We start from the raw sequence: 54,833 nt of genomic DNA on the forward strand, positions 1-54,833 counted from the left end.
GTTGAACCGGAAATCGAAGCCTTCGCTCCGGCTGCTGTTGAACCGGAAATCGAAGCATTCGCCCCGGCCGTCGTTGAACCGGAAATCGAAGCGTTCGTTCCAGCTGCTGTTGAACCGGGAATCGAAGCCGTCGTTCCCACCGCGCCTGAATCTGAAATCGAAGCGATCGCGCCGGCCATCGCCGAAGTCGCAGTGGAGGCCGCAGCGCCTGTGGCCGCGGAAGAAGCCCTTGCACTGCAGGCTGAAACCGAGGCCGCAACTGCGGAAGCGGCGCTCGAAGTGGACGCCATCGACGCCACTGCATTGTCCGCGGGCGAGGCGATCGTGGATGATGCGGTCGACCTCGATCACGCATCGCCTGCCGAAGTGCAGGTCGTCGAACTGAAGGAAAGCCCGCACCTGCTGGGCGCCAGCACCGCCGACGTGCAGGACGAGCTTGACCCCGACCTGCTGCCGGTGTTCCTGGAAGAGGGCGCCGACTTGCTGCCGCAGATTGGCGAGACCCTGCGTGCCTGGCACGCCAAGCCGACCGATTTCAGCCATGCCCATAGCCTGCAGCGCGTGCTGCACACCGTGAAGGGCAGCGCCCGTATGGCCGGTGCAATGCGCCTTGGCCAGCACGCCCACGAAATCGAAACGCACATTGAAAACATGGTGCACGCGGGCAGCGCGTCGCAGCACTCGTTCGACGAACTGATGGCGCACTATGACCACGCGCTGCTGCTGTTCGAACAACTGCAAAACCCTGAAGCCTATGCCGCTGCCATGGCCGCTGCGCAAGCCGCTGCCGCCGCGCCGGTAGCGGGCGGCGCAGCTGCCGCTGCAGTTCCGGTCACCCAGGAAGGCGGCGCCACGCCGACCCTGGCCGCCCTGGCTGCGCGCCTGGCCGGCACCGCCGGCAAAGCCCGCGCGGGCGACGACGCCGAAGGCGGCGCCAAGGCCGCACCGCTGGTGCGTGTCCGCGCCGACATCCTGGACCGCCTGGTGAACCAGGCCGGTGAAGTGTCGATCACCCGTTCGCGCCTGGAAAATGAAGTGGGTTCGCTGCGTACCTCGCTGTCCGACTTCCAGGAAAACTTGAACCGCCTGCGCCGCCAGCTGCGTGAGGTGGAGATGCAAGCGGAATCGCAGATCGCATCGCGTATGTCGATCGCCGGCGAGCGTGAATTCGACCCGCTGGAGTTCGACCGCTTTACCCGCCTGCAGGAATTGACCCGCATGATGGCCGAGTCGGTGAACGACGTGGCCTCCTTCCACGAAGGCCTGTTCCGCTCCATCGACAGCGCTTCGGGCGACTTGAACCAGCAAGCGCGTATGACGCGCGACCTGCAGCAGGACCTGATGCGCGTGCGCATGGTGCCGTTCAACAGCGTCTCCGAGCGTCTGTTCCGCGTGGCGCGCCAGGGTGCGAAAGAAACCGACAAGCGCGTCAACCTCGACATCCGAGGCGGCGGCGTGGAAATGGACCGTAGCGTTCTCGAACGCATGGCGGCGCCGTTCGAACACCTGCTGCGTAACGCTATCGTGCACGGCATCGAGTCGCGCGAGCAGCGCGTCGAACACGGCAAGGGCGAGACCGGCGAACTGCTGGTGCAGGTCAGCCAGCAGGGTAACGAAGTGGTGCTGGAGTTCAGCGACGACGGCGCCGGCCTGGACCTGGAGCGCATCCGCGCCAAGGCACGCAGTGTCGGCCTGCTCGATGAGGGCGAGGAAATCAGCGATGCCGAGGCGTCGACCCTAATCTTCCACCCGGGCTTCTCGACCGCCGATACGCTGACCGAACTGGCTGGCCGCGGTGTGGGGATGGACATTGTGCTGTCCGAGGCGCAAGCCCTGGGCGGCCGCGTGGAAACCTTCACCGAAGCAGGCAAGGGTACCCGCTTCACCATCCGCCTGCCACTGACGCTGGCCGTCACCCAGGTGGTGCTGATCTCCGCCGGCGGCCGCACCCATGCGGTGCCAGCGCTGATGGTGGAACAGGTGCTGCAGCTGAAGGAAGGCGCACTGGCCGAAGCCACCGCCAAGGGCGCCGTGGTGCACCACGGCCAGCACGTCGCCTTGCGCTACCTGGCCACGCTGCTGGGCGACGGCGAAGCTCGTCCGCTGCTGCAGCGTTCCTCGCCGGTCATGATGCTGCGTAACGGCTCCGACCGCGTGGCGCTGCACGTCGATGAAATCCTCGGCAACCGCGAGGTGGTGATCAAGAACATCGGCCAGCAGCTGTCGCGTATGCCGGGCATTGCCGGCGCAACGGTGCTGGGTTCGGGCGAGATCGTGCTGATCCTGAATCCGGTGGCCTTGCAGCTGCATGTGGCCCAGCATCCGGAACTGGCGCCGAAGACTGCCGCCACGCCGGCGCCGGCGCCGGCCGGCGATGCCGCCGAACCGGCGGTGCAGACCCGCGCCCACGGCACCGTCATGGTGGTCGACGATTCGCTCACCGTGCGCAAGGTGACCCAGCGCCTGCTGGAACGCGAGGGCTACCACGTGATGCTGGCGAAAGACGGCGTGGATGCGCTGGAGCAGATGCAGGACCGCCTGCCGGAGCTGATGCTGGTCGACATCGAAATGCCGCGTATGGACGGCTTCGACTTGACCCGCAACGTGCGCGGCGACGAACGCACCAAGGAGATCCCGATCATCATGATCACCTCCCGTTCGGCGGACAAGCACCGCAACTACGCGCTGCAGCTGGGGGTGAATGCCTACTTCGGCAAGCCGTTCCAGGAAGACATCCTGCTCGGCGCCATCACCAGCCTGCTGCCGCTGAACCGCTAAGGTTCGCGCGAGCGGTCCACAGGGCAGGCCTGCGCGCCTGCCCTTTTTTTATTGCGGGAGCGAGATGCGGCTGTTACGACGTTTGGTGTTGCTGTTGGCGGGCCTGTTCCTGGCCGGCACCGGACTGATCGTCGCCGCCGGGTGCAGCGACCGGCTGGCCGATGCCGATATGATCATCGTGCCGGGCAATACGGTGGCGCCGGACGGCCGACCCAGCCCAAGGCTGCAGGCGCGCCTCGACGCGGCACTGCTGCTGTACCGCGAACATCGCGCCGGCATCGTGTTCGTCAGCGGCGGAGTGGGCAAGGAAGGCTTCGACGAGGCGGCGGTGATGGCTGCCTACCTGGCCGGGAACGGCGTGCCGCCGGCGGCCATCGCCGTCGACAGCCAGGGCCTCGATACCATGGCCACGGCGCGCAACGCGGCCGCTTATATGCGCGCCCGGGGGCTGCGCAGCGCCCTGGTGGCGACGCAGTACTTCCACGTGCCGCGCACCCGCTTCGCGCTGGAACGCGCCGGCGTGCACGTGGCCGGCCATGTCCACGCGCGCTATGCCGAGCTGCGCGACCTGTATTCGATCCCGCGCGAGGTCGCCGGCTTCATTTCCTACTTCTTCACCACCTCGTAGCGCTCCAGCGTGCGCTTGCGCGCCGCATCATGGTCGACCACCGGGTTGCGCGGCAGGTGGATTTCCTTGGCCGTCAGGCCCGCCAGCTGCGGCAGATAGCGCTTGATGAACTTACCCTCGGGATCGAATTTCTGCGACTGCGTCACCGGGTTGAAGATCCGGAAGTAGGGCTGCGCATCGCAGCCTGAAGACGAGGCCCATTGCCAGCCGCCGTTGTTGGACGCCAGTTCGAAGTCGTTCAGGTGCAGCGCGAAATAGGCTTCGCCGCGGCGCCAGTCGATTCCCAGGTCCTTGCACAGGAAGGAAGCCGTCACCATGCGCAGGCGGTTGTGCATATAGCCGGTGCGGTTCAATTGCAGCATCGCCGCATCCACCAGGGCGTAGCCGGTGCGGCCTTCGCACCAGGCGGCGAACAGCTCGTCCGCTTCGGGGCCGGATTCCCATTCGATCTTGTCGTAGGCCGGCTTGAAGGCGCCGCCCACTACGTGCGGATTGTGGTACAGGATCTGCATATAGAACTCGCGCCAGATCAATTCCGACAGCCATACCGCGCCGCCTTCGCCCGCCGCGCCGCGCGCCGACATGGTCATGACGGTGCGCACCAGGTGGCGGATCGAGACGGTGCCGAACCGCAGGTGCAGCGAGAGGTAGGAGGGGCCCTTCACGGCGGGGTAGTCGCGCGCCACATGGTAGTCGGCGATGCGGCCCAGGAAGTCGTCGAACAGCTGCGGCCCGCTGCCGATGCCCAGCTGGTGCAGATTGGTGGGTTCGAAGCCGAGCGCGGCCAGCGGCGGCAGCGTGCTGCGGCCGGGCGCAAAGCGGCCCGGCTGGTGCGCGCTGGCCGGTTCCACGGTCCAAGGCGCCAATACGGCGGGATCGGCCTCCAGCTTGCGCAGCCAGGCGTTCTTGTAGGGCGTGAAGACGGAAAACGGCTGGCCGGCCAGGGTCAAGACTTCGTCGCGCTCGAACACCACCTGGTCCTTGAAGGTGTGCAGGCGGCGGCCGGCCGCACGCAGCGCGGCCGCCACGGCTTCGTCGCGGGCAATGGCGGCTGGCTCATAGTCGTGGTTGGCGAACACGGCTTGCGCATCGAGCTCCGCCGCCAGGGCCGGGATTGCCGTTTCCGCAAGATCGTGGCGCACGATCAGGTGGCCGCCAAGGGCTTCGAGCTCAGCGGCAAGCGCCGCCAGGGTGTCATGGATGAACTCGACACGCCGGTCCGCGCGCGGTAGCGGCTCCAGGATGGCGCGGTCGAAAATGAAGGCACAGTACACTGTCTCAGCCGAGGTCAGCGCATGGTGCAGGGCGGCATGGTCGAACAATCGTAGGTCGCGGCGCAACCAGACAAGGGCGTTTTTCATAGCTGGATCAGCAATTCATAGTAAACTGTGGGTATATCCGGCAGTTGCAGCGCGGATATTACAGTAAAGAACTCTTAACAGTCCTGCATAAAGAGCAATCATGAAAAAAGTCAAATTGACCAGAAGCATGCCTGTGCCGGGATTGTTACCGGACACTAGTGAACTGAAGGAGCTGAAGGCGCCCATGACTGCCCCTGCGCTCAACCTGGCAAATCATTTTCTGATTGCCATGCCATCCATGCAAGACCCGATATTTGGCGGCACGGTCGTGTATGTATGCGAACACAATGAAAACGGCGTGCTGGGCGTCGTGATCAACAAACCCACCGATATGACCATGGAAGTGCTGTTCGACCGGATCGACCTGGAAGTGTCGTCCGCCGCCGAACGCCACCTGGAATCGGAGCCGATCATGTTCGGCGGCCCGGTGCAGGACGACCGCGGCTTCGTGCTGCACACCCCCGGCGCGCACTATTCGTCCTCGCTGACGGTGACCAGCGACGTCGCCTTCACCACCTCCATCGATGTGCTGGAAGCGGTGGCCCGCGGCAACGGCCCGGAGCGCATGATGGTGTCGATCGGCTACGCCGGCTGGAGTCCGGGCCAGCTGGAAGACGAGCTGGCGCGCAACGGCTGGCTGACCGTGGCCGCCGACCCGCGCGTCGTGTTCGATGTGCCGATCGAAGAACGTTACCAGGCCGCCATCAAACTGCTGGGCTTCGACCCCCTGATGCTCAACTCTGAAGCGGGTCATGCATAGTCCGGAAACTGTTTTAGGCTTCGACTTCGGCATCAAACGCGTTGGTGTCGCAATGGGAAACACGATGATCGGCCAGGCCAGTCCCCTGGCCGTCATTCAATCCGCGGTCAACGATGCGCGCTTCGCCGAAATCAAGGCCCTGATCGACAAGTGGGGCCCTGCCAGGCTGGTTGTCGGCCTGCCCTTCCATCCGGACGGGGCCGAGCACGCGATGACGGCGCGCTGCCGCAAATTCGCCAACCAGCTGAACGGCCGCTTCAATCTTCCCGTGGTCCTGGTCGACGAGCGCTACTCGTCGGCGATGATCGCCGCCAAGCGCGGCGAAATCATCGACGACCGCGCCGCCGCCATCATCCTCCAACAATACTTTGACGAATATGTCCCACACTGAACCCCAACAGCTGGACGCGGAAGCGCTGTACGCCAGCCTGCTCGAGCAGGTCAAGGCCGGCATCGCCGGCGCCAACGAGCCGGCCATCGTCGGTATCCACTCGGGCGGCGCCTGGATCGCCGAACGCCTGGCCCGCGACCTGGGCCTGGCGGCGCGCCTGGGCGTGCTCGACGTGTCCTTCTACCGCGACGACTACGCCAAGAAGGGCTTGCCGCACGACGTGAAGCCGACCCATATCGGCTTCGATGTGAGCGGCGCCACCATCGTGCTGGTGGACGATGTGCTCTACACCGGCCGCACCACGCGCGCCGCCATCAACGAATTGTTCGACTACGGCCGCCCGGCGCGCATCATGCTGGCCGCGCTGGTGGACCGCGGCGAACGCCAATTGCCGGTGGCCGCCGATTTCGTGGCGGCCCATACCCGCTGCGCGCCGGGCCAGGCGCTGCGCCTGCAGCAGGCCGGCGCAGGAAAGTTTTCCCTGACTATTGAACAGAACCATGCTTAATCCGCAACTCAACAAACACGGCGAGCTTCAGCACCTGCTGACGACCGAGGGCCTGCCCAAGGCCATCATCAACCAGATCCTCGATACCGCCTCCTCGTTCGTGTCCGTGTCGGACCGCGAAGTGAAGAAGGTCCCGCTGATGCGCGGCAAAAGCGTTTTCAACCTGTTCTTTGAAAATTCCACCCGTACCCGCACCACCTTCGAGATCGCGGCCAAGCGCCTGTCGGCCGACGTGATCAACCTGAATATCGCGGCGTCCTCCGCCAGCAAGGGCGAATCGCTGCTGGACACCATCGACAACCTGTCGGCCATGCACGCCGACATGTTCGTGGTGCGCCACGCGCAGTCGGGCGCGCCTTACCTGATCGCCAAGCACCTGCAGGATACGAAACAGAACCACGTGCACGTGGTGAACGCGGGCGACGGCCGCCACGCGCACCCGACCCAGGGCCTGCTGGACATGTACACCATCCGCCACTACAAGAAGGATTTCACCAACTTGCGCGTGGCCATCGTGGGCGACATCCTGCACAGCCGCGTGGCCCGCTCCGACATCCACGCCCTGACCACCCTGGGCGTGCCGGAAATCCGCGCCATCGGCCCGCACACCCTGCTGCCGGGCGGCCTGGAGCAACTGGGCGTGCGCACCTTCACCAATATGGATGAAGGCCTGCGGGACGTCGACGTGATCATCATGCTGCGCCTGCAGAACGAACGCATGAGCGGGGCGCTGCTGCCGTCCGCCGGCGAATACTTCCGCGCCTACGGCCTGACCCCGGAGCGCCTGGCGCTGGCCAAGCCGGACGCCATCGTGATGCACCCGGGCCCGATGAACCGCGGCGTGGAAATCGATTCCGCCGTGGCCGACGGCCCGCAAGCGGTGATCCTGTCGCAGGTCACCTTCGGTATCGCAGTCCGCATGGCGGTGATGAGCATCCTGGCAGGCACGCAAGCATAAACATGAACGTACATATCCAAAACGGCCGACTGATCGATCCGGCCAACAAGATCGATTCCAAGCAGGACCTGTACATCGTTGACGGCAAGGTCGCCGCCATCGGCACGGCGCCGGCCGGCTTCAAGGCCGAGCGCACCATCGACGCCGCCGGCATGGTGGTGGCGCCGGGCCTGGTCGACCTGTCGGCGCGCCTGCGCGAGCCGGGCTTCGAGTACAAGGCCACGCTGAAGTCGGAAATGCAGGCGGCGGTGCAGGGCGGCGTGACGTCCCTGGTGTGCCCGCCCGACACCGACCCCGTGCTGGACGAGCCGGGCCTGGTGGAGATGCTGAAGCAGCGCGCCAAAGCCCTGAACCAGGCCCACGTGCATCCGCTGGGCGCACTGACCCACGGCCTGAAAGGCGAGGCGCTGACCGAGCTGGTGGAACTGACCGGCGCCGGCTGCATTGGCTTCTCGCAGGCCGAGACCCCGGTCCGGGACACCACCGTGCTGCAGCGCTGCATGCAGTACGCGGCCACGTTCGGCTTCACCATCTGGCTGCGCCCGCAGGACGCCTGGATCGGCCGCGGCGGCGTCGCCAACAGCGGTCCATTGGCGTCGCGCCTGGGCCTGTCGGGCGTGCCGGTGATGGCCGAGACCATCGCCCTGCACACGATCTTCGAGCTGATGCGTTCGACCGGCGCCAAAGTCCACCTGTGCCGCATGTCCTCGGCCGCCGGCCTGGCGCTGGTGCGCGCCGCCAAGGCGGAAGGCTTGCCGATCACCTGCGACGTGGGCGCGCACCACGTGCACCTGACTGACACCGACATCAACTTCTTCGATGCGAATGCGCGCCTCGACCCGCCGCTGCGCACCCAGCGCGACCGCGAAGCGATCCGCGCCGGCCTGCTCGACGGCACCATCGACGCCATGTGCTCCGACCACACGCCATGCGACGACGATGAAAAGCTGCTGCCTTTCGGCGAGGCGTCGCCGGGCGCCACCGGCCTGGAGCTGCTGCTGTCGCTGGCCATCAAGTGGGCCGACGATTACGCGGCGGCGCAGGGCCGGGACGACGCCCTGGCGCAAGCGCTGGCGCGCGTGACCAGCGAGGCGGCGCGCGTGGCGGGCCTGGCGCAGGCCGGCCAGCTGGGCGTGGGCAGCGTGGCCGACGTGGTGGTGTTCGACCCGGCCGCACGCTGGACCGTGACCGGCGGCGCCCTGGCCAGCCAGGGCAAGCACACGCCGTTCCTGGGCTATGAGCTGGCCGGCCAGGTGCGGGCGACCATCGTTGCGGGCCGCGTGGCATATGAGCGCAACGCCAGCTAAGCCGTCAAGCCAGCGCAACCTGGACTGGCGCCTGATCCTGCGCATGGGGCGGGTGTTGCTGCATATAGTGGGCGGGATGGCAACCTGCGCGTTCATCTTTCCCTTCAGCGGGCTGGAAAAGCGCAACGCCCATATCCGCCGCTGGTCGCGCCAGCTGCTGGCGATCTGCAATGTCAGCGTGCAGGTGACGCCGGGCAGCGCGGCGGCGCTGGAGCAGGGGATGGTCGTTTGCAACCACGTTTCGTGGCTGGACATTTTCGTCATCAATGCGCTCCACCCGTGCCGTTTCGTGGCCAAGGCCGAAATCCGCGACTGGCCGCTGGCGGGCTGGCTGGCGGCGCAGGCGGGTACGGTGTTTATTGCGCGCGGCAACAAGCGCGAGCTGCGCAACATCTTCAAGGGCCTGGTGCATGCCCTGCAGGAAGGCCAGCGCGTGGCCTTCTTCCCGGAAGGGACGACAGCGGCGCAGGGCAGCATCCTGCCGTTCCACGCCAATCTGTTCGAGGCGGCGGTGGACGGCAAGGTCAAGGTGCAGCCGTTCGCGCTATCCTATCTGGATCCGCAGGGCCAGCCGCACGCGGGCGTGGACTTCATCGGCGACATGACCTTCGTGCAAAGCGTGGCGAATATCCTGGATGGTCTGCCGGTGCGCGCGCGCCTGTCGGTGCTGGAGCCGATGGATACCGAAGGCGCCCACCGGCGCGAACTGGCGCAGGCCAGCCACGATGCCATCGGCACGGCGCTGGGCATCCTGCCGGAAGCGCAATCTTTACGGGAGCAATCAGCATGACCAGGATCCGTATGCTGGCCGCCTGCCTGGCGCTGGCGGCGTGCGGCGACACTTTCACTAATGCCAAGACGCTGCGCACGCAGGCGACGGAAAGCCTGGCGCAGAAGAATTTCGGCATCGCCGCAGACAAGGCCTATGCCGCCACGCTGAAGGCGCCCAAGGAAGCGGAATCCTACTTCCTGCTGGCGCAGGCGCAGGCCCAGCTGGGGCGCAAGAACGCCGCCATGGCATCGCTGGAAAACGCCATCGTCAACGGCTTCACCGATGAAGAGGCGATCAAGGGCAACGCCAACCTGCAGCCGCTGCACAAGGCGGAGGCCTACAAGGAATTGATGGCGGCCAGTTTCGCACCCGCGGCGGCGGCGGAAGGCGCGGCTTCCGCCGACGGCGCCGGCGAACCGGCCAAGGCCGAAGGCCAGGCGCAGGCTGCGGCGGCGGAAGAAGGCGCCTCCCGGCACTAGACGCTGCGGTACTCCGGGCAATCGACCTGCAGCAGGCGGCGGTCGTCCAGGCAGACGGCCGACAGCTTGCCGCCCCAGACGCAGCCGCTGTCGAGCGCGATCAGGCGCGGCATGATGCGCAAGCCCAGGGCCGACCAATGGCCGAACACCACGGTGGTGTCGCTGCTGCGGCGGCCCGGCACCTCGAACCACGGCATCAGGCCGCTGGCCGGCTCGGCATGGGCCGATTCCTTCAGCTTGAAATCCATGACCCCGTCGGCGCTGCAAAAGCGCATGCGGGTCAGGGCATTGACGATGCAGCGCAGGCGCGCGCTGCCGGTCAGTGCATCGTCCCAGCGGTCCGGCTGGTTGCCGTACATTTCGCCCAGGAATTCCAGCCATTGCCCGCCGCGCAGCGCCGCTTCCACCTCGCCCGCCAGTTCCATGGTTTGCTGCGCGCTCCATTGCGGCAGTACGCCGCCGTGCACCAGCAGGTGGCCCTGGCGCAGGATGGCCATGGGGCGCAGGCGCAGCCAGTGCAGCAGTGCGTCACGGTCGGCTGCAGCCAGTATATGCTCGATGGTGTCGGAGCGCGATTCGGGCCGGATGCCATTGGCCACCGCCAGGAGGTGCAGGTCATGGTTGCCCAGCACGGCGTCGATGCGCCCGTCGCTGCCCTGGCTTAGCGCCTGCACATAGCGCAGGGTGGACAGGGAGTCGGGGCCGCGGTTGATCAAATCGCCGCAAAACAGGATGGCCGGCGGCGCATTCCCCGCCACATGTTCTGTTTCCAGGATCTTTTCGACCAGAGTCACTGTTTCGCCGTGGCAGCCTTGCAGGTCGCCCACTACATAAGTTTTCATCGGGGTGCTTTCACAAACTTGGGTCTCATTCACACCTTAGGATAACGTATGAAACGCAAAGGCATCATCCTGGCAGGCGGTTCGGGCACGCGCCTGTATCCGATCACCAAGGCAGTGTCGAAGCAGCTGCTGCCGATCCATGACAAGCCGATGATCTACCATCCGCTGACGGTGCTGATGCTGGCCGGCATACGCGAGATCCTGATCATTTCCACGCCGCAGGACACGCCGCGCTTCCAGGACTTGCTGGGCGACGGCAGCCAGTGGGGCATCAGTCTCAGCTATGCGGTGCAGCCGTCGCCGGACGGCCTGGCGCAGGCTTTTATCATCGGCCGGGAATTCGTGGGCGACGATCCGTCCGCCCTGATCCTGGGCGATAACATTTTCTACGGCAATGATCTGGACGCCATGCTGCGTAGTGCCGCCGCGCGCAGCGAGGGCGCCACCGTGTTCGCCTACCATGTGACCGATCCGGAGCGCTATGGTGTGGTGGCCTTCGACGCCGCGCGGCGCGCCATCAGCATCGAAGAAAAGCCGGCCCAGCCCAAGTCCAATTACGCCGTCACCGGCCTGTATTTCTACGACCGGGGCGTGTGCGACATTGCCGCCGGCATCCAGCCTTCCGCGCGCGGCGAGCTGGAAATCACCGATGTCAACCGCGCCTACCTGGACGCGGGCAAGCTGACGGTGGAACTGATGGGGCGCGGCATGGCCTGGCTCGACACCGGCACCCATGAATCGCTGCTCGAGGCGTCCCAGTTCATCGCCACCATCGAACGCCGGCAGGGCTTGAAAGTGGCCTGCCCGGAGGAAATCGCGTACCGCAAGGGCTATATCGACGCCCAGCGCATGCTGGAACTGGCCGAACCGCTGAAAAAGAACGGCTATGGGCAATACCTGCTGCGCATCCTGGACGACAGGGTGATTAACCGGTGAGCAGGGGGGAACGGTATCATCTGATAAGCAATTACCCCGGCCGCAACGCCCGCGTTTAGAATTTCCCGTCGGCTAGCCCGAATCCGGTACAATCGCCGGTTAGCGTGCCAGCAATCTTTCTTGCTGCGCTGCGATTTGCAACGGGCGGTTGGCTCCCAATACTGATAAGAATTAATGTTTTCCTTCCTCGTGAGCTTTTTTGCGTCTGCACTGTTGACCCTGTGGGTGATCAAAGAAGTGCGGCTGCATGGCCCGGCGCTGGACACCGATTTCAATGGCGTGCAAAAAGTGCATGTCCACCACGTGGCCCGCATTGGGGGCCTGTCGATCTTCCTGTCCGTCGTCCTGAGTGCCTGTATTTCCGTGTGGCGCGTGCCGGTCATGACCAGCTGGATGCTGTCGCTGATGGTGTGCGCCGTGTTCGCCTTTGCCGGCGGCATCGTGGAAGACTATACCGGACGGGTCAGCGCGCTGCGGCGCCTGCTGCTGACCATGGTTGCCGCCTTGCTCGGTTATTTCCTGCTGGACGCCCGCATCGACCGCATCGACTGGATCGTTTCGGCCTGGCCGCTGCCCTACCTGTGGCTGACGTTGCCGCTCACGGTGCTGGCGGTGGCGGGGATCGCCAATGCCGTCAACATCATCGACGGCTTCAACGGCCTGGCCAGCGTGGTGACGATTTGCATGCTGCTCTCGCTTGGTTATGTGGCGCTGCAGGTCAATGATATGTTCGTGCTGGTGGCGGCCCTGATGGTGGCGGGCGCCACGGCAGGTTTCCTGATCTGGAATTACCCGGTCGGACTTATCTTCCTGGGCGATGGCGGCGCATATTTTATCGGCTTTATGCTGGGCGAATTGGCGCTATTACTGGTAATGCGCAATCCACAAGTTTCTACTTGGTATGCAGTCTTGCTATTAATCTACCCGGCATTTGAAACCTTGTTCAGCGTTTATCGCCGCCTGTTCATTCGCGGCAAGTCGCCAGCCATGCCCGATGGTATTCACCTGCATAGCCTGATATTCCGGCGCGTGGTGCAATGGGCCGTGGGCCGCAAGGATGCCCGGGCCCTGGTGCGCCGCAATTCCCTGACCTCGCCTTATTTGTGGATGTTTTCGCTGATGGCGGTGATTCCCGCCACGGTATTCTGGCATTACACCTGGGTGCTGATGCTGTTTTGCCTGTTATTCATTGCCAGTTATGTCTGGATATATTCGCGCATCGTCCGATTTAAAGCGCCGCGCTGGATGATCCGACATAAGAAAATCCATTGAGACAATTTCGTGTATATTGCCAAGCATCGAACACAATAAGGGGCATGTATATGGAATTGTCGAAATTGCCGTCTGCTGAATTGCGCAATCTGCAAGAACAGATCAAGCGCGAATTAAAACAGCGCGAAGGCTCGGATAAGCAACAGGCGCGCGAGCAGATTTTCGCCATCGCCCAGCAGGCCGGCGTGCCGCTCAAGGAATTGTTGGCCGGCTACCCCGGCACCCGCAACAAGGGCGGCAAAGTGGAAGCGCGCTACCGCAACCCGGCCAATGCCGCCGAATTGTGGACCGGCCGCGGCCGCCAGCCGAAGTGGGTCAAGGACTGGGTGGAAGGCGGCAAGCCGATGGACGGCCTGCGCATCTGATCCGGCCTCATCTTTCATTCAAGGTTCTACTGGTTTTCTATGCTTGCTCTCTCCAAGTCCATCTTCAAGGCCTACGACATCCGCGGCATCATCGGTAACACGCTGGACGAAGGCGTCGCCCGTTCCATCGGCCATGCCTTCGGCCTGGCCGCCGCCGCCAAGGGAGAGCGCAGCGTCGTCATCGGCCGCGACGGCCGCCTGTCCGGCCCCGCGCTGGCCGCCGCGCTGGCGCAAGGCCTGCAGGCCGCCGGCATGGACGTGATCGACCTGGGCGTGGTGGCCACGCCGATGGTGTATTTCGGCACCCAGGTGCTCGATACCCGTTCCGGCATCATGGTCACCGGCAGCCATAACCCGCCGGACTACAACGGTTTCAAGATGGTGCTGAAGGGCGAGGCGATCCACGGCGACGCCATCACCGCCCTGTACCACGCCATCGACACCGGCCTGCAGCCGGCCGCCGCCAGCGGCAAGTACGGCACTTACGATATCCGCGCACAGTACCTGCAGCGCATCATTGGCGACGTCAAGCTGGCACGCCCGATCAAGATCGCCGTCGACTGCGGCAACGGCGTGGCCGGCGCCTTCGCGGGCGATCTGTACCGCGGCATGGGCTGCGCAGTGGACGAGCTGTTCTGCGAGGTCGATGGCACCTTTCCCAACCACCACCCCGATCCGGCCCACCCGGAAAACCTGCAGGACCTGGTCAAGGCGCTGCGGGGCAGCGACGCCGAAATCGGCCTGGCCTTCGATGGCGACGGCGACCGCCTGGGCATCGTCACCAAGGACGGCCAGATCATCTTCCCCGACCGCCAGATGATGCTGTTCGCACAGGACGTGCTGGCGCGCAACCCGGGCGCGGAAATCCTGTACGACGTGAAATGCACGCGCCACCTGGCCCCCTACATTGAGAAGGCCGGCGGCAAGCCGCTGATGTACAAGACCGGCCATTCGCTGGTGAAGGCCAAGCTGAAGGAAACCGGCGCCCCGCTGGGCGGCGAAATGAGCGGCCATATCTTCTTCAAGGACCGCTGGTACGGCTTCGACGACGGCCTGTATGCCGGCGCGCGCATGCTGGAAATCCTGACCAGGCACGCCGATCCCTCGGCCGTGCTGAACGCGCTGCCGAAATCGGACAGCACGCCGGAACTGCACCTGCACCTGAACGAGGGCGAGAACTACGCCCTGATGGCCAAGCTGGCCGCCGAGGCGAAGTTCCCGGGCAACGAGCGCGTGATCGATATCGACGGGCTGCGGGTGGAATATGCCGACGGCTTCGGCCTGGCGCGCTCCTCCAACACCACGCCGGTGATCGTGCTGCGCTTCGAGGCGGAGACCCCGGCGGCGCTGGCGCGCATCCAGGGCCAGTTCCGCGACGTGATCCTGGCCGCCAAACCTGACGCACACTTGCCGTTTTAAATGAATATCCTTCTGGTGCGCGTCTCTTCGATGGGGGACGTGCTGCACAATATGCCCATCGTGGCCGACATCAAGCGCCACTTCCCCGACGCCAATATCGACTGGGTGGTGGAAGAGGGCTATGTCAGCCTGGTGCGCCTGAACCCGATGGTGCGCAACATCCTGCCGTGGAGCCTGCGGCGCTGGCGCAAGAGCCTGGGCAAGAAGGAAACGCGTGCTGAAATCGGCGCCTTCTTCCGCCAGCTGCGCGAGGTGGAATACGACTACGTGTTCGACACGCAGGGCCTGCTGAAAACCGGCATCATCATGGGCGCCGCGCGCGGCAAGCACAAGGTCGGCCTGGCCAACGGCAGCGAAGGCTCGGGCTACGAAGGCATCTCCCGCATCTTCCACAGCAAGAGTATCCCGCTCGACCCGCGCACGCACGCGGTGGCGCGCGGGCGTCTGGTGGTCGGCGCGGCGCTGGGCTTCAAGGCCGACGATCCGGCCGACTTCGGCCTGCCGGACGTGCCGGCCGGCGAGCCCCGCCCCGAGTGGATGGGCGAGGCGCCGTATGCCGTGTTCTTCCACGGCACGGCGCGCGACGCCAAGAAATGGGCGCCCGCCAACTGGATCGAACTGGGCAAGGCGCTGGCGCCGATGCCGGTGCTGCTGCCGTGGGGTTCGGACAAGGAAAAGGCCGAAGCCGAAGCGCTGGCCGCCGCCATTCCGAACGCGCGCGTGCTGCCGAAGCTGCCGATGGCCGACGCCGTCATGCTGGCGCGCCGCGCCGCGCTGGCGGTGGGGGTGGACACCGGCCTGACGCACATCGCCGCCGCGTTCTCCCGCCCCGTGGTGGAAATCTACGCCGATTCGCCGCGCTGGAAGACCGAAGGCAACTGGTCGCCGCGCATCATCAACCTCGGCGACAAAGGTTCGCCGCCCGGCACGGCGGACGTGCTGGCCGCGGCCAGGAGCCTGCTCTGACCATGCGGCGCCTTTACACATTCATGTGGTGGCTGGCCTTGCCGCTGGTGCTGGGCCGCCTGTGGTGGCGCGGCCGCAAGGAGCCGGGCTACCGTGCGCACTGGAGCGAGCGCCTGGGCTGCTACGGCGCCCGCGCCGCCAACGACGAACCGGCCACGATCTGGGTGCACGCGGTGTCCGTCGGCGAAACGCGCGCCGCCGAGCCGCTGGTCGATGCGCTGCTGGCCAAATACCCGCAGGCGCGCATCGTGCTGACCTGCATGACGCCGACCGGCCGGGCCACCGGCAAGAGCCTGTTCGGCAAGCACGGCGCGCGCGTGGTGCAATCCTTCCTGCCCTACGATATGCCGCCGCTGGTGGCGCGCTTCATCCGCCATTTCGAACCGCGGATCTGCATCCTGATGGAGACCGAAGTGTGGCCGAACCTGATCCTGCAATGCCAGCGCGACGACGTGCCGGTGGTGCTGGCCAATGCGCGCCTGAGCGAGCGCTCGCTGCGCAAGGCCCAGCGTTTCGGCCAGGCGATACGCGACGCGGCCCAGGGCATTTCCGTGGTGGCGGCGCAGACCGAGGCCGACGCGCTGCGCATCCGCGCCCTGGGCGCGGCCAATGTGAGCGTGACGGGCAGCATCAAATTCGATGTGGTGATTCCTTCGGCGGCGTTGGCGACCGGGGCGCAGCTGCGCCAGCAGTTCGGCGCCCGTCCGGTCTTCCTGTGCGCCAGCACGCGCGAAGGCGAGGAGGACATGATCCTGGAAGCCTTCCAGGCCGCGCGCGCCACGCTGCCGGCCGACGTGCTGCTGCTGATCGTGCCGCGCCACCCGCAGCGTTTCGACGCGGTGGCGGCCATGGTGCAGGAGCGCGGCCTGTCGCTGCAGCGCCGCTCGGGCCTGAGCGCCCCGGGCGCCGCCGTCGCGGCGTCGACCGCGGTGCTGCTGGGCGATTCGATGGGCGAGATGTTTGCCTATTATGCGGCCTGCGACCTGGCCTTCATCGGCGGCAGCCTGCAGCCGCTGGGCGGCCAGAACCTGATTGAACCGGCGGCGCTGGGCAAGCCCATCATCGTCGGCGAGCACACCTTCAACTTCGCGCAGGCGACGGAAGACTGCCTGCAGCAGGGCGGCGCCGTGCGCGTCCAGAGCAGCGACGCTTTGATGCACCAGGCGGCACGCCTGCTGGCCGACGTCCAGGCGCGCACCGCCATGGGCGCGCATGCGCTGACCTTCGCCAACACCCACCGCGGCGCCACGGCGCGCACGATTGCATTGCTTCCAGAATTGAAGTGACAAATGTCATGCGCAAGTCATGGCATTCCATTCTGGCGCGGGGGAGCGGCAGGCCGGATACTGCGTTCACCTGACCATGAGGAGAGACGCAATGCAATCGTTCCGCAAGCTGTTGATCGCCGCCAGCCTGGCCTGTGCCCTGCCTGCCATGGCAGCCGACACCACCCTGATCAAGGATGTCCGCGTCTTTGACGGGCAAACAGTACACGCCAGGCGCAGCGTGCTGCTGGAAGGAGGCAAGATCGTCAACGCCGACTTCAAAGGCAAGACGCCCGCCGGCACGCACGTGGTCGACGGCGCCGGCCGGACCCTGATGCCGGGCCTGATCGATTCCCACACCCACAGCTTCCAGCACTTCGAACTGCCGCTGGTGTTCGGCGTGACCAGCGAGCTCGATATGTTCACCGCCGTGCCGCTGGTGCAGGAAATGAACAGCCGCATGGCGCGCGGCGAGAACAAGGACCGTCCGGACATCATCTCGGCCGGCATCCTGGCCACCGTGCCGGGCGGCCATGGCACCGAGTACGGCTTTCCCATCCCCACCCTGACCACGCCGGAAGAGGCCCAGCCCTGGGTCGATGCGCGCATTGCCGAAGGCTCGCACTTCATCAAGATCGTGATGGAGCCGGGCTGGCCCGGCCACCCGATGCCTTCCCTGGACCGCGCTACCGTGAAGGCGCTGATCGCCGCCGCCCACCAGCGCGGCAAGCTGGCCGTGGTGCATATTTCCAACCAGGACGACGCCCGCGCCGCGCTGGAAGAGGGCGCCGATGGCCTGGTGCACCTGTTTAACGGCGAGTCGATCAGCGATGCCGACCTCAAGTCTTTCGTCAAGCTGGCGCATGCGCGCAAAGCCTTCATCATTCCGACCTTCAGCGTGCTGCAAAGCGTGTCCGGCCTGAAGGAGACGGACGTGCTGGAAGATAAGCAGATGATGGCCCTGCTCACCGCCGACCAGGCCGCGCCGCTGAATTCCCCGTACGGCAAACAGGAAAGGGCGCAGCGCATGAACGCCACCAAGTCGGTGGTGGCGGCGCTGCGCACTGCCGGGGTACCGGTGCTGGCCGGCACCGACGCCGGCAATGCGGGCACCCAGGCCGGCGCCAGCCTGCACCACGAACTGCTGTCGCTGACCCAGGCCGGCCTGACGCCACTGGAAGCGCTGCGCGCCGCCACCTCGGTGCCGGCCAAGGCTTTCCGCCTGGCCGACCGCGGCGTGATCGCCAAAGGCGCCAAGGCCGACCTGGTGCTGGTGGAGGGCGACCCGAGCCAGGACATCAAGGCCAGCCGCAATATCGTCGAAGTCTGGAAGGATGGCGCGACCGTGTCGGCACGCCGCAAGGCGCAGCAGGAACTGGTGGCCAAGGAACTGAGCACGCCGACAGCCGCGCCGCAAGCGCTGCCTGCCGATGGCATGATCAGCCTGTTCAGCAAGGAAAAGCTGGCCAGCCCCTTCGGCACTGGCTGGGTGCCTTCCAACGACGCCTTCCTGGGCGGCAAATCGACCGTGAACCTGGAATACGCTGGTGAGAACGCGGTCAACGTGAAGGCCAGCGTGCAGCCCGGCTTTGCCTTCCCATGGGCCGGCATCGCCTTCGTCCCGGGCAGCCAGCCGTTCCAGCCGGCCAATCTGAGCGCCGCCAAAACCCTGCGTTTCCGCGTCAAAGGCGACGGCCATGGCTACCAGGTCGGGATCATGCACGGCAGCGCGCGCATTCCGGTCTACCAGCCGTTTGCCGCCGGTGCGGAATGGCAGGAAGTGTCGCTGCCGATGGCCAACTTCGCCGGGGTCGATACCAGCGCGATCACCCTGATCATGTTCAATGCGGGACCCAAGACCGGCGACTACCAGTTCCAGATCGCCGATGTGCGGCTGACTAACCAGTAAGAGGGAAGGCATGGAGCAGCTAAGGCGTTGGCTGGAAGGTCCCTGGGTGCCGCCGCACCTTGGCAAGGCGCCTTACCTGTGGCTGTTGTCGCTCAACTTCCTGCTGTGGAAATACGTGGGCGTCAAGCCCACCTTGCTGGAGCTGGCCTTGCTGGCCGGGTCGGTGGCGTTGTTCGTGCCGATGTACCTGGCCTGTTACTGGCTGCGCAACGGGCGCGCCGTGCCGCTGATCCTGGCCGCTTTCGCGCTCGGCATCGCCTGGGCGCCGTTCAATTTCGGCGCCTGCACCTTCTTCATTTTCGCCTGCTCGATGTGCGCGGCGCTGGAACAGCCGCGCCATGCCTACCTGGGGATCGGCCTGGTGCTGGGGACGGCATCGCTGTTTGCCCTGGCCTTCGACCTGCAGCTGAACTTCCTGCTGCCGACCCTGGCGGTCGGCGCGCCGGTAGGCGTCGCCAGCGTGATGGATGCCCGCGTGCGCCGCTCGGGCCAGATGCTGATGCGCAAGCAGGAGGAAGTCGAACATATTGCCCGTATCGCCGAACGGGAGCGCATCTCGCGCGACCTGCACGATTTGCTGGGGCATACCTTGTCGCTGATCGCCATCAAGGCCGAATTGGCGGGCCGCCTGCTGGAGCGCGATGCCGCCGCCACGGCGAAGGAAATCAAGGATATCGAAAACACGGCGCGCCACGCCCTGGCCGAAGTGCGCAGCGCCGTCAGCGGCTACCGCCAGACAGGCTTCGCCCAGGAGCTGGCGCAGGCGCGGGCGGCGCTGGCCGCCGCCGATGTCAGCCTGGATGCCGATGTGCAGCCCTTCGCCATGCCTGCCACGGCGGAGAACGTGCTGGCCCTTTCATTGCGGGAAGCCGTCACCAATATCCTGCGCCACGCCAGAGCCACCCGCTGCCAGGTCAGCGTGCGGCTCGAAGGTGGCCGCATTGCCTGCCATATCCGCGACAACGGCGCGGCGCAGGTCGACCCGGATGCGCTGGCGCGCGGCAACGGCTTGCGCGGCATGCGTGAGCGCGTCTGCGCGGCCGGCGGCAGCCTTGCGCTGCGGGCCGAAAACGGCTTGGCGCTGGAACTTTACCTACCGATGGGAGCTGCCGCATGATCCGCGTATTGATCGCCGAAGACCAGTCGATGGTGCTGGGTGCCCTGGCCGCGCTGCTGAAGCTGGAGCCCGACCTCGATGTGGTCGGCCAGGCGCGCAACGGGCAGGAAGCGCTGGCCCTGTGCGAGGAGCTGCAGCCGGACATTGTCCTGACCGATATCGAAATGCCCCTGATGACGGGCCTGGAGCTGGCGGCGGTGCTGGCCGAACGGAGCGCGCCCACGCGTGTCGTGATCGTCACCACCTTCGCCCGTTCCGGCTACCTGCGCCGCGCCATGGCGGCCGGCGTGCGCGGCTACCTGCTGAAGGATGCCCCGTCCGAATCGCTGGCGGCGGCCATCCGCAGCGTGTACGCGGGCGGCCGCGCCATTGCCCCCGAGCTGGCGCTGGAAAGCTGGGGCGGCGGCGAAGATCCCTTGAGCGAGCGCGAACGCCAGGTGCTGCGCCTGGCCGGCGAAGGGCGCACCGGCGCCGAGATCGCCAGGCAATTGCGCCTGTCGGAGGGCACCATCCGCAATTACCTCTCGGAAGCGATCAGCAAGCTCAATGCCGGCAACCGGGTGGAAGCCTTCCGCCTGGCGCGCGAAGCCGGCTGGCTTTAATCGGCCACGACGCCAATGATGGGGCCCAGGTCGGCGCGATAGTCGTTGCGCCCAAGCGCCGCGGAATACAGCGATGACACCGATCCATCCAGGTACAGGGCGTCGCGGCATTGCAGGGTGTCGCGCAGATACCTGGCGAAGCCGTGGAAATTGACGGGCCTTTCGCTGATCACAAATATTGCCTTGCCGTGCAGGGCGCATACGCCATTGCGGCGATGGAGGGAACGCGAGTCCGGGTCGAACAAGGGGTTGATCATGCCGTGCGACAGCAGCATGGGGCCGGATTGGGTCGCGATGCGGGCCTTGCCGGCCAGTGCCGGATATGCGGATGACTCAACCACCAAAGCGCCGGCATCGGTCACAAGGAATACGCCATTAGGGCGCATGAAGAAGTTTCCTTTGCCCGGCGCCAGGTTGAGCGGCGACGTTTCGACGCCGTCGGCAAGGAATAGGCCGACCGGCGAAAAGTCGGCGTGGTACATGCCCGCATTCATGGCAAACGCCAGCCGCTGGCCGCGTTTGCCCAGCGCGGCGGCAACCCGCTCCAGGCGTTTGTATGGGTGGCCTTCTTCATCCCTGAGGAACAGTTGCAGGCGCTCGCGGGATGGATCGACGGTCACTACGGTGTAGCCGGACTCGCCGGCGCGGAGGGCGCCGCATGCCGCCAAGCATGCCGGCAGGAGCAGGGCGGCGGTAACGCGCATCAAGTGAACAAGGGCGGCAGTTCGGCGGCGCGCTTGCGCAGCAGCTGTTTGGCTTCCTCGTACTGGGGATAGATGCGGCCCACGTTGGCCCAGAAGCGCGCGCTGTGGTTCATTTCCAGGATGTGCGCCAATTCATGCGCCACCACGTAGTCCACCAGCGGCAGCGAAAAGTGCATCAGCTTCCAGTTCAGGCGGATGGTGCGCTGCGCGGTGCAGGAGCCCCAGCGCGTGTCGGCCGAGGACAGCGAAAAGCCTGCGTATTGCACGTCCAGGCGCGCCGCGTACAGGTCCAGGCGCTGCTGGAACAGTCCTTCCGCCTGCGCCTTGTACCAGTTCTTGACGCGCTCCTTGAGCAGCTGCTCGGTGGCGCCTTGCACCAGTCCCATCGACAGCTCCATCGCCGCCGGATCGAATTCGGTGCGGTTGCGCGGCGCCTGGTAGAGGCGCAGCGTGACTTCCCCGCCCAGGTAGGGCAGCTTGGCGCCATCTTCCCAGACGATGGGCGGCTTTTCCAGGCGCGCCGCGCGGCGCTGGCGCCGTTCATCCAGCTTGGACAGGATCCAGTGCTGCTTGGCGCGGATGGCGTTGTCGATATCGGCCAGCGCGCAGCGTTTGGGCGCGGTGACATACAGGCCCGTGTCGTCGATCGTGAAACCGATCGAGCGGCGCGTGGTGCGCTTCAGGACATATTCAAGGATGTATTCGCCGACCAGCAATTGCCGCTTGTCCTGGTCGCCGGACAGCGGCGGGGCGGTGGGTTCGGGGCGGCGCAGTTGCACCGGAGGGCGCAGCAGGTTCACTGCCGCGGGAGCGGGAACGGGAAACGGGGAAGAAGGCGCGGCCGCTGGCGGCGGCGCCTCCTGTTGCGCTTCGGCTTTTTCGGCTAGCCAGCGCTGTAGGCGTGGGGCGAAATGACGCGCATTTCTGATTCGATCCACTGTTCCACCTGTTCCATCAATTCGTCGGGAGTCTTACCTTCCGATGCAATCGGTTTGCCGACCGACACCGTGATGGTGCCTGGCCGCTTGATAAAGGAATTCTTTGGCCAGCATTCGCCGGAGTTGACCGCGATCGGTACGACCACGGCGCCGGTTTCCACCGCCAGGCGCGTGCCGCCGCTCTTGTACTTGCCCTGCTGGCCGACCGGAATGCGTGTTCCTTCCGGGAACATGATAATCCATTGGCCGTCCTTGAGTCGACGCCTGCCTTGCACTACAACAGATTTGAACGCATTTTTGCCTTGCTTGCGGTCGATCGGGATCATGCGCAGCAGCGCGATGCCCCAGCCGAAGAAAGGAATGTAGAGGATTTCTTTTTTGAAAACGAAGACCAGCGGGCGGGGCAAGTTGGCAAGCAGGAAGATGGTTTCCCATGCCGACTGGTGCTTGGACAGGATGACGGCCGGGCTGTCCGGGAAGTTTTCGTAGCCCTTGAACTGGTAGTTGATGCCGCAGATCCATTTGGCGCACCAGACGATGAAGACATTCCAGCGCGAGGTCACGAAATACCGTTTGTTGTAGGACAGCGGCGCTGCCAGCATGCAGACTGCCGACCAGATAATGGTGGCAACCACCATCAGCAACATGAACACGAGGGAACGCAGGAACGGAACGATATTACGCAACGACAGTCTCCAATATTCTTAATGAATTTTTATTCGGATTTCAGGATGTGGTCTACGGTGGCTGCCAGGTCGGGGAACACTTGCGTGCCGGGAGGCAGCCCCCCTGTGGCATGGGTCTTTTCACCCTTGCCGGTCAACACCAGGTAAGGCACGCAGCCGCTGTTGAAGCCTGCCTGCAGGTCGCGCAGGGAGTCGCCGACCGTGGGCACGCCTTTCAGGCTGATTTCGAATCGCTTCGAAATCTCGGTGAACATGCCGGGCTTGGGCTTGCGGCAGTCGCAGTTGTCGGCCGCCGCGTGCGGACAGAAGAAGATGGCGTCGATATCGGCGCCGACCTGCTGCGCCAGCCGGTGCATCTTCTGGTGAATCGCGTTCAGGGTGCCGATGTCGAAGTACTGGCGGGCGATGCCCGACTGGTTCGACGCGATCACCACGCGATAACCCGCCTGGTTCAGGCGGGCGATCGCTTCCAGCGAGCCGGGGATGGGGATCCACTCGTTGGGCGACTTGATGAAGTCCGGCGAGTCATGGTTGATCACACCATCCCGGTCCAGGATGATCAGCTTGGTCGGCTGGCTTTGTGGCATCTCAGGCCGCCAGTTTGGAAATGTCGGCGACGCGGTTCATCATGCCGTGCAGGGAAGACAGCAGCGCCAGGCGGTTGTTGCGCAGGGCGATGTCTTCGGCCATGACCATCACGTCGTTGAAGAAGGCGTCGACTTCCTCCTTCAGCTGTGCCAGAGTTTTCAGGGTGGCGGTGAAATCGCCCTTGGCCCATGCCGCGTCGACTTCGGGCGCCACGCGGCCCATGGCGGCGTGCAGGGCCTTCTCGGCCGCATCCTGCAGCAGTTCGGCCTTGACGGTGCCGGCCTGCGCCAACGCTTCCTCGTTCTTTTTCAGGATGTTGGTGATGCGCTTGTTGGCGCCGGCCAGCGAGACCGATTCCGGCAGGGCGGCGAAGGCTTGCACGGCCTCCAGGCGCTGCACGATGTCATCCAGCCGGTCCGGATTCTGCGCCACCACGGCTTCGATCTCGTTGACGCTGAAGCCGCGTTCGCGCAGCATGCCGCGCAGGCGGTCCAGCATGAAGGCGGTGACGTCGGCGCTCGGGTCCTTGAAGTTCGGCACCGCCACGAATTGCTGCACCGCGTCGCCCAGCAGCGCGGAGATGAACAGCGGCAGGCGCTTTTCCACCAGCATGCGCAGCACGCCCAGGGCGTGGCGGCGCAGCGCGAACGGATCCTTGTCGCCGGTCGGCTGCAGGCCGATGGCCCAGATGCCGACCAGGGTTTCCACCTTGTCGGCCAGCGCCACGGCGGTGCCGGTGGCGGTGGACGGCAGGCTGTCGCCGGCGAAGCGCGGCTGGTAGTGCTCGGACGCTGCCAGCGCGACTTCCTCGTGCTCGCCGTCGTGGCGGGCGTAATAGGTGCCCATGATGCCTTGCAGCTCAGGGAACTCGCCCACCATATCGGTCAGCAGGTCGGCCTTGGACAGGCGCGCGGCGCGTTCTGCCAGCGCCTTGTCGCCGCCCAGGCGGCCGGCGATGGCTGCGGCCAGCGCGGTGACGCGCTCGGAACGCTCGGCCTGGGTGCCCAGCTTGTTGTGGTAGACCACGTTCTTCAGCAGCGGCAGGCGCGATTCCAGCGACTTCTTCTTGTCCTGCTCGAAGAAGAACTTGGCGTCGGACAGGCGCGGGCGCACCACGCGCTCGTTGCCGCCGATGATGGCGGCCGGGGTGGCGGTCGCGATGTTCGATACGATCAGGAAGCGCGAGCGCAGCTTGCCGTTGGCGTCGGTCAGGGCGAAGTACTTCTGGTTGGTCTGCATGGTGAGAATCAGGCATTCCTGCGGCACGGCCAGGAATTCTTCCTCGAAGTGGCATTCGTACACCACCGGCCATTCGACCAGGGACGACACTTCTTCCAGCAGCGCTTCCGGCATCAGCACCTGGTCGGCGCCGGCCTTTTGCAGCAGGGCGGCGCGGATCGCCTCTTTACGCGCGTCGAAGCCTGCAACGACCTTGCCGGCGTCGGCCAGGGTGGCAGCGTAGGATGCGGCGTCGGCGATGGTCACTTCGCGCTGGCCCGGTGCGGTGAGGAAGCGGTGGCCTTCGGTCTTGTTCGCCGCGGTCAGGCCCAGCAGGGTCAATGGCAGCACGGTGGCGCCATGCAGGGCGATCAGCGCGTGCGCCGGGCGCACGAACTGCACGGTTTCGCCGTCCGGACGCTGGTAGCTCATGACCTTCGGGATCGGCAGCTTGGCGATGGTTTCTTCCAGCGCGGCCTGGGCGCCCGCTTGCAGGGCCGAGCCGGCGGCCAGCTTGGTGTAGAAGAAGCTTTCGGCCTTGCCGTCCTGGGCGCGCTCCATGTCGGCCACGGCGATGTGGGCCAGGCCCATGGCGGCCAGCTTCTTGGTCAGCGGCGCGGTCGGGTTGCCTTCCGCGTCCAGCGCGATGGCGACCGGCAGGATCTTTTCGCGCACTTGCTTGTCGGGCGAGGTGGCACGCACCTTGGTGATCGACACGGCCAGACGGCGCGGGGTGGCGTAGGTTGTGGCGACGCTGTCTTCTTCCAGGAAGTCGCGCGATTTCAGGCCGTTGACGATGCCCGCGGCGAAAGCGGCGCCCAGCTTGGACAGGGCTTTCGGCGGCAGTTCTTCGGTCAGCAGTTCGATAAGCAGGGTCTGATTCATGTTCGGTATTCTTTTATTTGGCGACCATCGGGAAGCCGAGGCGTTCGCGGGACTCGTAGTAGGCCTGGGCCACCAGGCGCGACAGCGTGCGCACGCGGCCGATATAGGCGGCGCGCTCGGTCACGGAAATGGCGCCGCGGGCGTCCAGCATATTGAAGCTGTGCGAGGCTTTCATGATCTGCTCATAGGCTGGCAGTACCAGCTGCAGCTCGATCAGGCGCTTGGCTTCGGATTCGTGGTTGGCGAATTGCGCGAACAGCAGGTCGGTGTTGGCGTGCTCGAAGTTGTAGGTGGACTGCTCCACTTCGTTCTGGTGGAACACGTCGCCATATTTCAGCTGTTTCTTCTGGCCGTTCTCTTCCCATTCGGTCCAGACCAGGTCGTAGACGTTTTCCACGCCTTGCAGGTACATGGCCAGGCGCTCCACGCCGTAAGTGATCTCGCCCAGCACGGGCTTGCAATCGAGACCGCCCACTTGCTGGAAGTAGGTGAACTGGGTCACCTCCATGCCGTTCAGCCAGACTTCCCAGCCCAGGCCCCAGGCGCCCAGGGTCGGGCTTTCCCAGTCGTCTTCCACGAAGCGCACGTCGTTTTGTTTCAGGTCCAGGCCCAGCGCGGCCAGGGAGCCCAGATACAGGTCCAGGATATTTTCCGGCGCCGGCTTCAACACCACCTGGTACTGGTAGTAGTGCTGCAGGCGGTTCGGATTCTCGCCGTAGCGGCCGTCTTTCGGGCGGCGCGACGGCTGCACATAGGCCGCGCGCCATGGCTCGGGGCCAATTGCACGCAGGAAAGTACCGGTGTGGAAGGTGCCCGCGCCGACTTCCATGTCGTACGGCTGGAGCAGTGCGCAGCCCTGCTTGTCCCAGTAGGTTTGCAGGGTCAGGATAATTTGTTGAAATGTCAGCATCGTGGTCGTTGGTGGCGCCTTGGCGCGAGCGTTATCGGTTCGCTAAAACGGCTCATTTTAGCGGTTTTTGGGGGGAACCTGTAGAGTTTTGCCCAGCCCGCAGGGCGGTTGATCCAGATCAAAGCCTGTCTGCTGCGTCAGAACTACGGCTGCACCAGCCCATCCAAGGGGCATGAATCTACCGCAAGCCGACTACGATGCCGTCTGGAAGCAGGCGATCGAACGCTATTGGCCTGATTTCACAGCCTTCTTCCTGCTCGAAGAGTGGGGCGGCCGAGCTTTGCCCGAAAGCCTTGACCAGGAGCTTGCCAAATGCTTCCGCGATAGCAAGCTGGGCCTGTTCCGGGTCGACAAGCTGCTGCGGGTCCCCGGCGCGGATGCGCAGCCATGCTTGTGGCATATCGAAGTGCAGGTTGCTCGCCAGCGCGGGTTTGCCGAGCGCATGTTTGTTTGCCAATACCGGCTTTACGACCAGTTCCGCCTGCCGGTGCGCAGCATCGTCATCCTTGGCGACCGTAGTCCTGGCTGGCGACCCCGCCAATTTGAACTCGCCGCAGGCAATACCCGTATGAGCTTTGAATTCGAGACGATCAAGCTGAGGGACTTTGAAGCTTGTTTGGACGCGTTATTTTGCAGCGACAACGTTTTCGCATGGCTTGTGGCGGCCCATCTATTTACTCTGCGTACGCGCCGGGAACCTTCCGTACGCGCGCTTGTCAAAGACAAACTGCTGACTGGCTTGAGGGCAGTTGGCTGGGAGGTCCTGAAGTTCCACGATATATATGACCTTATCGACCGAATGATGGGATTGCCCAAAGCGTTGCAAGAGCTGGTCGATGAACAACAATCTCTGTTGGAAAGGGGAAGTGAAATGGCTTGGAAATATCTATGGGAAGAGCGCGCCGAACAGCGTGGTATGGCACGCGGCGAGGCACGCGGTGAAGCAATAGGTGAGGCGAGAGGTGAAGCAATAGGCGAGGCAAGAGGCGAGGCAAGAGGGGAAGCACGTGGTCGGCTGGAAACGATGCGAAGTATGATCTGCCTTCAGCTGGAGCGGCGTTTTGGGCAACTCGACGCGAGCGTGCGTCAAAAAATAGACAACGCCGAGCAGGAAGAATTGGAGCGTTGGATCCTGGCGGTGGTGACCGCCAGGACCCTTGACGAGATCTTTTAGCCGCGGCGCTGGCGCGACCAGAGCCAGGCGGCGCCAAGGGACAGGGCTGCCAGCGCCAGGAACAGCTTGTTCTGCAGCCTGATGTAAGGCGTGTCGCCCGACATGCCTTGCACTGTTGCGCTCAACACGCCCGGCTGGCGGTACGGCAGCGCGTGCAGCACCTCACCGCGCGGCGAGATCACGACCGTGGCGCCGCTATTGGTGGCGCTCAGCATCGGGCGGCCGGTCTCCAGCGCGCGCATCTGCGACATCTGCAAATGCTGCGGAATGGCGATCGAATCGCCATACCAGGCCAGTTCCGACACATTCAGCATCACGGTGGCACCGGTCAACGCAATCTGTTCCGCAATCTCTTCCCCGAACACGTTCTCATAGCAGATATTCGGCAGCACCTTCTGGTCTTTCACCGGAAACGGCGCCTGGATCACCGCGCCGCGCGTCTGGTCGCCCAGCGGAATCTGCATCAGGTTGGTGAACCAGCGGAAGCCGGTCGGGATGAATTCGCCAAATGGCACCAGGTGGTGCTTGTCGTAGCGGTAAGCGCTGACGGCCAGCGACGGCGGCAGGCCCAGCACGCTGTTCGAATATTCGACGCCATTGGTCATCGGCATACCCAGCACGATATGGCTGCCGGTACGCCGCGCGAACTGGCCGTAGGCGTCCAGGTAGCCTGTCGGCAGCTGCGACGCGAACAGCGGCACGCCGGTTTCGGGAATCGCGATCAAATCGGCCGGCTGGGCGGTGACTGCCTGCTGGTATTGGCGCAGCGTATCGCCGATGTGCTGGATGTCGAATTTGTTCTTCAGGGCGATATTGCCCTGCACCAGGCGCACTGTCAGCGGCTTGCCGGACGGTGCGGTCCATTCCACGCGGCCGAGTGCAAGGCCGCCGAGCCAGATGGCCGCCACCAGGGCGATTGCTTTGTAGCGGAACGGGTGCATCAGCAGCGGCAGCGCGCCGGCGGTGATGGCCGCCAGCCAGCTGATACCGTACACGCCCAGCAGCGGCGCATAGCCGGCCAGCGGCGAGGTATTGTGGGCGTACCCCGCCGTTACCCAGGGGAACCCGGTGAACAGCCAGCCGCGCAGGAGTTCGAAGAGCGCCCAGCAAGCGGGCAGCACCAGCAGGGTGGCGGCCGGCAAGGGCAGCGGCCAGCGTTTGCGCAGCCAGGCAGTACTTGCCATGGCGCCGGCGGCGTACAGGGCCATGGCCGCCGCCAGCAGCGCAATGGCGATGGCGGCAAGCGGCGCGGGCATGCCGCCGAATTGGTGGATGGCGATATACAGCCAATGGAAGCCGGCCAGGCACCAGCCGAAGCCGAAGGCCCAGCCCACCAGGGCCGCGGCACGCACTGACTCGGCGCGCAAGGCCTGGTAGACCAGCACGGCCAGGGACAGGATCTGCAGCGGCCACCAGCCGAACGGCGCGAACGCCAGCACGCCCGCCGCGCCGCAGAGGGCGGCGATCAGCATGCGGCTACGGGTGGAGCGGGGCGCGGCAGGCGCTTCGCCGGGCTTGGTCTTACGCCAGCGCATCAGTCCTGCTCATCCACGGAGGCCGGCAGTTTTTCCACGGTCAGCACATGGACTTGGCGCGCGTCGGCGCGCAGCACTTCAAAGCGCAGGTTGGCGATGTCGAAGGTATCGCCCTTGTGCGGCATGCGGCCCAGGTGCTTGGCCACCAGGCCGCCGATGGTGTCGACGTCTTCGTCGGCCAGGCCGGAATCGAGCTCTTCGTTGAATTGCTCCAGCTCGGTCAGCGCCTTGACGCGCCAGCGCGGCCCAATCTTGCCTTCCTTGATCGACAGGATATTGTCTTCTTCTTCGTCGAAATCGTATTCATCCTCGATATCGCCGACGATCTGCTCCAACACGTCCTCGATGGTGATGAGGCCGGCCACGCCGGAATACTCGTCGACCACGATGGCCATATGGTTGTGGTTGGCGCGGAAATCGCGCAGCAGCACGTTCAGGCGTTTCGATTCCGGAATGAAGATCGCCGGGCGCAGCATATCGCGCACGTCGAACGATTCTTCCGCGTAGTAGCGCAGCAGGTCCTTGGCCAGCAGGATGCCGACGACCTTGTCGCGTTCGCCTTCGATGGCAGGGAAGCGCGAGTGGGCTGTCTCCAGCACCAGCGGGATCCATTCCTCGATCGGTTTGGTGATATCGATGACATCCATCTGCGAGCGCGGGATCATGATGTCGCGTGCCGACAGGTCCGACACCTGGAATACGCCTTCGATCATCGACAGCGCATCGGCGTCGATCAGATTGCGTTCATGGGCATCGTGCAGGACTTCAAGCAGCTCCGAGCGGCTCTCGGGCTCAGGGGAAATCAGGGCGGTGAGTCGCTCGAACAGCGACCGGTGTGGTTTAGCGTCATTCCTGACGCTACTAGGGTGCTCTTGCATAATTGGCATGAAAGCCGTTGTTTCGAAGTGCTATAGCATACACTAAACGGCCGAGCCCCGGCCTAATTGCTAAATTGGAAACACGATGCAGATCAGTGCAGTCACCTATGGCTCCGACCAATGCGGCCTCGTGTGCGCTTACCTGTTCGGACGCGGCCCGCAACCAGTGCCGATCGAAGCCTCCGAGGCGGAACAATGGCTGCGCGCCCCCGCTAATCCGGCCGGCGAATTCATCTGGCTGCATTTCAACCTTGCCAACACCGCCAGCGAGAAATGGATGCGCGAACATGCCGAGCTGGCAAATGAATACTACGACAGCCTGCACGAAGAGGGCGCGCGCTCGACCCGCATCGAGCAGGCGGACGACACCCTGGTGGCGGTGGTCAATGACGTGCTGCGCGACTTCAGTTTCGAGCCGTCGGACATTTCCAGCGTCTGCCTGAGCGTCGACCGGCGCCTGGTGGTGAGCGCGCGGCGCAAGCCGCTGCAGGCGGTCGAGCGCTTGCGCCAGGCGGTGCGCGGCGGGGAAAACCTGGGCTCCAGCGTGGTGCTGCTGACCCATCTGCTGCGCGACCAGGCCGATGTGCTGACGCGCATCGTGCGCGACGCCACGGGCAAGGTGGACCGCATCGAGGACAACCTCCTGTCCGGTAAGCTGAAATTCAAGCGGGCCGACCTGGGCGCCTTGCGGCGGGTACTGGTGCGTTTGCAACGGCTGCTGGCGCCGGAACCGGCGGCCCTGTTCCGCCTGCTGCAGCGGCCGCCGTCCTGGGCCAGCGAGGCCGATCGCCAGGAACTGCGCGAATCGACCGAGGAATTTGCCGTGGTGCTGAACGATATGGCGGCGCTGCAGGAGCGCATCAAGCTGCTGCAGGAGGAAATCGCGGCCCTGGTCAACGAAGCCAATAACCGCAGCCTCTACGTGCTGACCATCGTGACCGTGCTGGCGCTGCCGATCAATATCATTGCCGGCCTGCTGGGCATGAATGTGGGCGGCATCCCGCTATCCGAAGACAAGTCCGGATTCTGGATCATCGCCGGCATCGTGGTGTTGTTTACCGTGGTGGCGGGGGCCTGGCTGTTGCGCCAGCGGCAGGATTAAGGTCCGCCGCGCTGCACCAGCCAGCGGGTGAACAGTTCCACCCGCGGGGAGGCGCGCTGGCGGCCCGCGGCAAACGCATAGGCGCCGGTGCCGATGCTGGCCGAATGGATGCGCTGGAGCGTGCCGTGGCCGGCCATGGCGGCGACAAAGGCTTCGGGGACGACGAGCACGCCCAAGCCCTGGATGGCTGCCTGGATCGCCAGCACGGTATTGTCGAGCTCAAGGGTCGGTGCCAACGCCCGCGCTTCCATGCCGTGGGCGCGCGCCCAGCCCGGCCACAGGTCCGGCCTGGAGCGCGCACCAATGCGCGGCGCCGCTGCCAGCCACGCCATGCCGGCGCCAGGGGCACGCCCAGCTGCGACGCAAAGGCCGGGCTGGACACCAGCACGCAGCGCTCGTCCATGAAGGCTTGCGACGGCAAGCCACGCAATGCCGCCGGATCGCGCCGGATGAAGACATCGACCGGGGCGGAGGGATTGATGTCGCCGTCGGCTGTGTGCACGTCGACGTGGATGTGGGGAAAGCGCCGGCGGAAGTCCGGCAGTTGTGGGATCAGCCAATGCATCGCCAGCGTGACACTGGTGTCGACCACGATGCAATGCCGGGGCGCCATGCCGCCAGCCGGTTCCAGCGCCGCGACAATGCTGCATTGGACAGCGGGCCGTGCGGCCGCCTACTGCAGACGAGCAACCCGAAATCGCTGTTGTTCTTCCTGTCCGTGCTGCCCCAGGTCGCCGAAGGCGTGGGCGCGGCGCGGCAACAGGTGCCGCTGGCGCTGGCCATCGGCAGCTACTGCATGGTGCTGCTTGTGATCCATGGCGTGTATGCCGGGTTGGCGGCGCGGGCCAGGAACTGGCTCAGCCAGCCGCGCAGCGCCCGCATACTCTCGCGCCTGGGTGCGCTGGTGTTTTGCGCGTTCGGCTTGACGATGCTGAAGGTTTAGTACGGATCGGCGTAACCGAGGCCGGTGACGATTTCGGTTTCGATGCCTTCCATCTCGGCTGCTTCCTCGTCGTCTTCGTGGTCGTAGCCCTGGGCGTGCAGCACGCCGTGCACGATCAGGTGGGCCGTGTGTTCTTCCACTGTTTTCTTCTGCTCGGCCGCTTCGCGCTGCAGCACGTCGGTGCACAGGATGATATCGGCGCGGGTCGGTTCGTCCTCGGCCACTTCCTCGCCTTCGTTGTAGGCGAAAGTCAGCACATTGGTGGCGTAATCCTTGCCGCGGTAGTCGCGGTTCAGTTCCAGGCCTTCTTCCGCGTCGACGAAGCGGATAGTCAGTTCGGCCGGCGCGAACAGGGCGGCCTTGACCCATTTGCGTATCATCGGGCGGGTGATGGCGTCCTGCAGGCGCGGGTCGGCGTATTGGATGGACAGGGCCAGCTTATTTTTTTCGGACATTGCGCACAGCTTTCACAGCAGGTTTGACGGTTTGCAGCAGGGGCGCGAGTTCGGCACTGGCTTCCTGCGCGTTTTCATAGGCATCGACAATGCGCGCCACCAGCGGGTGGCGCACCACGTCGGCGCTGGAGAACTGGCTGAAGGCGATGCCGCGCACATTGCGCAGCACGTGCATGGCATCGACCAGGCCGGACTTCTGGTGCTTGGCCAGGTCGACCTGGGTCACGTCGCCCGTGACCACGGCCTTGCTGCCGAAACCGATACGGGTCAGGAACATCTTCATCTGTTCGACCGTGGTGTTCTGTGCCTCGTCCAGGATGACGAAAGCGTGGTTCAGCGTGCGGCCGCGCATATAGGCCAGCGGCGCGATCTCGATCACCTGCTTCTCGAACATCTTCTGCGTGCGGTCGAAGCCGAGCAGGTCGTACAGCGCGTCGTACAGGGGGCGCAGGTAAGGGTCGACCTTCTGCGCCAGGTCGCCCGGCAGGAAGCCCAGGCGCTCGCCCGCTTCCACGGCGGGGCGGGTCAGGATGATGCGCTTGACCGCATCGCGCTCCAGCGCATCGACGGCGCAGGCCACGGCCAGGTAGGTCTTGCCGGTACCGGCCGGGCCGATGCCGAAGCTGATGTCGTGCTCGAGGATATTGCGCAGATAGCGGATCTGGTGCGGGGTGCGGCCGCGCAGGTCGTTGCGGCGCGTCTTCAGCACCGGGCTGGTGATGTCCGGCTCATGGAAGGGCGGTTCCTCGCCGGCCGGGCCGAAATCGTCCGGCGCTTCGCTGGCGCGCTGCTCGACCAGGGCCAGCTGCACCTCCTCCACCGGCACCACTTTGTCGGCGACGCTGTAGAAGCGCGCCAGGATGGCGACGGCGCGTTCGGCATTGGTGCCGCTGACGATGAACTTCTCGCCGCGGCGGAAAATGGTCACGTCCAGCGCGGCGGAAATCTGGCGCAGGTTTTCATCGAGCGGGCCGCACAAATGGGCCAGGCGCGCATTGTCCAGCGGTTCTGGAACGAAGTAGTGCGGTTGCACCGGGGTTTTTGTTTTCAAAGTATCGCTTCTCCGCACAGGGCGTAATCCAGGCTTTCAGTGATGCGCACGCTGACCATTTGGCCAATCAGTGCCTGCGCATTGGCGCCGCCGTCGAAATGCACGGTGCGGGTATTGCTGGCGCGGCCTTGCATTGCATTGCCGCCGCGTTTGGACGGACCTTCCACCAGCACCTGCATGGTCATGCCGACCATGGCGGCGCTGTGGCGCTTGGTGTTCTCGTCGAACAGGGCCTGCAGGCGCTGCAGGCGGGCCGACTTGACTGCGGCCGGGGTGTCATCGGCCAGGTTGGCGGCCGGCGTGCCGGGGCGCTTGCTGAAGATGAAGCTGAAGCTGTTGTCGAAGTCGACATCCTGCACCAGCTTGTACATCGCGTCGAAATCCTCGTCCGTCTCGCCGGGGAAGCCGACGATGAAGTCCGAGGAAATCACCACTTGCGGGCGCACCGCGCGCACCTTGCGGATGATGGACTTGTATTCCAGCGCCGTGTAGCCGCGCTTCATGGCGCCCAGGATTTTATCGGAGCCATGCTGGGCCGGCAGATAGAGCTGGTCGGCCAGTTTCGGAATCTTCGCGTAGCAGTCGACCAGGCGCTGGGTGAACTCCTTCGGGTGGCTGGTGACGAAGCGGATGCGCTCGATGCCCGGGATCTCGGCCACGTATTCGATCAGCATGGCGAAATCGGCGACGCTGCCGTCGGCGGTCTCGCCGCGGAAGGCATTCACGTTCTGCCCCAGCAGCATAATTTCCTTCACGCCCTGCGCGGCGAGGCCGGCGACTTCGGTCAGCACGTCCTCGAAGCGGCGCGACACCTCCTCGCCGCGGGTGTACGGCACCACGCAGTAGGAGCAGTATTTGGAGCAGCCCTCCATGATCGAGACGTAGGCGAACGCCCCTTCCACACGGGCCGGCGGCAGGTGGTCGAATTTCTCGATCTCGGGGAAACTGATGTCGATCTGCGGCTTGCCGGTGTGGCGGCGCAGTTCGATCAGCTTCGGCAGGCGGTGCAGGGTCTGCGGGCCGAATACCACGTCCACCAGCGGCGCGCGCTTGACGATGGCTTCGCCCTCCTGCGAGGCGACGCAGCCGCCCACGCCGATCACCAGCTCAGGCTTGGCCTGCTTGAGCTTCTTGAAGGTGCCCAGGTCGGAAAACACCTTCTCCTGCGCCTTTTCGCGCACGGAACAGGTGTTCAGGAGGATGACGTCGGCGTCTTCCGGGGATTCGGTGCGTACCAGTCCCTCGGACGCGCCGAGCAGGTCAGCCATCTTATCCGAGTCATACTCGTTCATCTGGCAGCCGAAGGTTTTGATGAATACTTTTTTCTGCATACCCGCAAGTTTACCGTAAATCGCTGTCCTGCCCTTGAAATCAGGCACGGCGGGGCCTAGAGTGAAAAGTGCCAGCTTTGCGGAGAGACATCATGGCTATCAATGGGATTGGGCCGACCACCCGGAATGTCCAGCAGGTCGACAATGCCGCCGCCGAGCGCCGTCTCGACGAGCAACGCCAGTTGCGCCAGGATGAGCAGCGCGTCCGCGACCAGCAGGCCGCGCGCAACGAGCGCGACACTACCAGGACGGCGGAGACGCGCCGCACCGAGCAAACCCGGGCTGCGGAACAGCAGGACTTTCTTACTCGGCAGCAATTACAGGCGCAGAACGCGCAAGCCAACCGCCCGACGCCAGGCACGCCGGCGCCCGGCAGCATTATTTCCGTGACTGCGTGAAATATCCGCGCAACACAATTTCCTTGAGGTTCTTTCGTGCGACACAGGAATAATCCCTGTGTTGAAATGGCATTGTTGTCAAGATTTTCGGTAAATCATCGCCAAGTCTTGATGTTGAACAAGGTTCGCCCGGTGCACTGGCATGAAAATTTGTCAAGACGCCCGGCCCTGCCTCAACACTCCACTGTCAAGAGAGGAACCATCATGGCACACCACGCTCTCGCTTCGCAGGAAAGCTACAACCCGAATCATTTGCTGGACATCCTGCTGGGCAAAATGCAGTTGAAAAACGATGCGGCGCTGTCGCGCATGCTCGAAGTCGCGCCTCCCGTCATCAGCAAGATCCGCCACCACCGCTTGCCGGTCGGCGCCTCGCTGCTGATCCGCATGCACGAAGTCACCGGCATGAGTATCCGCGAACTGCGCGACTTGATGGGCGACCGCCGCACCAAGTACCGCCTGTCGGATGCGCAGGGCCGCCCCAAGGCGGACGAGAAACCGGCCGGCGCCTCGCTGCAGAACGGCATGCCGCAGGCCACGGCCCACTAAGCCAGCAGCACCAGCGCAATCTCTTCGTATTGCAGTTCGGTTTCGCGGAACAGGTGCAGGTAGCTGTCTTCGTTCAGGTGGAGCGCTTTCCAGGCAATGGTGGAAACCGGCGGCACCATATCGTCCGGTTTTCCCGCCAGGTCGAGCGCATGGACCACGGCGTCGGCCACATGGATGATGGCAGCGAGGAAACCGGCGCCGGCTTTTCCGGGATCGTGGTGGCCGGCGATCGCCAGCCGCATCGTGTCGGAAAAATTCCAGTGCTCCGCCAGCGCCAAGCCGGCGTCGACATGGTCGATGCCCAGTATGGCGCGTTCCGCCTGCAGCGCATGGCAATCGTTTTCCTGCTGGTAGACGAGCACCTGCGCATACCGGTCCGGGAAGCTCGACACCAGCACCAGCCGGCCGATATCGTGCAGCAGTCCGGCGGTGAAGGCGTAGTCCTGGTTGAAGCGCACATGGCGCGCCAATACCTTGGCGCAGGCCGCCGCCGCGATCGAATGGCGCCAGAAGCTGCGGTGGTCGAAGCCGGGGCATTGTTTGTCGGCAAAGCAGCCGGTGACGGCAGCGGCCGTGATCAGGTTGCGCGTGCTCTGGAAGCCGAGGAAGGTAATCGCCTGCTGGATCGTGGTCACCTTGACCTGCAGACCGAACAGCGAGGAATTGGCCAGGCGCAGCGTCTTGGCGGTCAGGGCCTGGTCGTGCGACACCTTCTTGGCCAGCACCGTGATATCGATCTCTTCCTGGTCGATGCTGTTGAGCAGCTCCATCACCACGGCCGGCAAGGACGGCAGGTCCTCCAGGTTCTTCACCACATCGTCGTAGCTGAGCAGCGAACTCATGCGGCCTCCCCGCCTGCGCGAAAACTGGTGACCAGGGCGCGCAGCGCCTGGGCGGCCCCGTCTTCGACGTCGTCGTCGTCATGGCGGCGGAACAGGTAGGCGATGCGCGCCAGCTGTGCCGCCCGTTCGGCGGCCGTCTGTTGCGGATCGGGCGCGGCGTCGTCCACCACCGCCAGCGATTCGACGCTGTGGCCGGGCATGCGTTCGAGCATCTTTTCCGTCAACACGGTGCCCGCTGGCAGCAGCACCTGGCCCTGCATGTCCAACAGTTCATCGGATAAGACCATGCCGGGCTGGACGTCGGCCAGCGGCAGGTGGCGATAGGTACCCGTCATTTTGATCTCCCTGGTCAGCACAACAAATCTTACCTCAGTGCCGCCAAGGCATCATCCTTAAAATCTTGCCAAGCGACACTCCATCCCTTACATTGGTGGGAACACGGGGAGGGACTTAATGTTTGGTATCCAAGGCCGGCTGACTGCGCTGTTCGTGGTGATCGTCACCGTCGTGCTGGGCATTTCCGGCACCTACGCACAGTACAGCCTGGGTCATGAACTGGAAGTGGCCAACCAGCGCCTGCGCGAGGGCGTGCTGACCCGCCTGCAGACCAGCCTGCCATCCGCCCTGTGGGACCTGGACAAGGCCAAGGTCGACAATATCGTCGCGGCGGAAATGTTGCCGCCAGAACTCGTTGCCATCCGCGTCTACGACACTTCCGTCGGCCTGTTTTCCGGCAAGCGGCGCAAGGACGACGGCGGCATCATCCCGATCGAATCGGAAACCGATGTCCAGGGCGCGCCCGTGGTGGCCGACCTGGCTTACCGCGACGCGGGCGCCGCCGGCAGCGCGCTGAAACCGGTCATCGTGGGCCGCGTCGTGGTCAATTTCAGCCGCGCCCAGATCGATGCCACGCTGGCGGCCGAAGTGCGCCGCAAGGTGGTGGAAGTGCTGACCCTGGACCTGATCCTGGTGGTGGCGCTGGCGCTCTCGCTGCGCATCGTGTTCGACCCCTTGAAGAAGCTGCGCGACGGCTTGTTCGAACTGGCCACGCGCGGCTCCGACGAGGTGGAGGAATTGCCGGAAAAGCGCAGCGACGAGCTGGGCGACGTGATCCGCGGCTTCAATGCCATCCAGCGCAAGGTGAAGTCCATCATCAAGCGCACCCGCGAGGCGGAAGACCTGGCGCGCCGCTCGGCGCAGGAAACGGCGCAGGCCCTGGACGACCTGCAACGCACCCAGGAATCGCTGCTGCAGGCGGAGCGACTGGCCTCGCTCGGTTCGCTGGTGGCCGGCGTGGCGCACGAGATCAATACGCCGGTCGGCATTGCCCTGACCAGCGCCTCGGTGCTGATGGATGCCACCACCAAGGTCGACGAATCGATGCAGTCCGGCCAGGTGAAAAAATCGGAAATCCAGAAATACATCGAGACGGCCGGCGAAAGCGCGCGCCTGATCATGAACAACGCTTACCGCGCGGCGCACCTGATCCACAGCTTCAAGCAGATCGCGGTGGACCAGGTCAGCGAGGCGCGCCGCCGTTTCGAGCTGAAGGAATACATCGGCGAGGTGGTGTCGAGCCTGCAGCCCAAGCTGAAGAAAACGCGCATCGTGGTGGCGATCAACTGTCCCGACGAGATCATGCTCGACAGCTATCCCGGCGCGCTGGCCCAGGTCATCACCAACCTGACCTTGAATTGCGTCGAGCACGCGTTCGAGCCCGACGGGGCGGGCAATATCGACATCAATGTGATCCCGGAAGGCGATATCATTGAAATGCAGGTGGTCGACAACGGCAAGGGCATTGCGCCCGATATGCTGGACAAGGTGTTCGATCCCTTCGTCACCACGCGGCGCGGCCAGGGCGGCACCGGCCTCGGCCTGAATATCGTGTTCAACCTGATCGTCAAGCAGTTCGGCGGCGCCATCTCCGTGACGAGTACCCAGGGCAAGGGCGCCAAGTTCGTGCTGCGCATCCCGCGCGTGACGCCGAGCGACGAGGGCGAAGACAAGCATCCCGACGCACCGCTGCACGCGCCGACTGCCGGCTGAGCGCCCGAGCTGGGCGCCGCTGCGGCCTGAACTGCCGCATACTGGAGCCCTGCAGGGAGAACTGTGATGGGAAAACAGCGACTGGTTGCCTTGCTGCGCGGTATCAATGTCGGGCGCGCCAAACGCGTGGCGATGGCCGACTTGCGCAAGGTCTTGAGCGATATGGGCTTTGGCGATGTGCGCACCCTGCTCAATAGCGGGAACGTCGTCTTCGACTGCACTGCGCACGAAGCCTCCGATTGCGCGGCCCGCATCGAGGAAGCCCTGGTGCTGAAACTGGGCGTGCCCGCCAAGGTCACGGTGATCGAAGCCGGACAGCTGGCCGAAATCGTTGCGGAAAACAGCTTGCAGGATGTGGCCGACGACCATTCGCGCCTGCTGGTGGCGGTGCTGAACAAACCCGATGAAGACCGCGGCAAGCTCGAACCGCTGGCACGCCAGAGCTGGCAGCCGGAGGCCTTCGCCTTGGGCCGCCATGCGGCCTATATCTGGTGCCCGGACGGGGTGCTGGCCAGCCGCGCCGCGGCGGCCATGGGCAAGGCCCTGGGCGACGCCGTGACTTCGCGCAACTGGAGCACCATCAGCAAGCTGAATTTGATGGCAAAAATATAATTCAGTTGTAAATAGGATACTCTTACCGGCCCTTTCCTGGCGGTGCATGCGGCGAGCGTCTAGAATCGCTTGTCCACAATTTTGTCAGACCTGTAATGAAGATGAATGACACGCTACGCGGCGCCCTGATCCTCGGCGCCGTGGTTCTGGCCCTGGTGATCGGCGGCTTCGCCATTGCCGACAATGGCTGGCAGAAAGTCAGCTGTATCGGCCGCGCGATTGCCGGCGGTGTGGCGTTCACCAATATCCACAGCGTGTGCGCCCTGTAAGCCTGCCGCCCGGCAGGCTGTTCCCCTCTTACCAGTTGCCGGCCGCCGCGCCGTCGTCAACGGTCAGCACATGGCCCGAGATGAAGGTCGAATCGGTCAGGTAAAGCACCGCTGCGGCGATATCCTCGGCCGACCCCAGGCGGTGCGTCGGCACCAGCCCTTTCAGGAATTCCTGGGTTCCCGCGTCCTTGCCGTGCATCGGCGTGCTGATGATGCCCGGCGCCACCGCATTGACCTTGATGTTCTTGCCCGCCACTTCCAGCGCCAGGGCGCGCGTGGCCATATTCAGGCCGCCTTTGATCAGCACCGGCAGCAAGGCGGTGGCCTTGGCCGGCGTCACCCCCAGGCTGGCCGTGATGTTGACGATGTGGCCGCCGCCGTTGGCTTCCATATGGCGCACGGCTTCCTGGGCCGGGAACAGGAAGCCCTTCAGGTTGGTCGCCACGATGGCGTCGGTGTCGGCTTCGCTGTAATCGACGGCCGGTTTGGCGATGAAGATGCCGGCGTTGTTTACCAGGATATCGACCTTGCCGAAGCGGGCGGAGGCTTGTTGGAACAGGGCGTGCGCCGTGGCCGGGGCGGCGATGTCGCCGGCAACCGGCAGGAAGTTGGCGGGGTTGCCCAGCTGGGCGGCGGCGGTCTGCAGGCGGTCCATGGTGCGGGCATTGCCCACCACATTGTAGCCGCGCGCCAGGTAAGCCTTGGCGATGGCGAAACCCAGGCCGCTGGAAGCGCCGGTGACGATGGCTGTTCTGGTCATTTGAAACTCCATGAGGTTGGTTAAGGTGAAATCACTATACTTATGACTTGGGCGTCGATAAATACGCCTTTGCGTAATTCACTTGATACATGGGGTAATGAATGCGGCGCCACTTTGACGATATGCAGCTGGGCAGCATCGAGTTGTTCGTGCTGGCGGGAGAGCAGGGCAGTTTCACCGCGGCGGCCGCGTTGGCGGGGGTGACGCCGGCGGCGGTGAGCCGTTCGGTGTCGCGGCTGGAGGAACGCCTTGGCGTGCGGCTGTTTGTGCGGACCACGCGCCAGATCCGCCTGACCGACAGCGGCCAGGCATACTTCGAACAGTGCCGGCAGGCGCTGTCGCAACTGGTCGACGCCGAGCGCGAAGTGACGGGCCGGCAGACGGCACCGGCAGGCAAGCTGCGCATCAGCGTACCGACCCCCTATGCGCATTCGCGCCTGCTGCAGCGGGTCTCCGCTTTCCGGCGCAAGTATCCCGGGGTACAGGTCGAAGTCCACATCAGCAACCGCAATATCGACTTCGCGGAAGAAGGCTATGACCTGGCAATCCGCGGCCGCGCGCCGCAGGATTCGACCCTGATTGCACGCAAGCTGGAGGATGCGGCGCTGGCGCTGGTGGCGTCGCCGGCCTACCTGAAGCTGCGCGGCCGGCCCAAGTCGCCGGAGGACCTGGCCGCACACGACTGCATCCAGTTCGTCCTGCCCAGCACGGGACGGCTGATTCCTTGGCAGTTCATGCGCGACGGCGTCGAGATTGAACTGGCGGGCAGCGACGCGGTCGTGATCGCGGACGACTTCCTCGGCATGGAAACGCTGGCGCTGCACGGCGGCGGCATCGCCCAGGTCTACCGTTTCAGCGTGGAGCGCGCGCTGGCCAGCGGGGAGCTGGTCGAATTGCTGCCGCAGTACGGCGGCTGCTCACGGCCCTTCTATCTGATTTACCCGCATGCGCGCCACCTCTCGCTGCGGGTGCGCAGCTTCGTCGATTTCCTTCTGCGCTAGCCTTCCTGCTGGCGCTGGCGGAACGCTGCCACCTTGTTGCGGTTGTGCCGACCCTGGCCATCTGGGGTAAACACGACCCGTTCTTCACGCCGCCGGGCGCGAAGGCCTAGCGCCGCGATAATCCGAACACGATCGTGCAGCTGCTGGAGACCCATGCGGAAGTGATCGGCAAAGCCATCCACGCCCTGTTAGACTAGACGCTTTCGACGATAGTTTGACAAGGCATCGATGAAGCCATACACGTTCGCATTGCTGCTGGCCGGCCTGGCGCTGGCCGGTTGTAGCAGCAAGGAAACCGTCGCCTACACGGCCCCTTCCGCCGCATCCAACCCGCAAGTGCTGCTGCTGGGCGAGGTGCATGACAATAAGGAAGGCCACAAGCTGCGCTTTGAAGACTTGCGCCAGCGCGTGGAAGCGGGCTGGCGCCCCGCCATCGCGATGGAGCAGTTCGACCGCGAAACGCAGGCGATGCTGGACGAGGCGCAGAAAGGCTGCCTGGATGCTTCTTGCTTGATCACGGTCATGGGCAAGAAGGGCTGGGACTGGCAGCAGTATTACCCGGTGATCCAGCTGGCGTTGAACAACAAGCTGCCGCTGATTGCCGCCAACCTGTCGCGCAACGACGCCTCCAAGGTGGTGCGCGACGGCGTGGCCTCCAGTTTCGACGCGGCCACCATCAGCGCCTACAAGCTGAAAGACGCGCTGCCGTCCGACCTGCGGCGCGGCCAGGAAAAGGCGATCCAGGAGGGGCATTGCAATATGGTGTCGGACCTGATGCTGCCCGGCATGGTCAATGCCCAGGTGGCGCGCGATATCTGGATGGCCAAGCTGATTCGCCAACAGCAGCCGCGCGACGTGGTTCTCATCGCGGGCAACGGCCATGTGCGCAAGGATATCGGCGTGCCGCGCTGGCTGAACGCCATCGAGCCCAAACTCACCGTGCGCGCCATCGGCTTCGTGGAGCCGGACGGCATACAGGGTAGCTATGACGAAATCCGCAAGGTTCCCGCGCAAAAGCGCACAGACCCCTGCGCCAAATTCAAGTAAACTTTCGGCCCTGCCGACCCCAAAATAATCAAGGAGCAAAGCATGCAGATCGCAGGTGAAATGTTGATCGGACAAGCTGCCGTCAAGGGCAGCGCAGGCCAGATGAAGGCAACCGACCCGGCCCGCAATATCGAGATCGAGCCGGCTTTCGGCATGGCCACTGCGGCCGACCTGCGGCGCGCCTGCGAACTGGCGGCGCAAGCATTCGACTCCTTCCGTGAAACCGCGCTGGAAAAGCGCGCGCAGTTCCTGGAACAGGTGGCGCAGAATATCCTCGATATCGGCCCGCTGCTGATCGAGCGCGCCATGCAGGAATCCGGCCTGCCGCAAGCCCGCCTGGAAGGGGAGCGCGGCCGCACCGTCAACCAGCTGCGCCTGTTCGCCAAGGTGGTGCGCGACGGCTTGTTCCTGGGCGCGACGCTCGACTCCGCGCTGCCTGAGCGCGTGCCGCCGCGCAGCGACCTGCGCATGTGCAAGATCGGTGTCGGTCCGGTCGCCGTGTTCGGCGCCTCCAACTTCCCGCTGGCCTTCTCCGTTGCCGGCGGCGATACCGCATCCGCGCTGGCGGCCGGCTGCCCGGTCGTGGTGAAGGCGCACCCGGCGCACCTTGGCACCTCCGAGCTGGTGGGCAAGGCGATCCGGAAAGCCGTGGCCGATTGCGGCCTGCATGAGGGCGTGTTCTCGATGGTGATCGGCGATGTGCAGATCGGCGGCGACCTGGTGGCGCATCCCGCCATCAAGGCGGTCGGCTTCACCGGTTCGCGCGGCGGCGGCCTGGCCCTGGTGCGCATTGCCCAGGCGCGCAAGGAGCCGATCCCCGTGTACGCCGAAATGGCGTCGATCAACCCGGTCTTCCTGCTGCCTGGCGCGCTGAAGTCCGGCGCTGCGCGTATCGCGCAAGGCTTTGCCGACTCGCTGACCATGGGCTCGGGCCAATTCTGCACCAACCCGGGCCTGCTGATCGGCCTGGAAGGCCCGGAGCTGAACGAGTTTGCCGCCGCCGCGGCTGCAGCGGTGCAGGCCAAGCCGTCGACCACCATGCTGACCCCGGGTATCCACAAATCGTACGAAGCCGGCGTGCACAAGCTGTCCGCGCTGGACAAGGTGGAGCTGCTGGCGCAAGGCGGCGCGGGCAGCACCGCCTGCGCGGCGCAGCCGCACCTGTACAGCACCGACGTCGACACTTTCCTGTCCACGCCGGCGCTGGAAGACGAGAACTTCGGCCCCAGCTCGGTGCTGGTGCGCTGCCGCGATGCGGCCGATATGCGCCGTATCGCCGAGCATGTGGAAGGCCAGCTGACCTCCACCGTGCACGCCACCGCCGATGACCGCGAGATCGCGGCCGGGCTGCTGCCGACCCTGGAGCGCAAGGCCGGCCGCATCCTGTTCAACGGCTTCCCGACCGGCGTCGAAGTGGCGCACGCCATGGTGCACGGCGGCCCCTTCCCGTCGACGTCCGACCCGCGGTCGACCTCCGTCGGCGCGACCGCCATCGACCGCTTCCTGCGTCCGGTGTGCTACCAGGACGCGCCGGAGTGGGCGCTGCCGTCGACCCTGGCCAACGCCAACCCGCAAAACGTGCCGCGCGTGGTGGACGGCAAGATCCAGCCCGCTGCCTAAGCCTGTCTGGTCATGCTAAGGTGGGCGCATGATGGAAACTGTGTACAAGGCAGAGCAGCCCACCCGGGCTGACATCGAAGCGCTCACCGGACCTGCAGTGCTGGAATTCGGTACCAACTGGTGCGGCTATTGCCGCGCCGCCCAGCCGCACATCGCGCAGGCGTACCGCGAGTACGCCCCTATCCCTCATTTCAAGGTGGAAGACGGTCCAGGCAGGCTGCTGGGCCGCGCCTTCCGCGTCAAATTGTGGCCGACCGTCATCTTCCTCAAGGACGGCAAGGAAGTCGCGCGTGTGGTCCGCCCCGACGAGGCAGACGCATTGCGGGATGGGTTTGTTAAAATATCAACGACATAGACGCTATCACAATTCAAGTTACCGAATTCTCGCTTATTGTCACAAATCAACATTTATTTCTTTAGTGCTATACATTTAAGCAGTTAGTCAGTAGAATTTCGACCTTTTCCAAAAGTCGGAGACTGTCTTGAACAGCAAACTACTGATCGGTCTTGGCGCACTGCTGCTTTCGGCCTGCGCGACCACCACCACGCCGCCGGCAGCGGTTGATGCGCCTGTTTCGCGCGCCCAGCAGCAAGAAGCGCAGAAGGCTGCCGCCCTGCCGCAGGCGAAAACCCTGAAGCGCAAGCTCGCCATCGGCCGTTTTACCAACGAAAGCCGCTACGGCCGTACCTTCCAGACCGATGCCAACAACGACCCGCTGGGTAAGCAGGCGTCGGATATGCTGGCCACCAAACTGGTCGGTTCCAACAAATTCCTCGTGTTCGAGCGCCAGGACCTGGCCAAGCTGAGCGAAGAGCAGCGCCGCAATGGCGCCAGCCCGGCCGACCTGATCGGCGTCGACAGCCTGATCCTCGGTTCGGTGACCGAATTTGGCCGCAGCACGACCGGCAAGTCCGGCTTCCTGAGCTCGACCAAGATCCAGACCGCACGCGCCAAGGTGGAAGTGCGCCTGGTCGATGCCCGTACCGGCTATGTGTTCTTCTCCGCCACCGGCGCCGGCGAGGCGTCGACCGAGTCCGGTGAAATCGCCGGCTACGGCAGCAAGGCCGACTACGATGCGACCCTGAACGACCGGGCCATCGCGGCTGCCATCTCCGATCTGCAGACGGCGTTGATCAACAAGCTGGAAGAGCGCGCATGGCGTACCGACATCCTGAAGGCTGACGCCAAGCAGGTATTCATCTCCGGCGGTGCACGCCAGGGCTTGAAGGTAGGCGACACGCTGGCCATCATGCGCGAGGGGGAGAAGGTCAAGAGCGGCCAGACCGGCTTTGAAATCACCCTGCCGGGCAAACAGGTCGGCAGCGCCCGCGTCGTCGCCCAGTTCGGCGACAACGAAACCAATGAAGGCTCCGTGGCGGAAGTCATCGGCGGCAGCGCGCCGGCCGGCAGCACCGCAGGCTATTACATCTCGGAGCAAAAATGAAGAAGTCCCTGACCTTGATCCTGGCCATCGCATTGGCCGGCTGCGCACTGCCTAAAACCGCAGTGAAAACCGGCGCCGTGCGCCCAACCCTGGCGGTGCAAGGCGCCCCGGAAGGCGCACAGTTGTTCGTGGACGGCCTGCCAATGGGGGATGCATCGGCGTACAACGGCGTGAGCAGAAAAGTGTACGTCGAAGACGGCACCCACGTCGTTGAAGTGCGCCAGGCTGGCGCCGTGCTGTTGTCCCAAAAAATCTTTGCGCGCGACGGCGAAACCAGCACCGTTGTCGTTCGCGCCGAGGAGAAGAAATGAAATACCGCGTTCTGATTGCCGTTGCCGTCCTGGCGGCGCTGGCTGGCTGTTCGACAGCCCCCACGACCAAATATGACTGGGGCACGTATGAGCAATCGCTGTACGAGCATTACAAGAAGCCTGCGGATATGCCTGCGATCACTGCGGCATTGAGCAGCACCATCAACAACGCCGAGAAGAACAATCGCGCCGTGCCACCGGGCCTGTATGCCGAATACGGCTACCTGATGTTGCAGCAAAACAGGCTGGATGAAGCGCAGGTCTACTTCATCAAGGAAAAGAACAAATGGCCTGAGTCCACGGTATTGATGGACCGCATGATCAAGCTGGCGCAATCGAAGCCGGCAAGCGCGCAAGGAGTGCAGCAATGAAGCAATATCTGAAACTGTTCGCGCTGGGCGCCATGCTGGCGGTGCTGGCCGGTTGCGCAAGCAAGGTCCGTCATCACGAACAGAAAGACTACACCGAATTCCGCAAAGCCGATCCGAAGTCGGTGCTGGTGGTGCCGGTCGTGAGCCGTTCGGTGGACGTGGATGCGCCGGACTATTTCCTGTCGACGATTACGGTTCCGTTGGCCGAGCGCGGCTATTACGTCTTCCCGGTCAACCTGGTCAAGCATGTGCTGGAAGACGATGGGCTGGCGGATGCGAACCTGGTACACAGCAGCGATACCAGCAAACTCGCCGAAATGTTCGGCACGGATGCGGTGCTGTATGTCACGATCGAGCGCTGGGATTCGAAATATGCGGTGGTCTCCACCGTGACGACGGTTGAGCTGAGCTATGTGCTGAAGAGCGCCGAGGGCCAGGAGTTGTGGACCCGTAAGGAGCAATTGGCATACGATCCTGCGGCAAACCAGAATGGCTTGATCGCCATGGCCATCGCGTCGGCGATCGAGAAGGCCAAGCCGAACTATATTCCCCTGGCACGCCAGGTGAATTCCACGGCAATTGCCTCGGCCAGCCTGGGCTTGCCGGCCGGTCCGTATGACGCGCAGTATCGTGCGGAGCCGCAGGCGCAGCCGCAAGATACGCGCCGCGAGCGCAAGCGGGCCAAGAAAGAAGCGAAGAGGGAAGCCAAGAAGGAAGCCCAACGCCAACAATCGGAATAAACCAGGCCCGCCATTTGGCGGGCTTTTTTTCGCCGCTTGCTTGACATTTTTTTTGGCGATCGATTAATCTATTAACTAATTTGTTAATAAATGAATCGTGATGCCTGAAAAAATAAAGCTCGCCGCAAGAAAGATTCCTAATCTCGTACGCAGCCACCGTGTGGCGAGCGAAGACCCGGCAGCATTCTGCGCCGGCCAGGTGCGCTACGCGCCAGCGAAGTCCTTCTGGCTGATGGCGATGCTTGGCGGTGCCGTGTACGGCATGCTCGCGTTTCCGCAGTTGTCTGCGATGGCGCTGTTTGCAAGCGTCAGCGCGATGGTTTTACTTTTTGGGCATTCACTCGGAAGCCATCGCAAGCTGATTCATGACAGCTTTGCTTGCCCGAAATGGCTGGAGTATCTGTTGGTCTGGTTGGGCGTGCAAGTTGGCCTGGCCGGGCCGATAGGGTTGTTGCGCCAGCACGAACTGCGGGATTACGCACAGCGGCAAGGCGACTGCCATCCTTTCCTGCGGCATGGGGCGGGGTTCTGGCGCGATGCCTGGTGGCAGCTGCATTGCGACCTGGTGCTGGTTCATGCGCCTGCGATCCGCATCGAGCAGCGTATTGCCGGCGACCGGTGCTACCGGTTTCTGGAGCGGACATGGATGCTCCAGCAACTTCCACTGGCCTTGGTTTGCTATGTGTGGGGCGGCTGGGCCTTTGTCTGCTGGGGCGTCTGCGCCCGGGTGGTGGCCGGTGTAAGCGGACATTGGCTGATCGGCTATTTCGCCCATAACCACGGCGACCTGGCATATGAAGTGGAGGGTGCTGCAGTCCAGGGGCGCAATATCCGCTGGACTTCGCTGCTGACGATGGGCGAGGGGTGGCATAACAACCATCACGCATTTCCCCGCTCGGCGCGGCTTGGGCTGGCTCCGGGGGAGTGGGACCCGGGCTGGTGGGCATTGCGTGCGCTGGAGCGCGTCGGCTTGGCCTGGGACCTGCAACTACCCGGCAAGCCGGAAAACAAAAAAGCCTGAACCGTTTCCGGACCAGGCTTTTTCGATGAATCTTTGGTGGTGATAGGTGGACTTGAACCACCGACCCTAGCATTATGAATGCTATGCTCTAACCAACTGAGCTATATCACCAGAGCCATGCATTATGCGGCACGTCGCCAGTGCTGTCAACCGTTGCCGATCTGTCAATCATGGGCTGGCGGCGCTGGCGCGCGTGGCGGTAGCCGCTTGACCAACTGCGCAATGGCTTTGTCACGCTGCATTTTTCCGGCCAGATAAGGCAGCCACGCGGCTTTCATTGGCGCCAAATATTGAGGCCAGGCTGCCGCATACAGGCCTTTGCTATCGGCGTAAGGCGTGTAGGCGATGCCGTGCGCGGCCAGCGTCTGCTGCGTGGCCGCCCCGACGGCCGAGAACTGCAGCACATGCCAAAGGTCGCCGGCATCGCGGCCTTGTGCCTGCGCCGCCTTGTCCAGCGCTTGCTCCAGCGGCTGGATGGCGCCGGCGTGGGCGGCCTCGTGGTACAGCATCTCCAGTGCGGCCAGGCCCTGATAGGAGGGGATTGCGCTTGGGATGATGGAATGCGGCGGTTCATCCAGCGTATACGCGCCTTGCCGCGTGCCTGTCAGCGGCACCACGTCGACGCGGATGCCGGCGGGGTAGGCGTGGCCGAGCCACGTGCTGGCACGTTCCTGGATTTCGGCGCCGTAACTCAGGTTCAGTTCGCGTACCTTGGCGATCCAGTCGCGGTTCATCCGGTCATGCGCCGGCCAGGCCGTGCGCGCATAGGCGGGCGCGGCGTCATGCAGTGCCTGTGCCAGCGATTGCGGCAGTGCCAGGCCTTCGGCATCGCGGCGCTGGTCGTCGCTGGCCAGGGTGTCGGTGATGTATCCCAGTTCTTCGTCGAAAACCGGATGGCGCTTGGCGTAATTGGCGCGGTAATAGTCCACCGCCGCTTGCAGCTGCTGCATTTCCTCCGTGCTGGGCGGGGTTTCCCAGGTAACCTGCCGCAGGCTGTCCGGACTTTGCGCCGCGTTGTACAGGAAGGAGTGCAGGTTGAGCAGGAAGCTGCTGCGAAAGTCGAATTGCACCGGCTCGGAATGGGCGGGGGCGGCGAGGATCAGGCTCAGTACGAAGGTTGCGGTGAAATGGCGCATGGCTCTCCTGGGCAGTTTGGAAACGAAAAACCCGCAGTGCCACGAAGTGCACTGCGGGTTTTTCGATGAATCCTTTGGTGGTGATAGGTGGACTTGAACCACCGACCCTAGCATTATGAATGCTATGCTCTAACCAACTGAGCTATATCACCGCAAGGCCAGTATTATCGGCGCTCGACGCCGCGCTGTCAAGGATTTATTCTGGCGCCGTGATTTTCGCTGCTTATTTTTGCAAGGACTTGCGCCTGCAACTGTTGCGCGGCATCCGGTGCGCAGCAATCAACCACGGTGCGCCCGGGCATGGAGCGCAGCCAGGTGAGCTGGCGCTTACATAGCTGGCGTGTCGCAATGATGCCGGTCTCGCGCATCGCGGCATGGTCGATCGTGCCGTCCAGGTATTCCCAGGCCTGGCGATACCCTACGCAGCGGATCGACGGCAGGCCCAGATGCAGGTCGCCGCGCGCGCGCAGGGTTTTCACCTCGTCCAGGAAGCCGGAAGCGAGCATGATGTCGAAACGGCGCGCGATGCGTTGGTGCAGCCAGGCGCGGTCGGACGGTTCGAGCGCGAACGAGGCCAGCTCGAACGGCAGTTCTTCTTTTTCGCGCTGGTCCAGCAGTTCCGACATCGGCTTGCCGGACAAGGCGTGGATTTCCAGCGCACGCTGGATGCGCTGGGAATCGGCGGGTTTCAGGCGCGCTGCCGTGGCCGGATCGACTTGCGCCAGGCGGGCATGCATGGCAGGCCAGCCGATGCGGGCCGCTTCCTCGTCGAGCTGGGCGCGCAGTGCGGCGTCAGCGCCGGGCAGCTCATCCAGGCCGTCGGCCAGGCCTTTGTAATACAGCATGGTGCCGCCCACCAGCAGCGGGACATTGCCGCGTGCACTGATTTCGCCGACCAGGCGCAGGGTATCGGTACGGAACTGGGCGACCGAGTAGGAATCGAGCGGATCGATGATGTCGATCAGGTGGTGCGGTACGGCGGCCAGTTCCTCTTTCGTGGGCTTGGCGGTGCCGATATCCATGCCGCGGTACACCAGCGCGGAATCAACGGAGATGATCTCGCACGGCACCTGCTGCGCGATGGCCAGGGCGGCGGCGGTCTTGCCCGACGCGGTCGGCCCCATGATGGCGACCGCCAGCGGACGCTTGTTGGACTGCATAGTCATTGGTTACTGCCCGCGCAGGAAGAGTTTGTCCAGCGCGTTGATGTCGATCTGCACCCAGGTCGGGCGGCCGTGGTTGCACTGGTCGGCGCGCTCGGTTGCCTCCATGTGGCGCAGCAGCGCGTTCATTTCCGGTACCGCCAGGATGCGGTTGGCGCGCACGGCGGTATGGCAGGCCAGGGTGCCGAGCAGCTCGTTGCGCCGTTCGATCAGCACGCGCGAGCCGCCGTATTCGCGTACGTCGCGGATCACGTCGCGCGCCAGGGTCTGGGCGTCGGCGTTCTTCAGCAAGGCAGGGACGGCGCGCACGGCCAGCGTGGTCGGCGACATCACGGCGATGTCGAAGCCCAGGGTCTTCAGCGTCTCGCCATGTTCCTGCACGGTGCCGACGTCAATCGCGTCGGCATAGAAGGTGACGGGGATCAGCAGGTTCTGCACCGACATCTCGGTGCCGTCGATCTGCGCGTCCAGGGCGTTTTTCAGCTGTTCGTACAGGATGCGTTCATGCGCGGCGTGCATATCGACCAGCACCAGGCCTTTGCTGTTCTGGGCCAGGATATAGATGCCATGCAGCTGGGCCAGCGCGAAGCCGAGCGGGAATTCCTCGCCGGCCATCTGCGCTGAACTGGCGGCGATGGGCGCGGCTTGCGGCAGCGTGTAGTCGGACGCAGCGCGGAAGCTGTTGCCGCCCTGCGCCGGCGCGGCACCGTCGCGCGCATCGGCGGCGAAGAAGGCGCCGTAGCGCTCCGTGCTCTGGGCCACGCCGCCCGTATTCGGGCTGCCAAATGGCGACGGCGAGAAGGTCGGCCGGTATTCCGGATTCAGGATGGAGCCGAAGCTGGTTTGCTGCTGCGGCCGCCACGTCGGTCCGGATGCCTGCAGATTGTCGGCCGCCGGCAGCGGGGAGGGCACGCTGCCATGCGAGGTGGCCGAGGTCGCGGCCAAGGCGCGCTGCACGGCGTGGAAGACGAACTGGTGTACCGCGCGGCTGTCGCGGAAGCGCACTTCGATCTTGGACGGGTGCACGTTGACGTCGACCAGCGCCGGGTCGAGGTCGAGCGCCAGCACGTAGGATGGGTAGCGGTCGCCATGCAGCACGTCTTCATACGCGGCGCGCACAGCGTGCACCAGCAGCTTGTCGCGCACGAAGCGGCCGTTGACGTAGAAATACTGGCTGTCGGCGCGCCCTTTCGAGGCGGTCGGCAGGCCGGCAAAGCCGTGGATGCGCAGCACGCCGGAGCCCTCGTCCAGCGCCAGGCGGGCTTCCTCGAAATTGCTGCCCAGGATCTGGGCGCTGCGCTTGGCCATGTCGGTGACCATCCAGTGGTCGACGGTCTTGCCGTTGTGGCTTAAGGTGAACGCAACATCGGGGCGCGCCAGGGCGATGCGGCGCACCACTTCCGCGCAGTGGCCGTATTCCGTCTGCTCGGATTTCAGGAATTTGCGGCGCGCGGGGGTATTGAAATACAGGTCGCGCACATCGATCGTGGTGCCAGGGGCGCCGGAGGAGGGCACCACCGTGCCTTGATGCGAGCCTTCCAGCTCCCAGGCGTGGGCGCCGTCGGCGGTGCGCGAAGTCAGGGTGACGGCCGCCACGGAAGCGATCGAAGCGAGCGCCTCGCCGCGAAAGCCGAGAGTGCCGACGTTTTCCAGGTCGTCCAGCGACGCGATTTTCGAGGTCGCGTGGCGGGCCAGCGCCAGCGGCATCTGGTCGGGCGGGATGCCGCGGCCGTTGTCAGTAATGCAAATTCGTTTGACGCCGCCTTCTTCCAGCCGCACGGTGATCTGGGTCGAGCCGGCGTCCAGGGCGTTTTCCAGCAGCTCCTTGACGACGGCGGAAGGGCGTTCCACCACCTCGCCGGCGGCGATCTGGGAAATCAGTTGGTCTGGAAGGGCCCGGATCGGGCTGGATGGAGTGGGTGCGTTCATTGCTGGATTATAAACCGGTAGGGCGGTGTCTGACCCAGTGGGGCAGACACCGGTTTGCCGGTGTTGGCGGTAGTGCCAGCCTTACTTCACCTCGCGTACCGGAATCGGAACGTTGCACAAGTCGACATGGCCGGCCGCATACTTGGTCCACGGTCCGCCGCGGTTGCGCTGTGCTTCGGCCACGGCCTGGAAGCTGGCCGATTCGGTGCGCATGATTTCAAATTTTGTGCGCTCGGCTTCCGGCACGTCGGCCATCAGCTTGACCGATTTGATCGGCACATACTGTTCTTCCTTCTCATACATGCCCATCGGCGCCGGGCCACGCGGCAACACGGACAGCAGCGGCATGCCGCTGACGATGCGCCCGACCACGGTGATATTGCGGTCCAGGTGGCGCGGCGAGTTGCCGATCACGGCGTACAAGGTGCCGCCGTTGCCGCTGTCGGACTCGTTGCCGCGTGCCACGCCGACCATGCCGTAGCAATGCGCCAGCCAGGTCTGGCCGGTTTTCGGGTCGCGCGCGGCCGGGAAGCCGTTCGAGTGGCCGACTTGCGCCGCATAGCCATCCTTGTCCGGCAGGCGGGTGAACTGGGTGTCGTTCTTCATCGGCACCGTGAATTCCTGTTCCAGCTTGGCCTTGGCGGTGCCCAGCTCCTTCGGCTTGTCTTCGCGCGGGTCGCCCCACTGCACCACCCAGTTGTCCTGCGAACGGTAGATCCACAGGCCGTCCCAGTAGCCTTCCCTGGCCATGGTGCGGATATTGGCGGCGTGGTTCGGCGCGAAGGCCGGCGCCAGTTCGATGATCACGCGCCCTGTCGGCAGGTCCATATACAGGGTGTTGGCCGGGTCCAGCTGGCGCCACTCGGCGGGCTTGGATGCCTTGACGATGTCGCCGACGGTGGGCTTGGGCGCCAATTCCTTGACGGGGGCGGCGCTTGCGGCCAGGGGCAGGGTCAACGCGGCAGATACGCACAGCGCAGCGGGCAAGTAGGACTTCACTAACGTCTCCTTGGTGGGGGTTCTAAGAGGCCGTTTCAAAATGGCCATGGCGTTGTTGCAGCTCCTTGCCGTGCAGGCGCACTGCCTTCGTCGCTGCGCCTAGCCACGCCCATTTTGAAACAGCCTCTAAGCGGCTTGTAAGTTGCGGGGGAATTTTAGCCTGTAAGATGGACTGTTTGGTATTATTCCCGCCGCAACCTTTTGGGATTATATAAATGGATTTCGTTCAATTGCTGGACATGCTGGTTCACGTAGACCGTGCGATGGGCACCCTCATCGCCCAATACGGCGTGTATGTCTATGCACTGTTGTTTGCCATCGTCTTCTGCGAGACCGGCCTGGTGGTACTGTTCTTCTTCCCCGGCGATACGCTGCTGTTCATCGCCGGCGCCTTTTGCGCCACCGGCCAGATGCACCTTGGCTTGCTGATGTTCCTGTTGTCGACTGCCGCTATTTTGGGCAATACGACCAACTATTGGATTGGCGAGGCCATTGGCCAGCGGGTATTCACGCATGACTACCGCTGGATCAACAAGGATGCCCTGAAGCGCACCCACGAATTCTTCGAAAAGCATGGCGGCAAGACCATCATCCTGGCCCGCTTCGTGCCGGTGGTGCGTACCTTCGCACCGTTCGTGGCCGGGGTCTCGGACATGACCCATGCGCGTTTCCAGATGTTCAATATCGTCGGGGCCGTGGCCTGGGTGGTATCGCTGTGCGTATCGGGCTATATCTTCGGCAACACCCCGTTTGTGCGCGATCACCTGAGCGCCATCGTGCTGTTCGGCGTGGGCGTGGCCGTGGTGCCGATGGCCTTGGGCGGCGCCTGGAAGCTGGGCCGCAGCATGCTGAAACGTTAAGCCGCTCTCAAGTTTTCCCCCAGCGCAACCGTTAACCGGAGAAACAGTCTCTCCTCCGGATTTAACATGCGTAACTTGATCGCCTTGTCGGCCTGTTGTCTAGTCATCGGGACAGTAGGCGCCGCCGATCCCGTCGTCCCGCCTGTGAAGGGCGTACCCAATATTCGTCCGAACCTGGCTGCCGCTGCGGCGGCCGAGAAGGCGAATCTGGAAAAGGATGGCAAGCCGGCGGAAGCCAAGCCGGCGGATAAGCCGAAATATGTGCCGCCGCAGCGCAAGAATGCGGCCGCCAGTGCCGCTGCCCAGCGCGAGGACGAGGCGCGCGCGGAAGCCGAGCTGTCCGACAAAATCGCCCAGCGCCTGGCGGAAATGCGCGCCAACCAGGCGGCACGCCTCGCCGCCGCCGAGAAAAACCGCAAGCAGAAGGCGGCCAAGGTCGTCGCCGAGGAAGTCGCCGCCAAGGCGCCGCCGCCGCGCGCGTATGGCACCCATTGGAGCTACGAGGGCGAGTCCGGCCCGGCCAATTGGTCCAGGATCAATTCCGACTGGGCCAAATGCGCGAGCGGCACGCGCCAGTCGCCCATCGATATCCGCGACGGCATGAAGGTCGACCTGGAGCAGATCGCCTTCGATTACCGCCCGTCCGGCTTCAACGTGACCGACAATGGCCATACCGTG

Annotated in this window: 58 protein-coding genes, 2 tRNA genes and 1 pseudogene (1 of these 61 only partly in view); 37 read left to right on the forward strand and 24 right to left on the reverse strand. The window is 64.4% G+C overall.

The annotated features are described in order from the left end of the window. Window positions 1-2,778, forward strand: a 2,778-nt coding sequence (locus H597_RS32480; RefSeq protein WP_154668297.1) for a hybrid sensor histidine kinase/response regulator, incomplete at its 5' end; no start/stop codon positions are given. Window positions 2,779-2,842: 64 nt separating this feature from the next. Beyond that, entirely contained in the window at window positions 2,843-3,406 is a 564-nt protein-coding gene (locus H597_RS0125400) for a YdcF family protein (RefSeq protein ID WP_028104583.1), read from the forward strand. Here the strand turns inward: H597_RS0125400 and H597_RS0125405 are convergent. Further along, the gene (locus tag H597_RS0125405; protein WP_028104584.1) at window positions 3,385-4,767 is read right to left on the reverse strand and encodes a cryptochrome/photolyase family protein; all 1,383 of its coding nucleotides are present in this window, start codon (window positions 4,765-4,767) and stop codon (window positions 3,385-3,387) included. The two genes, H597_RS0125400 and H597_RS0125405, sit on opposite strands and share 22 nt — an antisense overlap. Window positions 4,768-4,867: 100 nt before the next feature. On the opposite strand from H597_RS0125405, the gene H597_RS0125410 reads away from it, so the two are divergent. From H597_RS0125410 to H597_RS0125440, 7 genes are read left to right on the forward strand one after another with little or no spacing between them, the layout of a single operon-like run. Beyond that, entirely contained in the window at window positions 4,868-5,527 is a 660-nt protein-coding gene (locus H597_RS0125410) for a YqgE/AlgH family protein (RefSeq protein WP_028104585.1), read from the forward strand. 52 nt (window positions 5,528-5,579) lie between these two features. Further along, a complete protein-coding gene (ruvX, locus tag H597_RS0125415) occupies window positions 5,580-5,918 on the forward strand; it encodes a Holliday junction resolvase RuvX (RefSeq protein WP_371850744.1) in 339 nt (112 codons plus the stop codon). After that, a complete protein-coding gene (gene pyrR / locus H597_RS0125420) occupies window positions 5,905-6,426 on the forward strand; it encodes a bifunctional pyr operon transcriptional regulator/uracil phosphoribosyltransferase PyrR (RefSeq protein WP_028104587.1) in 522 nt (173 codons plus the stop codon). The genes ruvX and pyrR overlap by 14 nt, the downstream gene beginning before the upstream one ends. After that, the gene (locus H597_RS0125425) at window positions 6,419-7,384 is read left to right on the forward strand and encodes an aspartate carbamoyltransferase catalytic subunit (protein WP_028104588.1); all 966 of its coding nucleotides are present in this window, start codon (window positions 6,419-6,421) and stop codon (window positions 7,382-7,384) included. Before pyrR ends, H597_RS0125425 begins: the two co-directional genes overlap by 8 nt. A gap of 2 nt (window positions 7,385-7,386) precedes the next feature. Then, a complete protein-coding gene (locus tag H597_RS0125430; protein WP_028104589.1) occupies window positions 7,387-8,691 on the forward strand; it encodes a dihydroorotase in 1,305 nt (434 codons plus the stop codon). Then, window positions 8,672-9,481: a lysophospholipid acyltransferase family protein gene (locus H597_RS32485; protein WP_083941283.1), complete on the forward strand. Its 810-nt coding sequence runs from the start codon at window positions 8,672-8,674 to the stop codon at window positions 9,479-9,481. The genes H597_RS0125430 and H597_RS32485 overlap by 20 nt, the downstream gene beginning before the upstream one ends. Continuing rightward, complete coding sequence (locus tag H597_RS0125440) at window positions 9,478-9,942, forward strand: hypothetical protein (RefSeq protein ID WP_028104590.1); 465 nt, start codon at window positions 9,478-9,480, stop codon at window positions 9,940-9,942. The genes H597_RS32485 and H597_RS0125440 overlap by 4 nt, the downstream gene beginning before the upstream one ends. On the opposite strand, the gene H597_RS0125445 is transcribed toward H597_RS0125440, so the two are convergent. Then, a complete protein-coding gene (locus H597_RS0125445; RefSeq protein WP_028104591.1) occupies window positions 9,939-10,784 on the reverse strand; it encodes a symmetrical bis(5'-nucleosyl)-tetraphosphatase in 846 nt (281 codons plus the stop codon). The genes H597_RS0125440 and H597_RS0125445 overlap by 4 nt on opposite strands. A 48-nt stretch (window positions 10,785-10,832) precedes the next feature. Here H597_RS0125445 and rfbA point away from each other — a divergent pair, with 48 nt between their 5' ends. From rfbA to H597_RS0125490, 9 genes are all read left to right on the forward strand, one after another. Then, window positions 10,833-11,720, forward strand: coding sequence for a glucose-1-phosphate thymidylyltransferase RfbA (rfbA, locus tag H597_RS0125450; protein ID WP_028104592.1), 888 nt, complete (start codon window positions 10,833-10,835; stop codon window positions 11,718-11,720). Between the two features lie 174 nt (window positions 11,721-11,894). After that, the gene (locus H597_RS0125455) at window positions 11,895-12,992 is read left to right on the forward strand and encodes a glycosyltransferase family 4 protein (protein WP_028104593.1); all 1,098 of its coding nucleotides are present in this window, start codon (window positions 11,895-11,897) and stop codon (window positions 12,990-12,992) included. Between the two features lie 50 nt (window positions 12,993-13,042). After that, a complete protein-coding gene (locus tag H597_RS0125460) occupies window positions 13,043-13,357 on the forward strand; it encodes an H-NS histone family protein (protein ID WP_028104594.1) in 315 nt (104 codons plus the stop codon). A gap of 39 nt (window positions 13,358-13,396) precedes the next feature. Next, a complete protein-coding gene (locus tag H597_RS0125465; RefSeq protein WP_028104595.1) occupies window positions 13,397-14,776 on the forward strand; it encodes a phosphomannomutase/phosphoglucomutase in 1,380 nt (459 codons plus the stop codon). After that, entirely contained in the window at window positions 14,777-15,742 is a 966-nt protein-coding gene (waaC, locus tag H597_RS0125470; RefSeq protein WP_028104596.1) for a lipopolysaccharide heptosyltransferase I, read from the forward strand. It abuts the gene before it with no gap. A gap of 2 nt (window positions 15,743-15,744) precedes the next feature. Then, a complete protein-coding gene (gene waaA, locus H597_RS0125475; RefSeq protein WP_028104597.1) occupies window positions 15,745-17,028 on the forward strand; it encodes a lipid IV(A) 3-deoxy-D-manno-octulosonic acid transferase in 1,284 nt (427 codons plus the stop codon). A gap of 91 nt (window positions 17,029-17,119) precedes the next feature. Next, entirely contained in the window at window positions 17,120-18,916 is a 1,797-nt protein-coding gene (locus H597_RS32490; protein ID WP_028104598.1) for a CIA30 family protein, read from the forward strand. Between the two features lie 10 nt (window positions 18,917-18,926). Next, a complete protein-coding gene (locus H597_RS0125485; RefSeq protein WP_028104599.1) occupies window positions 18,927-20,033 on the forward strand; it encodes a sensor histidine kinase in 1,107 nt (368 codons plus the stop codon). Continuing rightward, on the forward strand, window positions 20,030-20,635 hold the full coding sequence (locus tag H597_RS0125490; RefSeq protein WP_028104600.1) for a response regulator transcription factor: 606 nt from the start codon (window positions 20,030-20,032) through the stop codon (window positions 20,633-20,635). The genes H597_RS0125485 and H597_RS0125490 overlap by 4 nt, the downstream gene beginning before the upstream one ends. Here the strand turns inward: H597_RS0125490 and H597_RS0125495 are convergent. The 6 genes from H597_RS0125495 to glyQ all read right to left on the reverse strand — a co-directional run bounded on the left by H597_RS0125495 (window position 20,632) and on the right by glyQ (window position 26,564). Further along, the gene (locus H597_RS0125495; RefSeq protein WP_028104601.1) at window positions 20,632-21,339 is read right to left on the reverse strand and encodes a phosphodiester glycosidase family protein; all 708 of its coding nucleotides are present in this window, start codon (window positions 21,337-21,339) and stop codon (window positions 20,632-20,634) included. The two genes, H597_RS0125490 and H597_RS0125495, sit on opposite strands and share 4 nt — an antisense overlap. Next, window positions 21,339-22,277 (reverse strand): M48 family metallopeptidase, encoded by a 939-nt coding sequence (locus H597_RS0125500; protein WP_154668282.1) that lies wholly within the window; start codon window positions 22,275-22,277, stop codon window positions 21,339-21,341. Before H597_RS0125500 ends, H597_RS0125495 begins: the two co-directional genes overlap by 1 nt. After that, window positions 22,223-22,924: a lysophospholipid acyltransferase family protein gene (locus H597_RS0125505; protein ID WP_051294132.1), complete on the reverse strand. Its 702-nt coding sequence runs from the start codon at window positions 22,922-22,924 to the stop codon at window positions 22,223-22,225. Before H597_RS0125505 ends, H597_RS0125500 begins: the two co-directional genes overlap by 55 nt. A 68-nt stretch (window positions 22,925-22,992) precedes the next feature. Next, complete coding sequence (gene gmhB / locus H597_RS0125510; RefSeq protein ID WP_028104604.1) at window positions 22,993-23,550, reverse strand: D-glycero-beta-D-manno-heptose 1,7-bisphosphate 7-phosphatase; 558 nt, start codon at window positions 23,548-23,550, stop codon at window positions 22,993-22,995. Between the two features lies 1 nt (window position 23,551). Beyond that, window positions 23,552-25,654, reverse strand: a complete 2,103-nt coding sequence (gene glyS, locus H597_RS0125515; protein ID WP_028104605.1) for a glycine--tRNA ligase subunit beta — start codon at window positions 25,652-25,654, stop codon at window positions 23,552-23,554. A gap of 13 nt (window positions 25,655-25,667) precedes the next feature. Further along, window positions 25,668-26,564, reverse strand: coding sequence for a glycine--tRNA ligase subunit alpha (gene glyQ, locus H597_RS0125520; RefSeq protein ID WP_028104606.1), 897 nt, complete (start codon window positions 26,562-26,564; stop codon window positions 25,668-25,670). Between the two features lie 172 nt (window positions 26,565-26,736). On the opposite strand from glyQ, the gene H597_RS0125525 reads away from it, so the two are divergent. Next, window positions 26,737-27,738 carry an RpnC/YadD family protein gene (locus H597_RS0125525; RefSeq protein WP_028104607.1) on the forward strand — a complete coding sequence of 334 codons (1,002 nt, stop codon included), beginning with the start codon at window positions 26,737-26,739 and terminating at the stop codon, window positions 27,736-27,738. On the opposite strand, the gene lnt is transcribed toward H597_RS0125525, so the two are convergent. Together lnt and H597_RS0125535 are read right to left on the reverse strand one after the other, a co-directional pair. Beyond that, the gene (gene lnt, locus H597_RS0125530) at window positions 27,735-29,273 is read right to left on the reverse strand and encodes an apolipoprotein N-acyltransferase (RefSeq protein ID WP_028104608.1); all 1,539 of its coding nucleotides are present in this window, start codon (window positions 29,271-29,273) and stop codon (window positions 27,735-27,737) included. The genes H597_RS0125525 and lnt overlap by 4 nt on opposite strands. Continuing rightward, entirely contained in the window at window positions 29,273-30,151 is an 879-nt protein-coding gene (locus H597_RS0125535) for a CorC family transporter (RefSeq protein WP_028104609.1), read from the reverse strand. Before H597_RS0125535 ends, lnt begins: the two co-directional genes overlap by 1 nt. An 85-nt stretch (window positions 30,152-30,236) precedes the next feature. Between H597_RS0125535 and H597_RS0125540 the strand changes: the two genes are divergently transcribed. Further along, window positions 30,237-31,253: a transporter gene (locus H597_RS0125540; protein WP_028104610.1), complete on the forward strand. Its 1,017-nt coding sequence runs from the start codon at window positions 30,237-30,239 to the stop codon at window positions 31,251-31,253. On the opposite strand, the gene H597_RS36150 is transcribed toward H597_RS0125540, so the two are convergent. Continuing rightward, entirely contained in the window at window positions 31,250-31,585 is a 336-nt protein-coding gene (locus H597_RS36150; RefSeq protein WP_028104611.1) for a LysR substrate-binding domain-containing protein, read from the reverse strand. The two genes, H597_RS0125540 and H597_RS36150, sit on opposite strands and share 4 nt — an antisense overlap. A 65-nt stretch (window positions 31,586-31,650) precedes the next feature. After that, a pseudogene (locus H597_RS36305) lies at window positions 31,651-31,866 on the reverse strand (LysR substrate-binding domain-containing protein); the annotation flags it as partial. On the opposite strand from H597_RS36305, the gene H597_RS32495 reads away from it, so the two are divergent. Further along, complete coding sequence (locus H597_RS32495; protein ID WP_083941284.1) at window positions 31,813-32,196, forward strand: LysE family translocator; 384 nt, start codon at window positions 31,813-31,815, stop codon at window positions 32,194-32,196. The pseudogene H597_RS36305 and the gene H597_RS32495 overlap by 54 nt on opposite strands. Here H597_RS32495 and ybeY read toward each other — a convergent pair. The 3 genes from ybeY to miaB are packed head-to-tail and all read right to left on the reverse strand — an operon-like array spanning window position 32,193 to window position 35,033. Further along, on the reverse strand, window positions 32,193-32,651 hold the full coding sequence (gene ybeY / locus H597_RS0125555) for an rRNA maturation RNase YbeY (RefSeq protein WP_028104613.1): 459 nt from the start codon (window positions 32,649-32,651) through the stop codon (window positions 32,193-32,195). The genes H597_RS32495 and ybeY overlap by 4 nt on opposite strands. Continuing rightward, window positions 32,635-33,702 carry a PhoH family protein gene (locus H597_RS0125560; RefSeq protein ID WP_028104614.1) on the reverse strand — a complete coding sequence of 356 codons (1,068 nt, stop codon included), beginning with the start codon at window positions 33,700-33,702 and terminating at the stop codon, window positions 32,635-32,637. The genes ybeY and H597_RS0125560 overlap by 17 nt, the downstream gene beginning before the upstream one ends. Continuing rightward, window positions 33,699-35,033: a tRNA (N6-isopentenyl adenosine(37)-C2)-methylthiotransferase MiaB gene (gene miaB / locus H597_RS0125565; protein ID WP_028104615.1), complete on the reverse strand. Its 1,335-nt coding sequence runs from the start codon at window positions 35,031-35,033 to the stop codon at window positions 33,699-33,701. The genes H597_RS0125560 and miaB overlap by 4 nt, the downstream gene beginning before the upstream one ends. A gap of 92 nt (window positions 35,034-35,125) precedes the next feature. Between miaB and H597_RS0125570 the strand changes: the two genes are divergently transcribed. Further along, complete coding sequence (locus H597_RS0125570) at window positions 35,126-35,431, forward strand: hypothetical protein (RefSeq protein WP_028104616.1); 306 nt, start codon at window positions 35,126-35,128, stop codon at window positions 35,429-35,431. A gap of 204 nt (window positions 35,432-35,635) precedes the next feature. Then, window positions 35,636-35,980, forward strand: a complete 345-nt coding sequence (locus H597_RS32500; RefSeq protein ID WP_035375266.1) for a hypothetical protein — start codon at window positions 35,636-35,638, stop codon at window positions 35,978-35,980. On the opposite strand, the gene H597_RS0125580 is transcribed toward H597_RS32500, so the two are convergent. After that, window positions 35,977-36,822: an HDOD domain-containing protein gene (locus tag H597_RS0125580; protein ID WP_028104617.1), complete on the reverse strand. Its 846-nt coding sequence runs from the start codon at window positions 36,820-36,822 to the stop codon at window positions 35,977-35,979. The two genes, H597_RS32500 and H597_RS0125580, sit on opposite strands and share 4 nt — an antisense overlap. Further along, window positions 36,819-37,157, reverse strand: coding sequence for a hypothetical protein (locus tag H597_RS0125585; RefSeq protein WP_028104618.1), 339 nt, complete (start codon window positions 37,155-37,157; stop codon window positions 36,819-36,821). The genes H597_RS0125580 and H597_RS0125585 overlap by 4 nt, the downstream gene beginning before the upstream one ends. Before the next feature lie 118 nt (window positions 37,158-37,275). Between H597_RS0125585 and H597_RS0125590 the strand changes: the two genes are divergently transcribed. The 3 genes from H597_RS0125590 (at window position 37,276) to H597_RS35545 (ending at window position 39,752) form a co-directional block, all read left to right on the forward strand. Beyond that, a complete protein-coding gene (locus tag H597_RS0125590; protein WP_028104619.1) occupies window positions 37,276-38,871 on the forward strand; it encodes a sensor histidine kinase in 1,596 nt (531 codons plus the stop codon). 66 nt (window positions 38,872-38,937) lie between these two features. Next, window positions 38,938-39,483 carry a DUF1697 domain-containing protein gene (locus tag H597_RS0125595; protein ID WP_028104620.1) on the forward strand — a complete coding sequence of 182 codons (546 nt, stop codon included), beginning with the start codon at window positions 38,938-38,940 and terminating at the stop codon, window positions 39,481-39,483. A 95-nt stretch (window positions 39,484-39,578) separates the two neighbouring features. Continuing rightward, window positions 39,579-39,752: a hypothetical protein gene (locus tag H597_RS35545; RefSeq protein ID WP_154668283.1), complete on the forward strand. Its 174-nt coding sequence runs from the start codon at window positions 39,579-39,581 to the stop codon at window positions 39,750-39,752. A 28-nt stretch (window positions 39,753-39,780) separates the two neighbouring features. Here the strand turns inward: H597_RS35545 and H597_RS0125605 are convergent, their stop codons facing one another. Then, a complete protein-coding gene (locus H597_RS0125605; protein WP_028104621.1) occupies window positions 39,781-40,512 on the reverse strand; it encodes an SDR family NAD(P)-dependent oxidoreductase in 732 nt (243 codons plus the stop codon). A gap of 101 nt (window positions 40,513-40,613) precedes the next feature. Here H597_RS0125605 and H597_RS0125610 point away from each other — a divergent pair, with 101 nt between their 5' ends. The 9 genes from H597_RS0125610 to H597_RS0125655 all read left to right on the forward strand — a co-directional run bounded on the left by H597_RS0125610 (window position 40,614) and on the right by H597_RS0125655 (window position 48,068). Further along, window positions 40,614-41,513 (forward strand): LysR family transcriptional regulator, encoded by a 900-nt coding sequence (locus tag H597_RS0125610; protein ID WP_028104622.1) that lies wholly within the window; start codon window positions 40,614-40,616, stop codon window positions 41,511-41,513. 228 nt (window positions 41,514-41,741) lie between these two features. Further along, window positions 41,742-42,560, forward strand: coding sequence for a ChaN family lipoprotein (locus H597_RS0125620; protein ID WP_028104623.1), 819 nt, complete (start codon window positions 41,742-41,744; stop codon window positions 42,558-42,560). A gap of 42 nt (window positions 42,561-42,602) precedes the next feature. Next, a complete protein-coding gene (locus tag H597_RS0125625; protein WP_028104624.1) occupies window positions 42,603-44,180 on the forward strand; it encodes an aldehyde dehydrogenase (NADP(+)) in 1,578 nt (525 codons plus the stop codon). A 31-nt stretch (window positions 44,181-44,211) separates the two neighbouring features. Next, entirely contained in the window at window positions 44,212-44,535 is a 324-nt protein-coding gene (locus H597_RS0125630) for a thioredoxin family protein (RefSeq protein WP_028104625.1), read from the forward strand. A gap of 127 nt (window positions 44,536-44,662) precedes the next feature. Next, a complete protein-coding gene (locus H597_RS0125635; protein ID WP_028104626.1) occupies window positions 44,663-45,625 on the forward strand; it encodes a CsgG/HfaB family protein in 963 nt (320 codons plus the stop codon). Continuing rightward, the gene (locus tag H597_RS0125640) at window positions 45,622-45,936 is read left to right on the forward strand and encodes a hypothetical protein (protein ID WP_028104627.1); all 315 of its coding nucleotides are present in this window, start codon (window positions 45,622-45,624) and stop codon (window positions 45,934-45,936) included. The genes H597_RS0125635 and H597_RS0125640 overlap by 4 nt, the downstream gene beginning before the upstream one ends. Next, window positions 45,933-46,307 (forward strand): DUF4810 domain-containing protein, encoded by a 375-nt coding sequence (locus tag H597_RS32505; protein ID WP_035375267.1) that lies wholly within the window; start codon window positions 45,933-45,935, stop codon window positions 46,305-46,307. Before H597_RS0125640 ends, H597_RS32505 begins: the two co-directional genes overlap by 4 nt. After that, window positions 46,304-47,047 carry a DUF799 domain-containing protein gene (locus H597_RS32510; RefSeq protein WP_051294111.1) on the forward strand — a complete coding sequence of 248 codons (744 nt, stop codon included), beginning with the start codon at window positions 46,304-46,306 and terminating at the stop codon, window positions 47,045-47,047. The genes H597_RS32505 and H597_RS32510 overlap by 4 nt, the downstream gene beginning before the upstream one ends. A 100-nt stretch (window positions 47,048-47,147) precedes the next feature. After that, window positions 47,148-48,068 (forward strand): acyl-CoA desaturase, encoded by a 921-nt coding sequence (locus H597_RS0125655; RefSeq protein ID WP_083941285.1) that lies wholly within the window; start codon window positions 47,148-47,150, stop codon window positions 48,066-48,068. A 34-nt stretch (window positions 48,069-48,102) separates the two neighbouring features. On the opposite strand, the gene H597_RS0125660 is transcribed toward H597_RS0125655, so the two are convergent. From H597_RS0125660 to H597_RS0125685, 6 genes are all read right to left on the reverse strand, one after another. Further along, window positions 48,103-48,179 (reverse strand) — tRNA-Met (locus H597_RS0125660). 53 nt (window positions 48,180-48,232) lie between these two features. Next, on the reverse strand, window positions 48,233-49,204 hold the full coding sequence (locus H597_RS0125665; RefSeq protein ID WP_028104629.1) for a hypothetical protein: 972 nt from the start codon (window positions 49,202-49,204) through the stop codon (window positions 48,233-48,235). 75 nt (window positions 49,205-49,279) lie between these two features. Next, a tRNA-Met gene (locus tag H597_RS0125670) sits at window positions 49,280-49,356 on the reverse strand. 36 nt (window positions 49,357-49,392) lie between these two features. Continuing rightward, the gene (miaA, locus tag H597_RS0125675; RefSeq protein WP_028104630.1) at window positions 49,393-50,364 is read right to left on the reverse strand and encodes a tRNA (adenosine(37)-N6)-dimethylallyltransferase MiaA; all 972 of its coding nucleotides are present in this window, start codon (window positions 50,362-50,364) and stop codon (window positions 49,393-49,395) included. A 9-nt stretch (window positions 50,365-50,373) separates the two neighbouring features. Beyond that, on the reverse strand, window positions 50,374-52,296 hold the full coding sequence (mutL, locus tag H597_RS0125680; RefSeq protein WP_028104631.1) for a DNA mismatch repair endonuclease MutL: 1,923 nt from the start codon (window positions 52,294-52,296) through the stop codon (window positions 50,374-50,376). A gap of 81 nt (window positions 52,297-52,377) precedes the next feature. Beyond that, the gene (locus tag H597_RS0125685) at window positions 52,378-53,295 is read right to left on the reverse strand and encodes a peptidylprolyl isomerase (protein ID WP_028104632.1); all 918 of its coding nucleotides are present in this window, start codon (window positions 53,293-53,295) and stop codon (window positions 52,378-52,380) included. A 215-nt stretch (window positions 53,296-53,510) separates the two neighbouring features. Between H597_RS0125685 and H597_RS0125690 the strand changes: the two genes are divergently transcribed. Together H597_RS0125690 and H597_RS0125695 are read left to right on the forward strand one after the other, a co-directional pair. After that, window positions 53,511-54,155 carry a VTT domain-containing protein gene (locus H597_RS0125690; RefSeq protein WP_028104633.1) on the forward strand — a complete coding sequence of 215 codons (645 nt, stop codon included), beginning with the start codon at window positions 53,511-53,513 and terminating at the stop codon, window positions 54,153-54,155. A 66-nt stretch (window positions 54,156-54,221) separates the two neighbouring features. After that, window positions 54,222-54,833 carry the 5' portion of a carbonic anhydrase gene (locus tag H597_RS0125695; RefSeq protein ID WP_028104634.1) on the forward strand. 480 nt of this gene lie beyond the right edge of the window, so only the first 612 of its 1,092 coding nucleotides appear in the window; the start codon lies at window positions 54,222-54,224; its stop codon lies off the right edge, out of view.

The sequence above is a fragment of the Pseudoduganella violaceinigra DSM 15887 genome (assembly GCF_000425385.1).
Taxonomy (GTDB): domain Bacteria; phylum Pseudomonadota; class Gammaproteobacteria; order Burkholderiales; family Burkholderiaceae_D; genus Rugamonas; species Rugamonas violaceinigra.

Bases quoted from the DNA above. Each gene is read 5' to 3' on its own strand.
- H597_RS0125580 (WP_028104617.1), bottom strand. From the start codon at position 36,822: ATGAGTTCGCTGCTCAGCTACGACGATGTGGTGAAGAACCTGGAGGAC.
- H597_RS0125570 (WP_028104616.1), top strand. From the start codon at position 35,126: ATGGCTATCAATGGGATTGGGCCGACCACCCGGAATGTCCAGCAGGTC.
- H597_RS32510 (WP_051294111.1), top strand. From the start codon at position 46,304: ATGAAGCAATATCTGAAACTGTTCGCGCTGGGCGCCATGCTGGCGGTG.
- ruvX (WP_371850744.1), top strand. From the start codon at position 5,580: ATGGGAAACACGATGATCGGCCAGGCCAGTCCCCTGGCCGTCATTCAA.
- H597_RS0125585 (WP_028104618.1), bottom strand. From the start codon at position 37,157: ATGACGGGTACCTATCGCCACCTGCCGCTGGCCGACGTCCAGCCCGGC.
- H597_RS0125405 (WP_028104584.1), bottom strand. From the start codon at position 4,767: ATGAAAAACGCCCTTGTCTGGTTGCGCCGCGACCTACGATTGTTCGAC.
- waaA (WP_028104597.1), top strand. From the start codon at position 15,745: ATGCGGCGCCTTTACACATTCATGTGGTGGCTGGCCTTGCCGCTGGTG.
- H597_RS32495 (WP_083941284.1), top strand. From the start codon at position 31,813: ATGCATCGCCAGCGTGACACTGGTGTCGACCACGATGCAATGCCGGGG.
- H597_RS0125610 (WP_028104622.1), top strand. From the start codon at position 40,614: ATGCGGCGCCACTTTGACGATATGCAGCTGGGCAGCATCGAGTTGTTC.
- H597_RS0125490 (WP_028104600.1), top strand. From the start codon at position 20,030: ATGATCCGCGTATTGATCGCCGAAGACCAGTCGATGGTGCTGGGTGCC.
- H597_RS0125690 (WP_028104633.1), top strand. From the start codon at position 53,511: ATGGATTTCGTTCAATTGCTGGACATGCTGGTTCACGTAGACCGTGCG.
- H597_RS0125425 (WP_028104588.1), top strand. From the start codon at position 6,419: ATGCTTAATCCGCAACTCAACAAACACGGCGAGCTTCAGCACCTGCTG.
- H597_RS0125605 (WP_028104621.1), bottom strand. From the start codon at position 40,512: ATGACCAGAACAGCCATCGTCACCGGCGCTTCCAGCGGCCTGGGTTTC.
- glyQ (WP_028104606.1), bottom strand. From the start codon at position 26,564: ATGCTGACATTTCAACAAATTATCCTGACCCTGCAAACCTACTGGGAC.
- H597_RS32505 (WP_035375267.1), top strand. From the start codon at position 45,933: ATGAAATACCGCGTTCTGATTGCCGTTGCCGTCCTGGCGGCGCTGGCT.
- miaB (WP_028104615.1), bottom strand. From the start codon at position 35,033: ATGCAGAAAAAAGTATTCATCAAAACCTTCGGCTGCCAGATGAACGAG.
- ybeY (WP_028104613.1), bottom strand. From the start codon at position 32,651: ATGTCCGAAAAAAATAAGCTGGCCCTGTCCATCCAATACGCCGACCCG.
- H597_RS36150 (WP_028104611.1), bottom strand. From the start codon at position 31,585: ATGGCGTGGCTGGCAGCGGCGCCGCGCATTGGTGCGCGCTCCAGGCCG.
- gmhB (WP_028104604.1), bottom strand. From the start codon at position 23,550: ATGCCACAAAGCCAGCCGACCAAGCTGATCATCCTGGACCGGGATGGT.
- H597_RS0125620 (WP_028104623.1), top strand. From the start codon at position 41,742: ATGAAGCCATACACGTTCGCATTGCTGCTGGCCGGCCTGGCGCTGGCC.
- H597_RS0125595 (WP_028104620.1), top strand. From the start codon at position 38,938: ATGGGAAAACAGCGACTGGTTGCCTTGCTGCGCGGTATCAATGTCGGG.
- H597_RS32485 (WP_083941283.1), top strand. From the start codon at position 8,672: ATGAGCGCAACGCCAGCTAAGCCGTCAAGCCAGCGCAACCTGGACTGG.
- H597_RS0125640 (WP_028104627.1), top strand. From the start codon at position 45,622: ATGAAGAAGTCCCTGACCTTGATCCTGGCCATCGCATTGGCCGGCTGC.
- H597_RS0125525 (WP_028104607.1), top strand. From the start codon at position 26,737: ATGAATCTACCGCAAGCCGACTACGATGCCGTCTGGAAGCAGGCGATC.
- H597_RS0125440 (WP_028104590.1), top strand. From the start codon at position 9,478: ATGACCAGGATCCGTATGCTGGCCGCCTGCCTGGCGCTGGCGGCGTGC.
- rfbA (WP_028104592.1), top strand. From the start codon at position 10,833: ATGAAACGCAAAGGCATCATCCTGGCAGGCGGTTCGGGCACGCGCCTG.
- waaC (WP_028104596.1), top strand. From the start codon at position 14,777: ATGAATATCCTTCTGGTGCGCGTCTCTTCGATGGGGGACGTGCTGCAC.
- H597_RS0125400 (WP_028104583.1), top strand. From the start codon at position 2,843: ATGCGGCTGTTACGACGTTTGGTGTTGCTGTTGGCGGGCCTGTTCCTG.
- glyS (WP_028104605.1), bottom strand. From the start codon at position 25,654: ATGAATCAGACCCTGCTTATCGAACTGCTGACCGAAGAACTGCCGCCG.
- H597_RS0125505 (WP_051294132.1), bottom strand. From the start codon at position 22,924: ATGTTGCTGATGGTGGTTGCCACCATTATCTGGTCGGCAGTCTGCATG.
- lnt (WP_028104608.1), bottom strand. From the start codon at position 29,273: ATGCGCTGGCGTAAGACCAAGCCCGGCGAAGCGCCTGCCGCGCCCCGC.
- H597_RS0125665 (WP_028104629.1), bottom strand. From the start codon at position 49,204: ATGCGCCATTTCACCGCAACCTTCGTACTGAGCCTGATCCTCGCCGCC.
- H597_RS0125655 (WP_083941285.1), top strand. From the start codon at position 47,148: ATGCCTGAAAAAATAAAGCTCGCCGCAAGAAAGATTCCTAATCTCGTA.
- H597_RS0125430 (WP_028104589.1), top strand. From the start codon at position 7,387: ATGAACGTACATATCCAAAACGGCCGACTGATCGATCCGGCCAACAAG.
- H597_RS0125485 (WP_028104599.1), top strand. From the start codon at position 18,927: ATGGAGCAGCTAAGGCGTTGGCTGGAAGGTCCCTGGGTGCCGCCGCAC.
- H597_RS32490 (WP_028104598.1), top strand. From the start codon at position 17,120: ATGCAATCGTTCCGCAAGCTGTTGATCGCCGCCAGCCTGGCCTGTGCC.
- H597_RS32500 (WP_035375266.1), top strand. From the start codon at position 35,636: ATGGCACACCACGCTCTCGCTTCGCAGGAAAGCTACAACCCGAATCAT.
- H597_RS0125535 (WP_028104609.1), bottom strand. From the start codon at position 30,151: ATGCAAGAGCACCCTAGTAGCGTCAGGAATGACGCTAAACCACACCGG.
- H597_RS0125455 (WP_028104593.1), top strand. From the start codon at position 11,895: ATGTTTTCCTTCCTCGTGAGCTTTTTTGCGTCTGCACTGTTGACCCTG.
- miaA (WP_028104630.1), bottom strand. From the start codon at position 50,364: ATGCAGTCCAACAAGCGTCCGCTGGCGGTCGCCATCATGGGGCCGACC.
- H597_RS0125465 (WP_028104595.1), top strand. From the start codon at position 13,397: ATGCTTGCTCTCTCCAAGTCCATCTTCAAGGCCTACGACATCCGCGGC.
- H597_RS0125495 (WP_028104601.1), bottom strand. From the start codon at position 21,339: ATGCGCGTTACCGCCGCCCTGCTCCTGCCGGCATGCTTGGCGGCATGC.
- H597_RS0125445 (WP_028104591.1), bottom strand. From the start codon at position 10,784: ATGAAAACTTATGTAGTGGGCGACCTGCAAGGCTGCCACGGCGAAACA.
- H597_RS0125460 (WP_028104594.1), top strand. From the start codon at position 13,043: ATGGAATTGTCGAAATTGCCGTCTGCTGAATTGCGCAATCTGCAAGAA.
- H597_RS0125625 (WP_028104624.1), top strand. From the start codon at position 42,603: ATGCAGATCGCAGGTGAAATGTTGATCGGACAAGCTGCCGTCAAGGGC.
- H597_RS35545 (WP_154668283.1), top strand. From the start codon at position 39,579: ATGAAGATGAATGACACGCTACGCGGCGCCCTGATCCTCGGCGCCGTG.
- H597_RS0125540 (WP_028104610.1), top strand. From the start codon at position 30,237: ATGCAGATCAGTGCAGTCACCTATGGCTCCGACCAATGCGGCCTCGTG.
- pyrR (WP_028104587.1), top strand. From the start codon at position 5,905: ATGTCCCACACTGAACCCCAACAGCTGGACGCGGAAGCGCTGTACGCC.
- H597_RS0125410 (WP_028104585.1), top strand. From the start codon at position 4,868: ATGAAAAAAGTCAAATTGACCAGAAGCATGCCTGTGCCGGGATTGTTA.
- mutL (WP_028104631.1), bottom strand. From the start codon at position 52,296: ATGAACGCACCCACTCCATCCAGCCCGATCCGGGCCCTTCCAGACCAA.
- H597_RS0125590 (WP_028104619.1), top strand. From the start codon at position 37,276: ATGTTTGGTATCCAAGGCCGGCTGACTGCGCTGTTCGTGGTGATCGTC.
- H597_RS0125630 (WP_028104625.1), top strand. From the start codon at position 44,212: ATGGAAACTGTGTACAAGGCAGAGCAGCCCACCCGGGCTGACATCGAA.